Annotated in this window: 41 protein-coding genes and 2 pseudogenes (2 of these 43 running past the window's edge); 25 read left to right on the forward strand and 18 right to left on the reverse strand. The window is 63.9% G+C overall.

The features are described 5' to 3' along the window. The 4 genes in view from dnaK to F6B93_RS02495 are tightly spaced (at most 60 nt apart) and all read left to right on the forward strand, a layout consistent with a single transcriptional unit that may run on beyond the window. Positions 1 to 473 carry the 3' end of a molecular chaperone DnaK gene (gene dnaK, locus F6B93_RS02480; RefSeq protein ID WP_211697577.1) on the forward strand. The gene continues 1,426 nt to the left of window position 1, outside the view, so only the last 473 of its 1,899 coding nucleotides appear in the window; the start codon falls outside the window, past its left edge; its stop codon occupies positions 471 to 473. Continuing rightward, on the forward strand, positions 470 to 1,171 hold the full coding sequence (gene grpE / locus F6B93_RS02485; RefSeq protein ID WP_211697578.1) for a nucleotide exchange factor GrpE: 702 nt from the start codon (positions 470 to 472) through the stop codon (positions 1,169 to 1,171). Before dnaK ends, grpE begins: the two co-directional genes overlap by 4 nt. A 60-nt stretch (positions 1,172 to 1,231) precedes the next feature. Further along, positions 1,232 to 2,422, forward strand: coding sequence for a molecular chaperone DnaJ (dnaJ, locus tag F6B93_RS02490; protein ID WP_211697579.1), 1,191 nt, complete (start codon positions 1,232 to 1,234; stop codon positions 2,420 to 2,422). Then, positions 2,422 to 2,802 carry a heat shock protein transcriptional repressor HspR gene (locus F6B93_RS02495; protein WP_211697580.1) on the forward strand — a complete coding sequence of 127 codons (381 nt, stop codon included), beginning with the start codon at positions 2,422 to 2,424 and terminating at the stop codon, positions 2,800 to 2,802. The genes dnaJ and F6B93_RS02495 overlap by 1 nt, the downstream gene beginning before the upstream one ends. Before the next feature lie 38 nt (positions 2,803 to 2,840). On the opposite strand, the gene F6B93_RS02500 is transcribed toward F6B93_RS02495, so the two are convergent. The 4 genes and pseudogenes from F6B93_RS02500 to F6B93_RS02515 form a co-directional block, all read right to left on the reverse strand. After that, positions 2,841 to 13,646, reverse strand: coding sequence for a PPE family protein (locus F6B93_RS02500; RefSeq protein ID WP_211697581.1), 10,806 nt, complete (start codon positions 13,644 to 13,646; stop codon positions 2,841 to 2,843). Positions 13,647 to 14,017: 371 nt separating this feature from the next. After that, positions 14,018 to 14,905, reverse strand: a pseudogene (locus F6B93_RS02505) (aldose 1-epimerase); the annotation flags it as partial. A gap of 86 nt (positions 14,906 to 14,991) precedes the next feature. Next, on the reverse strand, positions 14,992 to 16,206 hold the full coding sequence (locus tag F6B93_RS02510) for an FAD-binding oxidoreductase (protein WP_211697583.1): 1,215 nt from the start codon (positions 16,204 to 16,206) through the stop codon (positions 14,992 to 14,994). Between the two features lie 42 nt (positions 16,207 to 16,248). After that, positions 16,249 to 17,451 carry a DUF6777 domain-containing protein gene (locus tag F6B93_RS02515; protein ID WP_211697584.1) on the reverse strand — a complete coding sequence of 401 codons (1,203 nt, stop codon included), beginning with the start codon at positions 17,449 to 17,451 and terminating at the stop codon, positions 16,249 to 16,251. Between the two features lie 272 nt (positions 17,452 to 17,723). Between F6B93_RS02515 and clpB the strand changes: the two genes are divergently transcribed. From clpB to F6B93_RS02540, 5 genes are all read left to right on the forward strand, one after another. Then, positions 17,724 to 20,270 (forward strand): ATP-dependent chaperone ClpB, encoded by a 2,547-nt coding sequence (gene clpB, locus F6B93_RS02520; RefSeq protein WP_211697585.1) that lies wholly within the window; start codon positions 17,724 to 17,726, stop codon positions 20,268 to 20,270. Between the two features lie 71 nt (positions 20,271 to 20,341). Then, positions 20,342 to 21,190 carry a trehalose monomycolate transport factor TtfA gene (gene ttfA, locus F6B93_RS02525; protein ID WP_211697586.1) on the forward strand — a complete coding sequence of 283 codons (849 nt, stop codon included), beginning with the start codon at positions 20,342 to 20,344 and terminating at the stop codon, positions 21,188 to 21,190. Positions 21,191 to 21,303: 113 nt separating this feature from the next. Beyond that, positions 21,304 to 21,843: an orotate phosphoribosyltransferase gene (gene pyrE, locus F6B93_RS02530; RefSeq protein WP_211699230.1), complete on the forward strand. Its 540-nt coding sequence runs from the start codon at positions 21,304 to 21,306 to the stop codon at positions 21,841 to 21,843. 10 nt (positions 21,844 to 21,853) lie between these two features. Continuing rightward, positions 21,854 to 22,756, forward strand: a complete 903-nt coding sequence (locus tag F6B93_RS02535; RefSeq protein WP_211697587.1) for a hypothetical protein — start codon at positions 21,854 to 21,856, stop codon at positions 22,754 to 22,756. After that, positions 22,753 to 23,400 (forward strand): TrmH family RNA methyltransferase, encoded by a 648-nt coding sequence (locus F6B93_RS02540; RefSeq protein WP_211697588.1) that lies wholly within the window; start codon positions 22,753 to 22,755, stop codon positions 23,398 to 23,400. Before F6B93_RS02535 ends, F6B93_RS02540 begins: the two co-directional genes overlap by 4 nt. 22 nt (positions 23,401 to 23,422) lie before the next feature. Here the strand turns inward: F6B93_RS02540 and F6B93_RS02545 are convergent, their stop codons facing one another. Together F6B93_RS02545 and F6B93_RS02550 are read right to left on the reverse strand one after the other, a co-directional pair. Further along, positions 23,423 to 23,638: a dodecin family protein gene (locus tag F6B93_RS02545; protein WP_211697589.1), complete on the reverse strand. Its 216-nt coding sequence runs from the start codon at positions 23,636 to 23,638 to the stop codon at positions 23,423 to 23,425. Positions 23,639 to 23,678: 40 nt separating this feature from the next. Next, a complete protein-coding gene (locus F6B93_RS02550) occupies positions 23,679 to 24,644 on the reverse strand; it encodes a LysR family transcriptional regulator (RefSeq protein WP_211697590.1) in 966 nt (321 codons plus the stop codon). Positions 24,645 to 24,681: 37 nt separating this feature from the next. On the opposite strand from F6B93_RS02550, the gene F6B93_RS02555 reads away from it, so the two are divergent. From F6B93_RS02555 to F6B93_RS02595, 9 genes are all read left to right on the forward strand, one after another. Beyond that, positions 24,682 to 25,845 (forward strand): XdhC family protein, encoded by a 1,164-nt coding sequence (locus F6B93_RS02555; protein WP_211697591.1) that lies wholly within the window; start codon positions 24,682 to 24,684, stop codon positions 25,843 to 25,845. Positions 25,846 to 25,934: 89 nt separating this feature from the next. After that, a complete protein-coding gene (locus tag F6B93_RS02560; RefSeq protein WP_211697592.1) occupies positions 25,935 to 26,834 on the forward strand; it encodes an FAD binding domain-containing protein in 900 nt (299 codons plus the stop codon). Between the two features lie 2 nt (positions 26,835 to 26,836). Beyond that, a complete protein-coding gene (locus F6B93_RS02565; protein WP_211697593.1) occupies positions 26,837 to 27,319 on the forward strand; it encodes a (2Fe-2S)-binding protein in 483 nt (160 codons plus the stop codon). Next, the gene (locus F6B93_RS02570; RefSeq protein ID WP_211697594.1) at positions 27,316 to 29,727 is read left to right on the forward strand and encodes an aerobic carbon-monoxide dehydrogenase large subunit; all 2,412 of its coding nucleotides are present in this window, start codon (positions 27,316 to 27,318) and stop codon (positions 29,725 to 29,727) included. Before F6B93_RS02565 ends, F6B93_RS02570 begins: the two co-directional genes overlap by 4 nt. A gap of 80 nt (positions 29,728 to 29,807) precedes the next feature. Continuing rightward, complete coding sequence (locus F6B93_RS02575; protein WP_211697595.1) at positions 29,808 to 30,704, forward strand: XdhC family protein; 897 nt, start codon at positions 29,808 to 29,810, stop codon at positions 30,702 to 30,704. Then, positions 30,701 to 31,303 carry a nucleotidyltransferase family protein gene (locus F6B93_RS02580; protein ID WP_211697596.1) on the forward strand — a complete coding sequence of 201 codons (603 nt, stop codon included), beginning with the start codon at positions 30,701 to 30,703 and terminating at the stop codon, positions 31,301 to 31,303. Before F6B93_RS02575 ends, F6B93_RS02580 begins: the two co-directional genes overlap by 4 nt. Before the next feature lie 5 nt (positions 31,304 to 31,308). Further along, on the forward strand, positions 31,309 to 32,196 hold the full coding sequence (locus F6B93_RS02585) for an AAA family ATPase (protein ID WP_211699231.1): 888 nt from the start codon (positions 31,309 to 31,311) through the stop codon (positions 32,194 to 32,196). A gap of 13 nt (positions 32,197 to 32,209) precedes the next feature. Then, positions 32,210 to 32,881, forward strand: coding sequence for an SRPBCC family protein (locus F6B93_RS02590; protein WP_211697597.1), 672 nt, complete (start codon positions 32,210 to 32,212; stop codon positions 32,879 to 32,881). A 156-nt stretch (positions 32,882 to 33,037) separates the two neighbouring features. Beyond that, positions 33,038 to 34,279 carry a vWA domain-containing protein gene (locus F6B93_RS02595; RefSeq protein ID WP_211697598.1) on the forward strand — a complete coding sequence of 414 codons (1,242 nt, stop codon included), beginning with the start codon at positions 33,038 to 33,040 and terminating at the stop codon, positions 34,277 to 34,279. Here the strand turns inward: F6B93_RS02595 and eutC are convergent. From eutC to eat, 3 genes are read right to left on the reverse strand one after another with little or no spacing between them, the layout of a single operon-like run. Further along, entirely contained in the window at positions 34,265 to 35,038 is a 774-nt protein-coding gene (gene eutC, locus F6B93_RS02600; RefSeq protein ID WP_211697599.1) for an ethanolamine ammonia-lyase subunit EutC, read from the reverse strand. The genes F6B93_RS02595 and eutC overlap by 15 nt on opposite strands. Continuing rightward, a complete protein-coding gene (locus F6B93_RS02605) occupies positions 35,035 to 36,444 on the reverse strand; it encodes an ethanolamine ammonia-lyase subunit EutB (RefSeq protein ID WP_211697600.1) in 1,410 nt (469 codons plus the stop codon). The genes eutC and F6B93_RS02605 overlap by 4 nt, the downstream gene beginning before the upstream one ends. Further along, on the reverse strand, positions 36,441 to 37,880 hold the full coding sequence (gene eat, locus F6B93_RS02610) for an ethanolamine permease (protein ID WP_211699232.1): 1,440 nt from the start codon (positions 37,878 to 37,880) through the stop codon (positions 36,441 to 36,443). Before eat ends, F6B93_RS02605 begins: the two co-directional genes overlap by 4 nt. A gap of 203 nt (positions 37,881 to 38,083) precedes the next feature. Between eat and F6B93_RS02615 the strand changes: the two genes are divergently transcribed. Further along, entirely contained in the window at positions 38,084 to 39,202 is a 1,119-nt protein-coding gene (locus F6B93_RS02615; RefSeq protein ID WP_211697601.1) for a glycoside hydrolase family 76 protein, read from the forward strand. Here the strand turns inward: F6B93_RS02615 and F6B93_RS02620 are convergent. Next, positions 39,191 to 39,883 carry a VTT domain-containing protein gene (locus F6B93_RS02620; protein ID WP_211697602.1) on the reverse strand — a complete coding sequence of 231 codons (693 nt, stop codon included), beginning with the start codon at positions 39,881 to 39,883 and terminating at the stop codon, positions 39,191 to 39,193. The two genes, F6B93_RS02615 and F6B93_RS02620, sit on opposite strands and share 12 nt — an antisense overlap. A 118-nt stretch (positions 39,884 to 40,001) precedes the next feature. On the opposite strand from F6B93_RS02620, the gene fbaA reads away from it, so the two are divergent. Further along, entirely contained in the window at positions 40,002 to 41,048 is a 1,047-nt protein-coding gene (gene fbaA / locus F6B93_RS02625; protein ID WP_211697603.1) for a class II fructose-bisphosphate aldolase, read from the forward strand. 31 nt (positions 41,049 to 41,079) lie between these two features. Here fbaA and mgtE read toward each other — a convergent pair whose 3' ends face one another. After that, complete coding sequence (gene mgtE, locus F6B93_RS02630; protein WP_425518522.1) at positions 41,080 to 42,426, reverse strand: magnesium transporter; 1,347 nt, start codon at positions 42,424 to 42,426, stop codon at positions 41,080 to 41,082. Between the two features lie 299 nt (positions 42,427 to 42,725). Then, entirely contained in the window at positions 42,726 to 43,565 is an 840-nt protein-coding gene (locus tag F6B93_RS02635; protein WP_211699233.1) for an Rv0361 family membrane protein, read from the reverse strand. Between the two features lie 161 nt (positions 43,566 to 43,726). On the opposite strand from F6B93_RS02635, the gene F6B93_RS02640 reads away from it, so the two are divergent. After that, positions 43,727 to 44,152, forward strand: coding sequence for a DUF3151 domain-containing protein (locus tag F6B93_RS02640; protein WP_211697605.1), 426 nt, complete (start codon positions 43,727 to 43,729; stop codon positions 44,150 to 44,152). 37 nt (positions 44,153 to 44,189) lie between these two features. Here the strand turns inward: F6B93_RS02640 and F6B93_RS02645 are convergent, their stop codons facing one another. Beyond that, positions 44,190 to 44,969, reverse strand: a complete 780-nt coding sequence (locus F6B93_RS02645) for a site-2 protease family protein (protein ID WP_211697606.1) — start codon at positions 44,967 to 44,969, stop codon at positions 44,190 to 44,192. A gap of 10 nt (positions 44,970 to 44,979) precedes the next feature. Continuing rightward, positions 44,980 to 45,651: a peptidase M50 gene (locus tag F6B93_RS02650; RefSeq protein WP_211697607.1), complete on the reverse strand. Its 672-nt coding sequence runs from the start codon at positions 45,649 to 45,651 to the stop codon at positions 44,980 to 44,982. Between the two features lie 109 nt (positions 45,652 to 45,760). On the opposite strand from F6B93_RS02650, the gene F6B93_RS02655 reads away from it, so the two are divergent. From F6B93_RS02655 to F6B93_RS02665, 3 genes and pseudogenes are all read left to right on the forward strand, one after another. Beyond that, positions 45,761 to 47,059: an adenylosuccinate synthase gene (locus F6B93_RS02655; protein ID WP_211697608.1), complete on the forward strand. Its 1,299-nt coding sequence runs from the start codon at positions 45,761 to 45,763 to the stop codon at positions 47,057 to 47,059. After that, a complete protein-coding gene (locus F6B93_RS02660) occupies positions 47,056 to 47,709 on the forward strand; it encodes a PaaI family thioesterase (RefSeq protein WP_211697609.1) in 654 nt (217 codons plus the stop codon). Before F6B93_RS02655 ends, F6B93_RS02660 begins: the two co-directional genes overlap by 4 nt. A gap of 53 nt (positions 47,710 to 47,762) precedes the next feature. Further along, a pseudogene (locus F6B93_RS02665) lies at positions 47,763 to 48,171 on the forward strand (MMPL family transporter); the annotation flags it as partial. A gap of 142 nt (positions 48,172 to 48,313) precedes the next feature. On the opposite strand, the gene F6B93_RS02670 reads toward F6B93_RS02665, so the two are convergent. From F6B93_RS02670 to F6B93_RS02680, 3 genes are read right to left on the reverse strand one after another with little or no spacing between them, the layout of a single operon-like run. Beyond that, positions 48,314 to 48,586, reverse strand: a complete 273-nt coding sequence (locus tag F6B93_RS02670; protein WP_211697610.1) for a DUF7701 domain-containing protein — start codon at positions 48,584 to 48,586, stop codon at positions 48,314 to 48,316. Beyond that, positions 48,583 to 49,116 carry a RipA family octameric membrane protein gene (locus F6B93_RS02675; protein ID WP_246540976.1) on the reverse strand — a complete coding sequence of 178 codons (534 nt, stop codon included), beginning with the start codon at positions 49,114 to 49,116 and terminating at the stop codon, positions 48,583 to 48,585. Before F6B93_RS02675 ends, F6B93_RS02670 begins: the two co-directional genes overlap by 4 nt. Then, positions 49,077 to 49,463 carry a hypothetical protein gene (locus F6B93_RS02680; RefSeq protein WP_211697611.1) on the reverse strand — a complete coding sequence of 129 codons (387 nt, stop codon included), beginning with the start codon at positions 49,461 to 49,463 and terminating at the stop codon, positions 49,077 to 49,079. The genes F6B93_RS02675 and F6B93_RS02680 overlap by 40 nt, the downstream gene beginning before the upstream one ends. A gap of 788 nt (positions 49,464 to 50,251) precedes the next feature. Here F6B93_RS02680 and F6B93_RS02685 point away from each other — a divergent pair. Further along, positions 50,252 to 54,625: an nSTAND1 domain-containing NTPase gene (locus F6B93_RS02685; protein WP_211697612.1), complete on the forward strand. Its 4,374-nt coding sequence runs from the start codon at positions 50,252 to 50,254 to the stop codon at positions 54,623 to 54,625. A gap of 76 nt (positions 54,626 to 54,701) precedes the next feature. On the opposite strand, the gene F6B93_RS02690 is transcribed toward F6B93_RS02685, so the two are convergent. Further along, positions 54,702 to 57,671 carry the 3' portion of a patatin-like protein gene (locus tag F6B93_RS02690; RefSeq protein WP_211697613.1) on the reverse strand. It continues 171 nt past the right edge of the window, so 2,970 of the gene's 3,141 nt are visible here — the last part of the coding sequence; the start codon falls outside the window, past its right edge; the stop codon is at positions 54,702 to 54,704.

Raw genomic sequence — 57,671 nt, forward strand, 5'->3', positions numbered from 1 at the left:
AGGAAGGCTCCGGCCTCTCCAAGGAAGAGATCGATCGGATGATCAAGGACGCCGAGGCGCACGCCGCTGAAGACCATCAGCGTCGTGAGGAGGCCGACGTTCGAAACCAGGCCGAGACGCTGGTCTACCAGACGGAGAAGTTCATCGCTGAGCAGCGGAGTGGAGACTCCGAGGCGGGTGCTCCGAAGGTCCCGGACGACACGCTGGACAAGGTTGATGCCGCAGTCGCGGACGCGAAGAAGGCGCTGGATGGCACCGACATCGCCGCGATCAAGTCGGCGATGGAGAAGCTGGGCCAAGAGTCGCAGGCGCTGGGACAGGCCATATACGAGGCGACGCAGGCCGAGGCCCAGGCCGCTTCGGAGGCCGCCGGAGCGGCCCAGCCCGGCGGTGCCGCGGCCGGCGGCGCCCAGGCGGGCGCTGACGATGTCGTGGACGCGGAGGTGGTCGACGATGACCGGGAGACCAAGTGACGGGCGGAAACCAGAAACCGGATGGAAATCAACCGCCGGATGACAATCCGTTTGAATCGCTCACCGTGACTGACAAGCGGCGCATCGATCCCGAGACGGGTGAAGTGCGGCACGTCCCTCCCGGCGACACGCCGGGAGGGACGGTAGCGACGGGGAAACAGGGCGACGCGGTCGCCGAGCTGACCGCCGATCTGCAACGGGTGCAAGCTGACTTCGCCAATTACCGCAAACGGGCGTTGCGCGATCAGCAAGCGGCCGCGGACCGGGCCAAGGCTGGCGTGGTCAGCGAATTGCTCGCCGTTCTCGATGATCTCGAGCGGGCGCGCAAACACGGCGATCTCGACTCGGGCCCGCTGAAGTCGGTCGCGGACAAGCTGATGAACGCATTGACCGGGCTCGGACTGGCGGCCTTTGGGGCCGAGGGTGAGGATTTCGACCCGGTGTTGCACGAAGCCGTGCAGCACGAAGGCGATGGGGGGCAGGGGTCCAGGCCGGTGATCGGCGCCGTCTTACGGCAGGGCTACCAGCTCGGCGAGCATGTGTTGCGGCATGCCTTGGTCGGCGTTGTCGACACCGTTGCCGACGATGCCGCCAGCGCAGGCGGCGTTACAGCCGCTGAATCGGCGGACCAGGCCGGAGACGCCGGCAAAACCGAGCAGGCCGACGCTGGCAATAGCGTCGACCCCACCGGGGAATAGGGAAGTCGAATCGCGGACAACAAAAATGAGATAGAAACTGTTGGAAGGAGGTGACGCGATATGGCCCAGCGTGAGTGGGTCGAAAAGGACTTCTATAAGGAGCTGGGCGTCTCCTCTGACGCCAGTGCCGACGAGATCAAGCGCGCCTATCGCAAATTAGCGCGCGACCTGCATCCCGACGCGAATCCCGACAACGCGGCCGCGGGCGAACGATTCAAGGCGGTCTCCGAGGCGCACAACGTGTTGTCGGACCCTGGCAAACGCAAGGAATACGACGAAACCCGCCGGCTCTTCGCAGGCGGTGGCTTCGGCGGTCGCCGATTCGACAGTGGCGATTTCGGTGGCGGCATGGGCGGCTTCGGTGTGGGTGGCGATGGCGCCGAATTCAACCTCAACGATTTGTTCGACGCCGCGGGCCGTTCCGGCGGCGCCAACATTGGCGACCTGTTCGGCGGTCTATTCGGACGGGGCGGTAGCGCCCGTCCCAGCCGGCCGCGGCGTGGCAACGATCTCGAGACCGAGACCGAGCTGGATTTCGTGGAGGCCGCCAAGGGCGTGGCGATGCCACTGCGGTTAACCAGTCCGGCGCCGTGTACCAACTGCCACGGCAGCGGGGCGCGCCCGGGCACCAGCCCGAAAGTGTGTGCTAGTTGCAACGGTTCGGGTGTGATCAACCGCAACCAGGGCGCTTTCGGCTTTTCCGAACCCTGCACCGACTGTCGGGGCAGCGGCTCGATCATCGAGAACCCTTGCGAGGAGTGCAAGGGCACCGGGGTGACCACTCGCACCCGCACCATCAACGTACGTATCCCGCCCGGCGTCGACGACGGGCAGCGGATCCGGCTGGCTGGACAGGGCGAGGCCGGATTGCGAGGCGCGCCGTCGGGTGATCTCTATGTGACGGTTCATGTGCGGCCGGACAAGGTCTTTGGGCGCGACGGTGACGACCTTACGGTTACCGTCCCGGTAAGTTTCACCGAATTAGCCTTGGGCTCAACGCTTTCGGTGCCGACTCTGGACGGCACGGTGGGTGTTCGGGTACCCAAGGGTACTGCCGACGGCCGTATCCTGCGGGTGCGTGGGCGCGGGGTGCCCAAGCGCAGCGGCGGTAGCGGCGACCTGCTCGTCACCGTGAAAGTTGCTGTGCCGCCAGACCTACACGGCGCCGCCCAGGAGGCGTTGGAGGCCTACGCGGCGGCTGAGCGGTCTAGTGGTTTTGATCCACGGGCCGGATGGGCAGGTAGTCGCTGATGGCCAAGAACTCTCCAAGACAAGACGCCCGGACGTTTTTGATCTCCGTGGCCGCCGAGTTGGCCGGCATGCACGCACAGACGCTGCGTACCTACGATCGGCTCGGTCTGGTCAGCCCGAGCCGGACCGCCGGTGGTGGGCGCCGCTATTCGCAGCACGATGTCGAGCTGCTGCGGCAGGTGCAGCGCCTCTCGCAGGATGAGGGTGTCAACCTCGCCGGCATCAAGCGCATCATCGAGCTGACTAATCAAGTCGAGGCGCTGCAGTCCCGGTTGGATGAGATGGCTGAGGAGCTGCGGGTTTTGCGTGCCAACCAGCGCCGCGAGGTCGCGGTGGTGCCGAAGAGCACAGCGCTGGTTGTCTGGCAACCGCGCCGGTGAGCGAGCGGCGCAGTGGGTGTGCGCCGGTGGGCGAGCGCCTATGGCGTGGAGTTGTCGTTGAAGAAGCCGGACAGTTCCATGCCGAAGTTCCCGACGCCGGAGACAAATGCCTGCGTCGCGATGTCGAGCACGGTTGTGTTGAAGAAACCCGAGATGAAGTTGCCAAAGTTGGCAAAGCCCGATTGCATGGCGCCGAAGTTCTGCATGCCCGAGTTCTCCAGGCCGCCGGCGTTGAGGATGCCCGACGTTTGAGTGAAGACGTTTCCGAGGCCGGATACGGCGCCGGCGGCGTCGTTGAGGAAGCCTGATGCGCCACCGCTTCCGGAGTTGAAGAAGCCCGACGACGGGGTCGTGGTCGAGTTGAAGAATCCGGGGCTTCCCTGCCATCCGAACCCGAAGGTGAACGGGCCGATCGTCCCGCTGTCGAACAGGTCGATGGGCTGCTCGATGGGGAAGTCGATAATAGTCTCGGGGTTGAGCACATTCGGGTCGATGGTGAAGGGCCCGAGGTTGACTGTATCTACCGTTCCAATCGGAATTGTCCCGCTCAGGACGCACCCAACGAACGGGATGTAGACGAAACAGACCGTGATGGACAAATCTAGCGGGATGCTGATTTCGTCGATGGTGATCAGGTCTTGGGTGATGGCGTTGATTGTGCCGGTGATCGGGATTTGGATGTCGGAGGCTATGTCGTAGCCCCAGGGGATTTCGGGAATGGTGGTCTGGTATTCGAACCCGCCGAGGCCTTGGTAGTCGCCGCGCCAGAAGATGCCGTTGCTGTAGTTGCCGGAGATGAAGAACCCGGTGTTGACGTTGCCGGAGTTGCCGATGCCCGTGTTGGAGTTGCCGGTATTGAAGTAGCCGGTGTTGTAGTTGCCGGTGTTGAAGTCGCCGCTGTTGTAGCTACCCGGGTTGAAGCTGCCGGTGTTGGTGTTGCCCACGTTGTACAGGCCGGTGTTGAAATCGCCGGCATTGGCGATGCCGGTGTTGACCATGCCGCTGTTGAAGAAACCCGTGTTCGTGCTGCCGGTGTTGCCGATGCCGGTGTTGTACTCCCCGGAGTTGCCGATGCCCCAGTTACCGGTGCCCGAGTTGAAGAACCCGACGTTGCCGGTGCCGGAGTTGAACAGCCCGATGTTGCCCGAACCGGTGTTCAGGCTGCCGAACCCGGTCAAGGCGTTGCCGCTCAGGCCGATACCGATGTTGCCGTCGCCGGTGTTGCCGAAGCCGATGTTGTTGTCGCCGGTGTTGCCGAAGCCGATGTTGAAGCTGCCGGTGTTGCCGAACCCGACGTTTTGGATCGCCGCGGTCAACGACGGACCCACGTTGCCGAAGCCGAAGTTTCCGGTGCCGATGTTGCCGCTGCCGAAGTTGAAGCTGCCGATGTTGCCGCTGCCGACGTTGGAGCTGCCGAAGTTGCCGTTACCGAAGTTGCCGAGGCCGATGTTGCCGCTGCCGAAGTTGTTGGCGCCGATGTTGGCGCTGCCCAGGTTCCAGAATCCGTCGTTGGCGAACCCGAGGCTGAAGGTCGTCGCGTCGGGGCCGTTTTGGAACCATCCGGCCAGGTTCGTGCCGATGTTGAGCAGCCCGGAAATCGTGGCCGGGGATGCGGTGCCGGTGTTGAACAGACCCGAGATGGTGTTGCCGAGGTTCGCCATCCCGGATTGCAGCGAGCCGAAGTTCTGGAAGCCGGAGTTTCCGATGGTCGCGGTGGCGACGTTGAAGAAGCCCGAATTGTTCCCGAAGTTCTGCAGGCCCGAGGCGTTGCCGATGCCCCAGTTGAGGAAGCCCGACGACAGGCCGGTCGTGGCGTTGAAGAAGCCCGGTTGCGGCACCACATCGATGAGCGGAACGAACGCGGGTCCGCCGAAAGCCCCGCCCAGGACGTTGATGGACGTGTTCGGGCCACCGATGAGAATATCCACCGCCGGCTGCGTGCCGAAACTGATGGTGATCGGGGTCGACGAATCGGTGCCGCCGTGGATGACGATGTCGGGCACCTTGGCAGTGAGCGTGCCGGAGATGATCGCGAAATCGACTTTCCCGGAAGCGGTCCACGCCGGAATGGTGATCGCCGGGATGGAAATGTCGGTGATGTCGGCGGTGATGGGAATGTTGATGGGGACGTCGACGGTCAGGAAGGCCGGGACTTGCTGGGCCTGGATGGTGTAGTTGGCCCAGATCAGGCCCTGGCGGTCGGCGCGCCAGAAGAAGCCGTTGTTTTGGCTGCCGGTGATGTAGCCGCCGGTGCCGAAGTCGCCGGCGTTGGCGATACCGGTGTTGTAGTGACCGGTGTTGTACGAGCCGGTGTTGTAGTCACCCAGGTTGGCCATACCGGTGTTGAAGCTGCCGATGTTGAACATCCCGGTGTTGTAGTCGCCGGGGTTGGCGAAGCCGGTGTTGAAGTTGCCGGCGTTGAACAAGCCCGAGTTCCAGGTGCCGGTGTTGCCGATGCCGGTATTGCCGGTGCCGGAGTTGCCGATACCCCAGTTGCCGGTGCCGGAGTTGCCGATGCCGACGTTGCCGGTGCCCGAGTTGAACAAGCCGATATTGAAACTGCCCGAGTTGGTGCCGCCGATGCCGATCTGGTTGTCGCCGGACAACGCGATACCGAGCCCGCCAGTGGCCATGTTGCCGATACCGATGTTGCCGGTGCCGGAGTTGAAGATGCCGGTGTTGCCGGTGCCGGAGTTGAAGAAGCCGGTGTTGCCGGTGCCGGAGTTGAACAAACCGATGTTGCCCGCCCCCGAGCTCAGCGACCCGAACCCGGACTGGCCGTCGCCGGTGAGCCCGATACCGACATTGTTGTCGCCGGTGTTGAACAATCCGATGTTGTTGTTGCCGGTGTTGGCGAAGCCCTGGTTGAAGTTGCCGGCATTCGACAGGCCAATGTTGTTGTCGCCCAAGTTGAACAGGCCCGTGTTACCGATACCGAAGTTCAACGGGCCGATACCGATCTGATTGTCGCCGGTGATCCCGATGCCGATGTTGTTGCTGCCGGTGTTACCGAAGCCGATGTTGTAATCGCCGGTATTGCCGAAGCCAAAGTTGTAGTCGCCGACGTTGCCGATCCCGATGTTGTTGATGGCCGCCGTCAGCCCCGGACCCGCGTTACCAAAGCCGAAGTTGAAGTCGCCGACGTTGCCGCTGCCGACGTTGCTGTTACCGATGTTGCCGAAGCCGACGTTGCCGCTACCGATGTTGGCGCTGCCGATGTTGACGTCGCCGATGTTCGCACCGCCGATGTTCAATTGGCCGACATCGCCAAGACCGATGTTGAAGATGGTCCCGGTCTCGCCGTGGAACAGCCCGGCCAGGTCGGTGCCGATGTTGAACAGACCCGACAGGTTGCCCGCCGTCGCCAGCCCCGCCGTGCTGGTGTTGTAGAACCCCGACACCGTGTTGCCCAGGTTGGCAAACCCCGATTGCAGCGAACCGAAGTTCTGCATGCCCGAGTTCCCGACCGCCGACAACGTGGAATTCCACAAGCCCGAATTGCCACCGAAATTGCCGAACCCGGACGCCGTACCCGTCCCGGAATTGAAGAAACCCGACGACGGGGTGCTGGTCGTGTTCCCGAACCCGGGCGCCGCCGGGATGTCGAGGAACACCACATTGATGGGTCCCAGACCGCTGCGGATAGAGATCGGGATCGTCGTCGAACCATCGGTGGCACCGATGTTGGCAGTGATGACAGGCAGGGTGCCGCTGATTGTCGGAATGGTGATCGGCCCGATTTTGAAGTTCGTGATCAACGCGGCGTTGATGGTGATCTGCGGGAAAGTAAAGCCGTTGAGGGCCAGGCTGCCCAGGTCGGCACTGATCGGGATATTGACCGGGATTTCGATGTCGAAGTTCAACACCGGGAATTCCGGGATGTTGAGGGCCACGTGCGTGCCCCACAAACCCTGGTAGTCGCCCCGCCAGAACATGCCGTTGCTGTAATTACCCGCGTTGAACGCGCCGGTGTTGACCGTGCCGGAGTTGCCCAGGCCGGTGTTGTAGTCACCGGTATTGAACCAGCCCGTGTTGTACTCGCCGGAGTTGAAGTCACCCGTGTTGGTGCTGCCCGTGTTGAAGCTGCCGGTGTTGTAGACACCGGGGTTCGCCATGCCGGTGTTGGCCATACCGGTGTTGTAAGCGCCGGTGTTGTAGGTGCCCGCATTGGCCCAGCCGGTGTTGCCGGTGCCCGGGTTCCACAGCCCCACATTGCCGATGCCCGAGTTCGCGATGCCCGAGTTGATCGTGCCGGTGTTGCCGATACCCCAGTTGCCAGTACCGGAGTTGCCGATACCGATATTTCCGGTGCCCGAGTTGAACAAGCCGACGTTGCCGGTGCCCGAGTTGAACAGGCCCATGTTGCCGGTACCGGTGTTCAACGCGCCGAACCCGACCTGCCCGGTGCCGGACAGCCCAATACCGATGTTGTTGGTGCCGGTATTGGCAAACCCGATGTTGTTGCTGCCGTCGTTCCCAAAGCCCTGGTTGAAGTCGCCCAGGTTGCCGAAACCGATGTTGTAGTCGCCCAGGTTGCCGAAACCGAAGTTGTAGTCGCCCAGGTTGCCGGGGCCGAAGTTGTAGATGCCCTGGTTTCCGGAGAAGACGTTGAAGCTGCCGATGTTGCCGCTGCCGAAGTTTGAGTTGCCGATGTTGCCGGAGCCGATGTTGAAGTCGCCGAGGTTGCCACCGCCGATGTTTCCGACGCCGAAGTTCGCGAAGCCCAGGTTGAAGATTGGGTTGTTGTTGAGCAACCCGGCAATGTTGTCGCCGATGTTGCCGAAGCCGGAAATATCGGCCGGGGTTGTCAGGCCCGTATTGAGGAAGCCGGAGATGTTCTCGCCGAGGTTGGACACTCCCGATAGCAGGTCGCCGAAGTTCTTGTAGCCCGAGATTCCTGAGGTCCCGGAGGTGAGGTTGAAGAAGCCGGAACTGTTGCTGCCGAAGTTTCCGAATCCCGATACGGTGCCGGCGCCGTTGTTGAGGAATCCCGAGGACGGCAAGATCGTCTGGTTCCCGAAGCCCGGGGCTACCGGGATATCGATGATCGGCAGGCTGATGGGGAGCAGGGTGCCGCTGCCGACGATGTCGATCAGCGGGTCGGTCATGCTGGTGCCGATCGCGAAACTTAGTGAGGGAAGGGTAATGGAGAGGCTCGGGATGGTGAATGAACTGACGTCGACGATGCTGCCGGCCGGGATGATGCCGAGGATCGTGATGTCGACCGAGAGCGATGGAATGGTAATGGAGCTCACACTGACGAGGCCGAGTGTGGCGCTGATCGGCAGGAAGAAGTGGATCGGCACTTCGAGGTTCACCGGGATGCCGGTATCAGGAATGACTTCCGTGTAGCTGTAGCCCCACAGGCCCTGGAAGTCACCCCGCCACAATGCGCCGTTGCTGAAGTTCCCGGCAATGAAGGCGCCGGTGTTGACGTCGCCGGAGTTCGCGAGACCGGTGTTGTAGTTGCCGGTGTTCAACCAGCCGGTGTTGTAGGCGGCCGGGTTGAAATCGCCGGTGTTGAAGGCGCCGGCGTTGAAGCTGCCGGAGTTGTAGCTGCCCGGGTTGCCGACGCCGGTGTTGACGATGCCGGGATTGTAGAAACCGGTGTTGATGTTGCCGGCGTTGAAGATGCCCGTGTTGAGGGTACCGCTGTTGCCGAGGCCCCAGTTTCCGGTGCCGGAGTTCCCGATGCCGACGTTCCCGGTGCCGGAGTTGAACAACCCGGCGTTGTCGGTGCCGGAGTTGAAGAGTCCGCTGTTGCCGGTGCCGGAGTTGAGGTCGCCGTAGCCCTGTTGGTCATCGCCGGTGAGTCCGAGACCGACGTTGCGGTCCCCGGTGTTGGCCAAGCCCGCGTTGGCGTTGCCGGTGTTGGCGACGCCCTGGTTGTAGTTGCCTGCGTTGCTGAACCCGATGTTGTAGCTGCCGACGTTCCCGCCGCCGACGTTGTAGTCACCCAGGTTGCCGGGGCCGAAGTTGAAGTCGCCGCGGTTTCCACCGCCGATATTGAAGTTGCCGAGGTTTCCGAGGCCGACGTTGTTGTCCCCAACGTTGCCGAAACCGACGTTGTTGTTGCCGACGTTTCCGAATCCCACGTTGTTCTCGCCGACGTTGCCCAGGCCGATATTGAACGTCGATGTCGCGATGACCTGGTTTTGGAAGACGCCCGCAAGATCGCTGCCGACGTTGTAGAAGCCGGAGAGGTTGGCCGGTGTTGCGGTACCCGTGTTGAAGAGGCCCGAGATGGTGTTGCCGAGGTTCGCCACGCCCGATTGCAGGTCGCCGAAGTTGTTGAAGCCCGAGGTTCCCGAGCTTGCGACGTTCTGGAAGCCCGAAATGTTGGCGCCGATGTTGGAGATGCCCGACACGATGGTGCCGTCGTTGAAGAAGCCCGACGATCCGGTGGTGGTGTTGAAGAAGCCCGTCTGCGCCGGGATATTGATGGGCGTCCAGTCGACGGGACCGACGCTGGCCCTTATGGGGACAAAGAGTCCCGTTGAACCGTCGGTCGCGCCGATCTGGGCCGACATCTGCGCAAGGGTGGCGGTGATCGGCGGGATGGTCAGCGAGGAGATGTCGCCGGTGAGGAGATCCAACCCACCGATGACGAAACCAAAGGGGACGGAATTGAGTGTTATGCCGGTGTATTGGATGGGTGTGAAGCTGGCGATGATGGGGATATTGATGGGGGCGTTGATGTCGATGTGCGCGGGAATTTCGGGAACATTGATCGCGTAGCCGCCGCCCCAGAGGCCTTCTTCGCCGCCGCGCCAGGTGAAGCCGTTGCTCATGTCGCCGGTGATGAAGAAGCCAGTGGAGATATCGCCCTGGTTGGCGAAGCCGGTGCTGTAGTTGCCGGTGTTGTACCAGCCGGTGCTGTAGTCACCGCGGTTGGCGTGGCCGGTGTTGGTGGTGCCGCTGTTGTAGTTGCCGGTGTTGTAGGTGCCGGTGTTGGCCATGCCAGTGTTGTACGAGCCGGTATTGAACAAGCCGGTGTTGGTGGTTCCGGTGTTGCCGATGCCGGTGTTGAGCGTTCCGGAGTTGCCGATGCCCCAGTTGCCATCACCGGAGTTGAAGAAACCGACATTGTTGGTGCCGGAGTTGAACATGCCGATGTTGCCGCTGCCCGAGTTCAACCCGCCAGCGAAATTGATGCCGACTTGGTTGTTGCCGGTCAGTCCGATGCCGATGTTGTTGTTGCCGGTGTTGGCGAACCCGATGTTGAAGTTGCCGTCGTTGCCGAAGCCCTGGTTGTAGCTGCCCAGGTTCCCCAGGCCGAGGTTGTAGCTGCCCAGGTTGCCGAAGCCCTGGTTGAAGTCGCCGACGTTTCCGGGGCCGATGTTGTAGATGCCCTGGTTGCCGGAGAAGACGTTGAAGTCGCCGAGGTTTCCGCTGCCCAGGTTGAAGCTGCCGACGTTTCCGCTGCCGACGTTCAGTTGGCCGAGGTTGGCCAGACCGAGGTTGAAGATCGTTCCGCTGGGGCTGTTGAACACGCCCGCTACGTTGGTGCCGATGTTGTAGAGGCCCGAGACATTGGCCATCGTGCCGAGTCCGGTTGTGCCGGTGTTGTAGAAGCCGGAGATGGTGTTGCCGAAGTTCGACACGCCGGTAAGCATCGAGCCGAAGTTCTGGAAGCCGGAGTTCCCTGTTCCCGAGAGGCTGCCGTGCCACACGCCGGAACTCAGAGCGCTGAAGTTCTGGAAGCCGGAAGTGCCGCCGACACCCGAGTGGAAGAACCCCGACGAGGGATTGGTGGTGGTATTGCCGAAGCCGGGGGCCGCGTCGATCTTGAGGAAGGTGATCGTGCGGCTCTCCAGGGCTCCTTGAATAGTGATGGGAATTGACGTCGAGGATGAGCCGATTTGGATTGTCGCTTGCGGAGTAGTAATAAACGAGTCGGTGAGGTTCATGGGGCCGATGAAGAAGATGCCGCCCAGGTAGAAAGTCTTGGGGAAAACCTGGACCTCGGTAAACGGCACCACCTCGGAGGGGATGATCATCGTCATGTTTACCGGAATGGTCATGGGCATATCTATGATAATTTCAGGAGTCGTGATAGAGAGGTCGATAGCAATCTGACCCTGGTTATCGCCGGACACGAGGAAGCCATTGTTGTTGTTGCCGGTGTTGAAGGCGCCGGTATTGATGTTTCCGGGGTTGAAGTAGCCGGTGTTGGTGTCACCGGTGTTGAAGTCGCCGGAGTTGACGTTGCCCACGTTGTGGCTGCCCGTGTTGGTGCTGCCCACGTTGAGGACGCCGGTATTGTAGTCGCCGACGTTGTAGAAGCCCGTGTTGAATGTTCCGGCATTACCGAAGCCGGTGTTGTACATACCGGCGTTGTGGATGCCCGTGTTCGCCGTGCCCGGGTTCTCGAAACCCCAGTTTCCGGTGCCCGCATTGCCGATGCCGACGTTTCCGGTACCGGAGTTGAACAAGCCGACGTTGCCGGTGCCCGAGTTGAACAAACCCATGTTGTCGGTGCCCGAATTGAACAGACCGCTGTTGCCGATGCCGGAGTTCAGGGCGCCGAAACCGACTTGGCCATCGCCGGTCAGGCCGATGCCGAAATTGCCGTTGCCGGTATTCCCAAAACCGATATTGTTGAGACCGGTATTCGCAAATCCCTGGTTGTAATCGCCGGCGTTACCGAAGCCGACGTTGTAGTCGCCGGCGTTTCCGGAACCGTTGTTGTAGATACCCAGATTCCCGGAACCGAAGTTGAAGTCGCCCAGGTTTCCGATACCGAAGTTGTATGTGCCGAGGTTGCCGAGCCCGAGATTCTGGACGCCGAAGTTGCCCCAGCCATAGTTGACGTCGCCGAAGTTCCCACTGCCAAAGTTACCGAGGCCGGAGTTACCCAGGCCGAAGTTTTGCGTGCCGAAGTTGCCGAGGCCGACGTTCCCGTCGCCATCGTTTCCGATGCCGAAGTTATTGATCCCCACGTTGGCCAAGCCGAAGTTACTGGTGCTCGGTGGGCCACCAAAGAAGCCGGCGATATTGGCGCCGTTGTTGACGCCGCCCGAGATCAACGCCGGCACTGTGATGGCCAGGAAGCTCGTATTGAGGAAGCCCGATACGGTGTTGCCGGAGTTGATCAGACCCGATTGCATCACGCCGCTGTTGCCGGTGCCCGAGTTGCCGATGACCCCTTCCGACGTGTTGAAGAAGCCGGAATTGTTGGTACCGGAGTTGAAGAAGCCCGATTCACTGCCGCTGCCGCTGTTGAAGAAGCCCGAGGACGGGGCGGTAGTCGAGTTGAAGAAGCCGGGGCTGTCGCTGAAGAACAGGCCCTGGAAGTTGCCCCGCCAGAAGAATCCGTTGTTGAAATTGCCAGCGATGAAGGCGCCAGTGTTGACGTTGCCGGAGTTGGCGATCCCGGTGTTGAGGTTGCCGCTATTGAGGTAGCCGCTGTTGTAGTTGCCCAGGTTGAAGCCGCCGGTGTTGCCGCTGCCCGGGTTCCAGCTGCCCGTGTTGTAGTTGCCCGCGTTGGCGATGCCGGTGTTGGCGATACCTGAGTTGAAGAAGCCGGTGTTGGCTTCGCCGGAGTTGCCGATGCCGGTGTTGTAGCTGTCGCCCGAGTTGAAGAAGCCCCAGTTGCCGGTTCCCGAGTTGCCGATGCCGAAGTTGTCGGTGCCGGAGTTGAACAAGCCGGTGTTGCCGGTCCCCGAGTTGAGACCGCCGAACCCCGACTGGCCGGTGCCGGTGAGCCCGAAGCCGATGTTGTTGTCGCCGGTGTTGCCGAACCCGATGTTGTTGTCGCCGGTGTTGCCGAACCCGATGTTGCCGCTGCCGGTGTTGCCGAAGCCGATGTTGTTGATGGCCGCCGTCAGCGCCGGACCCACGTTCCCGAACCCGAAATTGCCGATGCCGATATTGCCCAAGCCGACGTTGGTGTTGCCGATGTTGCCGCCGCCGAAATTGAAGTCTCCGACGTTGCCGCTGCCGATGTTGCCCTGGCCGTCATTGGCGAAGCCCAGGTTCCGGAAGGCGTTGACCGACGCTTGAGCGGTTGCCGCCGCCGCGGCCGGTGCAGCGCCGACCGCCGCGTTGATGCTGTTCATCGCGCCAGATGTGCTCAGCAGAGCTTGCACACCCTGGGTGAGTGGGGTCACGGCCGCCGCGGCGGCGGCCGGCGCGGCGCTGACCGCCGCGCTGATGCTGTTCATCGCGCCAATCGCGCCAGATGTGCCCAGCAGAGCCTGCACGCCCTGGGTAAGCGGGGTCACCGCGGCGAAAGACGCTTGGGCTGCGACGGCGGCCGCGGCCGGTGCGGCGGTAACGGCCGCACCGATACTGGCCATGGGGCCGGACAAGCCGGCCAGCTCGAGGATGCCCTGGCCGAACGGTGTCAACGCCGAGACGGCCGCTGACGCCCCGGCATGGTAGCCAAGCATCGCAGCAACGTCCTGGGCCCACATCTGTTCATAGGCGGCCTCAGCGGCGGCAATCGCGGGAGCGTTCTGTCCCAGCAGGTTGGACAGCACCAGCGACACAAATTGGGTGCGGTTAGCCGAGATGATCGCCGGAGGCACCGTCGCGGCCAGCGCTGCCTCGAATGCGGCGGTTGCCAGACGGGCCTGGGCGGCGGTCTCCTCAGCCTGCGCGGTCGCCGCGGTCAACCAGCCCAGATAGGGCGCAACCGCGTTCGTCATGGCGACCGACGCGGCACCCTGCCACGACGAACTCGCCAACCCGGAGGTTACTGCCGAAAACGAGGTCGCGGCCGAGTCCAGCTCGGTGGCAAGACCCTCCCAAGCGGCGGCAGCCTGCAACATCGGCTCTAGCCCCGCGCCAAGATAGAGGCGTGCGGAGTTGATCTCCGGGGGCAGCACTGCGAAGTTCATGCATTCATCACCTGATCCATCCTGCAACCGTCCGCGGCCATCGGAGGGCGACTACTCCATAAGACTCCGTCGAGGGGGTGTGTGTCTCGGCATTGGCAAATATTTCTGCGATTGTTGTCAGGCAGCCTTCGTCACCGGGCGCCGAAGGCTTGCTAGTGGCGTCGGAGCATCGGTGGTCAGCCGCTGCGCAACGCCTGTCGGTGCAGTTCAGGCCCGCCCGTGGGTGTCGGTCGCCGCCGACGGAGTCGTACCCAAAGCACCCCCACAGCACGCCCATAGCTTTCGCAAAGAGTCCGCTAAGCATCCCCGAACCCGTCACCCCGAACAGCCACGGGCATGCCGCGGCGCACTGACCCAGTCTCGACGCGTTGAACTTGAATCGAGAACACTGCAACCGCCGGGTTGTCACGGTGTGCGCGTTGATAACCCCCTCTTCGCAACGCATCGGTCGGTGCGGCCATTGGTTCGAAGCACACCACGTCTTCACTGGGTGGCGCGAAGATCTGCGCCGCCGGATACCCGCGTTCGAAATGCACTTCAATACGGCGGTCGCCGCCGGAAACCGCGAATATCGCCCCCTCGTCCACATGGTCGTAGCCATCGTCGAAGGCTTGATCGCCCAATCGTTGCGACCGCCGCGGTTGCCGGGCGGTCGCACCGGTGGGTAATCCGCGCTCATCGGTGGTCAGCTGCCGCAACGGCGGTGTCTCGATAGTCCACTCGCCGCGCGGCACCTCCGGCACCTGGAGGTACGGGTGAAATCCGAAGCACAGCGGCACACATCTGTCGCTGGTCGCAGTTACCGTGGTGCGCACCGTCAGCGTCCGCCGTTGCAGCCGCACCGCCAGCTCGAGAACATGCGGATAGGGGAAGCTGGCAAGCAGTCTCGGGTCGGCGCCAAAGTCAAGCTGTGCTGTTAGCTCATGCGCCGACTTCGCGGTCACCCGCCAGCCGGGGTAAGCGGCCAGCACGCCGTGGATGGGTAACCCAGCTGGGTCGGTACGTACCCCGTTCTCGCCCGGTACCAGCGTTACCGCGATGCCCTCAGCGGTGTATGTGTTCTCGCCCAGTCGATTTCCCCACGGATACAGAATGGGGATTCCCATCGTCTTGCCCGCGCCGCGATACGCGTCCAGGCCGCGGCGTTGGCCAAGCAGCTCCACTCCGGAGTCCGTCAGCGATACGCCGATCATGCCGGCGTCCGGCACGTAGCGCGCGACCAGCGACGACGACGGATCGCGCAGCGTGACCTCGGGCACCCCAGGAGCATAGTGGCCAGCCAGTCGCGGTTGACCAGTCGCTGCCCGCAAGCGCCGAACGTCGCCCAACGAGTTCGGGCGGCCGGCTAGCGGGACAGGGGATCGTGCTGAATGCTTTCCGGTGGAGCGCCTTTGGCGATCAGGGCGGTTCTGGTTGCGCTGACCATGGCCGGCCCACCGCAGATCAGGATCTGCCGGTCGCTCCAACCGCCGTATTTGGTGACCACATCGGGCAGCCTGCCGATCTGATGCACGTGCAGGCCGCGCGGCGGCGAAAGGTCCGGATAGTCCGCGGCCCAGGACGGGTCGCGGTCGTAGTCCGACACCGGCGAGACCGAAAGCCACGGGTTGTGCGCCGCAATCTGCCATAGCGTGCGGAGGTCGTAGAGCTCGCAGCGGTATCGTGCGCCAAAAAACAGGTGCACTCGGGGATTCACTGCGAAACGGGTGAGGTCCATGATCAATGCTCGAAGCGGCGCCAGACCGGTGCTGCCGGCGACCAGGAGCACGTCCCCACCCTCGCGGTCGATCCCCAAAGACCCGTGTGGGGCGGATAGCCGCCACCGGTCGCCCGCTTGGGTCTCGGTGACGATGGCGGAACTAACCAGGCCACCCGGAACCGCGCGGACGTGAAATTCGATGCCCCCGTCGGGGTCGGACGGTATGGCTGGGCTGAGATATCGCCAGCGGCGCGGGCATTGTGGTACCTGGACATTGACGTACTGGCCGGGGTGATAGTGCAACGTCTGGTCTAGGTGTAGCCGAACGATGGCGAGGTCGCGGGACACCCGAATGTGCTCGCTGACCGTGCCGTCCCACCAGCCGGGCCCCTCGTCGTGGTCGGCGGCTCCGCTCATCACCCCGGTGATCAGGTTGAGCGACTGGCGGGCGGCATCATCGACGGCGTCGGACCAAGCGTGCCGGCTTTCGTGGCTCAGATGGTCGCGCAGCGTCGCGTACAGGGCACGGCACAATGTCTCGTATTGGCGTGGCAGGACGCCGTATTTGCGGTGATCGCGGCCGAGCTGGGCGAGGAAGGCCACCGGTTCCTCGGCGCGCTGGGCGACCAGCTCACCGTAGACCCAGTGCAGCGCGTGCGCGAAAGCCGTTCGCTGGGAGTCCATTTCGGGCGGGAACAGGTCGCGTACCGACGTGTCGAGCGCGAACCAGTTGTCATAGAAGCTGCGGACCAGCTCGTTCGAGCCTGTGGGTTCGCGGTCCGGGAAGTCGGGGAGGTCCGGACAGTCCGGTCTGAACGCGTCGCGCAAAACCCGCAACGCTTCTCGGTCGTCGAGGCCCACGGACCTCGATTCTAAGCTCGCCCCGGAACTGCGCCCGGGCAGCTACGTCCGCTTCAATTGCAGATCGAACGACGACCCAGAGTTGGCGTTGGTGTAGGTCATGGTCATTTGGGAGCCTTCGACGCGCCCGGACATCGTCCCATTGGTGGCAACGCACCAATGTGGACCTGAGCTGACTGTTCCCGTGTAACTCCCGGAGAATTCCCCGGTGGGTAGGGCAATGGTGAAGTCGGCTTCGATGGCGAGTTCACATTTTCCAGCGCCAGGTGCTTCTTCAGCGAAGCTGACGATCCGGCCGTTGCGTACCACAACCGTTGCCTTCGACGGCAGGTTCTCAGCGACATAGGTGCCGTCGTACGTGGCGGTCGTGGCGCTAGGGGTATCGGGCTGTCTCGGGGGCGGACCGGTACGCATTCTGTCCGCCCCAATCGTTCCGGCCATTCGTTCGAACGTGGCGCCCGTGTAAATGTCGACCAGCACGAACACGATGGTCACGGTCCTCGCTGCTTGCACGATGACGATCGCGCCGGGGTTGAAGTCAGGCCAGGGCGTGCCGCGTTGTAGTGGCCTGAGGTCGATCGCTATCGGGTTGGTGAGCGGACTGCCGGCGGGGCCGCGCACTCGCGGAACCCCGTAGATGTCGATCATGATCGCGGTGCCAGCCTGCAGAATCGCTTGCAGCGGAACCGGTTTGCCGTCGATGAAACCAAAATTGGTGACTCGGGTGTCCACCCGCAGGTAGACGGGAGTGAGCTCACCGATATACGCCTCGATCTGATCGACGGAAACTGAGGTTCCTTGCGACCATTTCAGTGACGCGTCGGTATTGAGCGCAGTCACGAACGCGCGCGCTTCGGCGTCGTGGGTCTTGAGAAACGAGATCATCTGTTCTCGGTCGCAAGAGGCGTCGTCTTGAGACCCACCGTAGAGCCCCGTCTTGTCGCCGGGCATGTGCTGCGCGACCACCTCGGTGCCGTTGCCGTGTGGAGTCAGTTCGGGACCTGGCAGTGGTTTGCCTGACAGTGGCGTTGCCACCGAAGGCATGAACGGGTCCTGGCCGGGATCTTCAGCGGCAGTCAGCCACAGTTCCCCGCCGCCCTTGCGCGATTCGTCATCACCTCGGTTCGCACAACCGGCCAGACCAACCGTGAGGAGAAGGGACAGAAAAAGACGTACTGCGCAGCCCAGCTGGGCCGGATGGCGGGGCAGCTGATATGGCGGGCGAAGCTGTCGGCCGCGGGACATGCCGTTACGATACGGCCGGTTTGCCTGCGGCTTTCGATCAATGCGACAAGTCGCACGAGTAATTCTGCGGAATAGCCAAGCCGGTGGATCGTGCGCCGCTGCCCGCCGCCCGGTGGCCGGAGTGCGGGTCTCGACCGAGCGCTTGGGACGCCGTGTTTGACGTGGCCTGGCAGTAGCCGGCGTCACGCTAAAATTGAGCGGAACAGACTCAACCTTGACGGCGTTGAACAACACGACAAGCATTTTTTGGACGTATCCCGAACGGAGATGTTGTGGACTCATTCAACCCGACCACCAAGACGCAGGCGGCCCTGACGTCGGCATTGCAGGCGGCATCGGCCGCCGGCAATCCGGAGATCAGGCCCGCTCACCTGCTGATGGCTTTGTTGACGCAGGCGGACGGGATCGCCGCGCCGCTGCTCGAGGCCGTGGGTGTCGAGCCCGCTACCGTCCGCACCGAAGCGCAGCGCTTGCTCGACCGGTTGCCACAGGCCAGTGGCGCGAGCACGCAGCCGCAGTTGTCCCGCGAGTCACTGGCCGCGATCACCACCGCGCAGCAGCTGGCCACTGAGATGGACGACGAGTACGTCTCCACCGAGCACGTGATGGTCGGGCTGGCTACCGGCGACTCGGACGTCGCCAAGTTACTGACGGGGCATGGAGCGTCGCCGCAGACCCTGCGGGATGCATTCGTCAAGGTGCGTGGTAGCGCCCGGGTAACCAGCCCGGAGCCCGAAGCGTCGTATCAGGCGCTGGAAAAGTACTCCACCGACCTCACCGAGCGTGCTCGCGAAGGCAAGCTTGACCCAGTCATCGGTAGGGACAACGAGATCCGCCGGGTGGTGCAGGTGCTCTCGCGGCGCACGAAGAACAACCCGGTGTTGATCGGCGAACCCGGCGTCGGAAAGACCGCGATTGTGGAAGGCCTTGCGCAGCGCGTTGTGGCCGGGGATGTCCCGGAGAGCCTGCGCGGCAAGACGATCGTTGCGCTTGACCTAGGTTCCATGGTCGCGGGCTCGAAATATCGCGGGGAATTCGAAGAACGGCTCAAAGCGGTGCTCGATGACATCAAGAACTCGGCCGGGCAGATCATCACCTTCATCGACGAGCTGCACACCATCGTCGGCGCCGGCGCAACCGGCGAGGGCGCGATGGACGCCGGCAACATGATCAAACCGATGCTGGCGCGCGGGGAGCTGCGGCTAGTCGGCGCGACGACCCTTGACGAGTACCGCAAGCACATCGAAAAGGACGCCGCGCTGGAACGCCGCTTCCAGCAGGTGTTCGTCGGCGAACCGTCGGTGGAGGACACCATCGGCATACTGCGGGGGCTCAAGGACCGGTATGAGGTGCATCACGGTGTGCGCATCACCGACTCGGCGCTCGTGGCCGCGGCGGCCTTGAGTGATCGCTACATCACTGCCCGTTTCCTGCCCGACAAGGCCATCGACTTGGTCGACGAATCGGCCAGCCGGCTGCGGATGGAAATCGACTCGCGGCCGGTCGAGATCGACGAGGTCGAGCGGCTGGTGCGGCGGTTGGAGATCGAAGAGATGGCGCTGGCCAAAGAGCAAGACGAGGCGTCCAAGGAGCGGCTGGAGAAACTGCGCGCCGAACTCGCCGACAAGAAGGAGGAACTTGCAGAGTTAACTACTCGCTGGCAGAACGAGAAGAACGCCATCGAGATCGTTCGCGAGTTCAAGGAGCAGCTGGAAGCCCTGCGCGGCGAATCCGAGCGGGCCGAGCGCGACGGCGACCTTTCCAAGGCGGCCGAGCTGCGCTACGGGCGGATACCCGAGGTGGAGAAGAAACTTGACGCCGCCCTGCCACAGGCCGAGGCCCGCGAGCAGGTGATGCTCAAAGAGGAGGTTGGTCCCGACGACATTGCCGACGTGGTGTCGGCATGGACCGGCATCCCGGCGGGCAGGCTACTCGAAGGCGAGACCGCCAAACTCCTGCGGATGGAAGACGAGCTGGGCAAGCGCGTCGTCGGGCAAAAAAAGGCGGTGCACGCTGTCTCTGATGCGGTGCGGCGCAGCCGTGCAGGAGTTGCCGACCCCAACCGGCCTACCGGCTCGTTCCTGTTCCTCGGCCCGACCGGTGTTGGCAAGACCGAGCTGGCCAAAGCATTAGCCGACTTCCTGTTCGACGATGAGCGCGCGATGGTCCGCATCGACATGAGCGAGTACGGCGAGAAGCACTCGGTGGCCCGGCTGGTGGGCGCGCCTCCCGGCTACATCGGCTACGACCAGGGTGGTCAGCTGACCGAGGCGGTGCGCCGCCGGCCGTACACGGTGGTGCTGTTCGACGAAGTGGAGAAGGCCCACCCGGACGTGTTCGACGTGTTGTTGCAGGTCCTTGACGAGGGCAGGCTGACCGATGGCCAGGGCCGCACGGTCGACTTCCGCAACACCATCCTCATCCTGACCTCGAACCTGGGGTCCGGCGGTACTGAGGAACAGGTCATGGCGGCAGTGCGCGCGACCTTCAAGCCGGAGTTCATCAACCGGCTCGACGACGTGCTGGTGTTCGAGGGGCTCAACCCGGACGAGCTGGTGCAGATCGTCGACATCCAGCTCACGCAGCTGAGCAACCGGCTGGCGCAGCGCCGGCTGCAGCTGGAGGTGTCGCTGCCGGCCAAGAAATGGTTGGCGCAGCGCGGATTCGACCCGGTCTATGGTGCCCGGCCGTTGCGCAGGCTGGTGCAGCAGGCGATTGGTGACCAGTTGGCCAAGATGCTGCTCTCCGGTGAGGTGCACGACGGCGACACCGTCCCCGTCAACGTCAGCGCTGATGGCGAGTCGCTGACACTCGGTTGAGCTGGGCTGTGATTGGGTTGTGACCTGCTCGGATTCTCCATTCGGGCCGGACAGCGGTTACGCTACCTGGGATGGTTCCGTTTTGGTTCACGCTCTCCGCCCTGTGCTTCGTCAGTGCGGTAGTGCTGCTATACGTCGATGTCGATCGCCGTCGTGGGCGCAGCAGACGCCGTAAGTCATGGGCGCGCTCCCACGGATTCGACTTCGAACGCGAATCAACCGAGATTCTGCATCGCTGGAAGCGCGGCGTGATGTCGACAGTGGGCGACGTCGCCGCCCAGAATGTCGTGCTGGGCCAGATCCGTGGCGAAGCGGTCTACATCTTCGACTTGGAGGAAGTCGCCACGGTGATCGCGTTGCACCGCAAGGTAGGCACCAATGTCGTGGTTGACCTGCGACTCAAGGGTCTCAAGGAACCGCGGGAGAGCGACATCTGGCTGCTCGGCGCGATCGGGCCGCGGATGGTGTACTCGACAAATCTGGACGCCGCCCGGCGGGCCTGCGACCGGCGCATGGTCACCTTCGCCCACACGGCACCTGACTGTGCCGAGATCATGTGGAACGAGCCGAACTGGACCTTGGTCAGCATGCCCATCTCCAGCGGCCGCGCGGAGTGGGACGAGGCCCTGCGCACCGTGCGCCAATTCAACGACCTACTGAGGGTGTTGCCCCCATTGCCCCAGGGGAGCCAGCAGGAAACTGAAGCGCCGGCGCCACAGAGCGCGGCATCCGGTCGTTCCCTGACGGCCGCCGGTCGGGCCGAATTGCCGCCGCGGCGCCCGCAGGCCGATGCGGGCATCATTTCGCCGGTGCGGCCCGAGGCCGAGCCGGTCCGCCGTGACGAAGCTCGTTCTGAGGGTGTTCGCCGCCCGCCGCCTGCCGGCCGGAACGGCCAGCAGGCCACCAACTACCAGCACTGATAGCACGCCCGAACCTGCCGGGGGTCGAGTCGGAATCAGTACACTGTGGCCCATGCCCCGCCCCGTCGCCGTGATCACGCGATTGGCGGCCCGCAGCCGGATGCGCGGTGGACGTGGCCGTAACTAACCGCGCCGAGCTGGCCGAGCTGGTGCGCGATCTGTCAGTAGTGCACGGTCGCGTCACGCTGTCGTCGGGCAAGGAAGCCGACTACTACGTGGACCTGCGCCGCGCCACCCTGCACCATCTGGCGTCCCCACTGATTGGCCGGCTGATGCGCGAGCTCACCCACGATTGGGACTACGCGGTCGTCGGCGGCCTCACCCTCGGGGCGGACCCGGTCGCGACGGCCATCATGCATGCGCCAGGCCGCCCGATCGACGCTTTCGTCGTCCGAAAGTCAGCGAAAACGCATGGTCTGCAACGACTTATCGAGGGGTCGGAGGTGTCTGGCCAGCGGGTGCTGGTCGTGGAGGACACCAGCACCACGGGCAACTCGGCGCTGACGGCGGTGCGCGCCGTCCACGAGGCGGGGGGCATGGTGGTCGGCGTGGCAACGGTGGTGGACCGCGCTACCGGGGCCGCCGAAGCCATCAAAGCCGAGGGTATTCCGTACCGGAGTGTGTTGGGCCTGTCCGATCTGGGGCTCGGCTAGGCCGAAGGCTGTGCGCACACTCATCGCGATCGTTCTCGCTGTTTGCTTGGTGGGCTGTTCGGGTGCCAGTCATCCCGGTCGCGTCTACGGCGCCGCGGCCGGGCGAATCGGCGAGTCGCTGGAGGTGCTGGGCTGGAACATGACCGTCTCCAATCTGCGCTGGGAGAGCGACTATGTGCTCTTCGATGTCTCGGCGAGTGTGGCGTCGCAGGCCGACCCTGGGGCGGCGCACGCCAGGCCCGAGGACATGCGCTATGGCCTCTACGGCGCACTGGCACATCCGATGGAGTCGGCCGGCCTTGGCAGCTGCGACGACGCGATCACGCACGCGCACACCATCGCTTCGCCGCTATCGGCCACTGCGGACCAGCTCACCGGTACGGTCTGCCTGGGTCCACTGCAGGATCGCAGCGCGGTCCGCGGCGTGTACACCTACTCGCCCCGGGATCGGATTCCCGATACCGCGGCAGCATATCCGGCGGCATTTCCGGTGGGCATGCTGCCGACCAAGGAGAATGACACCGGCTTGGTGGTCAGGACCACCAGCGTGTCCGCCTGGCGCGCCGACGGCCGACCATTGACCACTGCACAGCTGGGAAACCCGATGGCGTTCAACGGCAACGGCTACATGCTGCTGGGGTTGACCGCCGATGCTGTCGCGGCGCGGTATCGTGACGACTCCGCGGCCCGCGGTGGCCCGATGATGTTGCTGGCGGCGCCGACGCTTCCCGGCCGCGGCTTGAGCCCGGCGTGCACGACGTATGGATCATCGGTGCTGATCCTGCCGGAAGCGTCGCTGGACGCGGTGCATGTCAAAGTGTCGCTGTGCACGCAGGGCGAAATCAACGAGGCGCTCTTGTACGCGACGGTGGCGATCGTCGGCACGCATGCCGCGGTGTGGACCATCCGATGAGTGAATGCGTGGGCCCCACCGAGTGGGGGTCACCTGGCGCCGGTGTGGGTCCCTGGGTGGGAGATCTGCCCGATGACCCGCGCTACGACCCAACGTTGTTGCGTGACGGCGATACTCGCAATGTGGTTGACGCGTACCGATACTGGACTCGAGAGGCGATCATCGACGATATCGACGGGCGTCGTCACCCCCTGCATGTCGCAATCGAAAACTTCGCCCACGACGCCAACATCGGTTCGGTGGTGCGCACTGCCAATGCGTTCGCGGTCCATACGGTCCACATCGTCGGCCGTCGGCGCTGGAACCGGCGCGGTGCGATGGTGACCGATCGCTACCAGCGGTTGTGCCACCACGACAACACGGCCGCTCTCCTGGACTTCGCGGAAAGTGCGGGTTTGACCGTGGTCGCCGTGGACAACGTCCCCGGCGCCGTGCGGCTCGAGCGCACCGCGCTGCCACGCGAATGCCTGTTCGTGTTCGGGCAGGAAGGTCCGGGCATCACCGATGACACCCGGGCCGGTGCCGCGATCACGGTGTCGATCGCCCAATTCGGCTCGACGCGCAGCATTAACGCCGGGGTCGCTGCCGGCATCGCAATGCATGCCTGGATCGGGCAGCACGGGGATCTGGCTCGCGCTTGGTGAATCTCGCCGATGATCAGCAGCCCTAGTGAGGTTTCGCCGGCCTCATCTTGAATGAGATCTCCAGCTTGATGCGGAAGGTGATCGCGCCGCTCGAGTCCACGGACATGTCCTGCTCAATCACTCGGGCCACCCGGATGTCGTCGACGCTTTCGCGCGCCCGCTGCACCGCCTCCGCCGCGGCCTGCTCCCATGATGTCGGGCTCGTGCCGATGATGTCGATCACCTTGTACACACTCATGCTTATCTCCTCAACTCAAAGGACCCCTGCGAGCCTATAGCTAACTCCACAGGGTGACATGGACTTTCGGGCGGAACCTCGCCACCCCCACTCCGCTGCCCCGGATCATCGCTTGGGTACATCTCGGGGTGGTGATGAAGCGAACGAGTTCGGATACTGCGGGTTGGCGAGCTGACGGCGCCAACGTCGCCGCGCACCACTCACCCGTCCGGTCCAGCCCCGGGCCGGTCACATGCACCAGTCTCCCGGCGGCCAGATCCTTAGCGACCGCGAAACCGATGGTCAGCGTGGCACCGCCGACACGCAGCACCTCCTCCAAAGCGGCGGCGTCACTTTGGAAGATCCGTTGTTGTGATTCCGGAATTGCCAAGCCGCGCAACATGGTTGCGATCTCGCCGTCGACGTTGCCCGCCGATGGGCCCAGCATCCACAATTGTTGGCGCAACAGCGCGGGCGTCGGAACACCGGAGGCCAGTGGGCTATTCGGCGCGACGACGGTAATGATCTGGTACTTCAGGAAGGGTCGGACGAAGAGCGAGTCGTGGGAACCGATTGAGCTCTCGCTTGCCGGCCCGATCGCGATGTCGACCGCGCGCGAACAGATCAGGTCGCGAAACCGGCTCGTCGGATGCACGCTCAACTCAACGGAGAGGTCGTCGGCCCGGGACGAGAAGAGTTCGATCAGACCCGGCGCCGCGTGCTCGGCAAAGGTGCTCGACGCGGCGATGCGCAGCAACCGCCGCCCGTGGGCCGCCTCGGTGACCTCAATCGCGGTTTGCTGCTGCAGGCCGAGGATTTCGACGGCACGGCTGGCCAGTCGCAGCCCGCCCGGTGTGAACGCCAGCCCGGCGCCCGTCCTGGTGAACAACGGGTCGTCGAGTTCCTTGCGCAATGCCGCGACATGCATCGAGACTCCAGCGTCGGAAACGCCCAGTTCTGCGGCGGCCGCTCGCACCGAGCCCAAACGCACTACCGCTGAATAGGCTCGCAGCTGAGCCGGGGTCATGAGGCTCAGCCTACTTTGGGCGCCTACTTTGGAAAGCGTGCGCGAAGTGCTCGCCCAGCTGATGTCGATCTGGAGCGCCGGCGAAACCGCCGGGCTGGGCACGGTGGTGCGAACGTTCTCCTCGGCTCCCCGGGCGCCGGGAGCTGCGATGGTGGTAGCTCCCGATGGTTCGGTGAGTGGGTCGGTCTCGGGTGGTTGTGTCGAGGGCGCCGTGTACGAACTGGCGACCGACGTGGCCAGCAGCGGGACGCCGATGCTGCAACGCTACGGGGTGAGCGAGGACACCGCCTTCGCGGTGGGCCTGACCTGCGGCGGCGTGATTGACATCTTCGTCGAGGCAGTGTCGCGGGAGACCTTCCCCGAACTTGGCGAGGTGGTCGACGACATCGGCGCTCATCGGCCGGTGGCGATCGCGACGGTCATCGCTCATCCGGAGCCGGGGTGGGTGGGCCGGCGGCTCATCGTCCGCCCCGACCCGAGCAGACCCGCCGCGGGAACGCTGGGGTCGGCCCGGTCGGACGCGGCAGTCACCGACGATGCCCGAGGCCTGCTCGCGGTCGGGCGCAGTGAGGTCCTCGAGTACGGACCCGATGGTCAGCGTCGCGGCGATGGCATGGAAGTCTTCGTGTCCAGCTATTCGCCGCGCCCGCGGATGCTGGTCTTCGGCGCGATCGACTTCGCTGCCGCATTGGCGCGGCAGGGATCGTTCCTCGGCTACCGCGTCACGGTCTGCGACGCCCGTGCGGTATTCGCTACGCCAGCCCGCTTTCCCACGGCCGATGATGTCGTTGTCGAGTGGCCCAACCGCTATCTGGCCGCGCAAGCGCAGGTGGGAGCCGTCGACGAGCGCACTGTCATCTGTGTGCTCACCCACGATCCCAAGTTCGATGTCCCGCTCCTCGAGGTGGCGCTACGCCTGCCCAAGGTGGGGTATGTGGGCGCGATGGGTTCGCGACGAACGCATGACGACCGGATGGACCGGCTGCGCGCGGTGGGGCTGACCGACGCCGAGCTGAGTCGGTTGTCCAGCCCGATCGGACTGGACCTCGGCGCCCGAACGCCGGAGGAGACCGCGGTGTCGATCGCCGCAGACATCATCGCCCGCCGCTGGGGTGGCGGCGGACGCCCGCTCGCGGACGTCGACGGGCGAATCCACCACGACACTCAGGGGGAAGGCGAGTTTAGGGCCGTCACCGGGTGACATCAGCGATCACTTAACTCGACATTGACGCCCGTTTTGTCAGCGGCCGACACTGGAATTTCCTGTCCTCGTGATCCGGTGAGGTCATCATGCAAGTTCCTGGTCCTTTCGAATATGAACGTGCCACCAGCGTCGACCACGCAATCGGGCTACTAGATCGGTTGGGTGAGGGGGCGCGAGTGGTCGCCGGCGGCCACAGCCTGTTGCCGATGATGAAGCTGCGCATTGCCAACCCCGAGTACCTCGTCGATATCAACGACCTGGTGCCTGAGCTGGGGTACGTGATCACCGATCCCACCCTGGTACGCATCGGTGCGATGAGCCGCCATCGCGAGATTCTCGAATCGGACGCGTTGGCCTCGGTGTGTCCGATCTTCCGCGATGCCGAACGGGTGATCGCCGACCCGGTCGTCCGCAATCGTGGCACCCTTGGCGGCTCGCTCTGCCAGGCCGATCCCGCTGAAGACCTGTCGACCGTGTGCAGTGTGCTGAATGCGGTATGCCTGGCACGAGGGCCTTCGGGCGAACGCGAGATCGCCATCGACGAATTCCTGGCAGGGCCGTACGAGACCACCCTCGCCTACAACGAGGTCTTGGTCGAGGTTCGAATTCCCCTGCGACACAGAAGCTCCAGCGCCTACGCGAAGGTCGAACGACGGGTGGGCGACTGGGCGGTCACCGCGGCAGGCGCAAGTCTCACCCTGGATGGCCAAGAAGACGACACGATCGCCGCCGCCCGCGTCGACTTGACCGCGGTCAATCCCGACCCGGCCGCACTCGCAGAGCTCTCCGCTCACCTGGTCGGCCAGCCCGCCACCGAGGAGGTCTTCGCCGAGGCGGGCCGGCGGGCCGCGCAAGCCTGCGACCCGGCCGCCGACGTCCGCGGCACTGTGGAGTACAAGCGCCACCTGGCCGGCGAATTGACCGTCCGCACGCTGCGTACCTCTGCCCAACGGGTACACAGCCAGCCCGCCCCAGAAGGGACCTAACAATGCAGGTGAACATCACAGTCAACGGCGAACTGGTCACCGCAGACGTCGAACCCCGGATGCTGCTGGTGCACTTTCTGCGTGATGAGCTGCGGCTCACCGGAACCCACTGGGGTTGCGACACCAGCAACTGCGGTACGTGCGTCGTCGACGTGGACGGCGTTCCGGTGAAGTCGTGCACGATGCTTGCCGTGATGGCATCGGGGCACAGCGTCCGTACGGTCGAGGGGCTGGCAGGTCACGACGGCCAGCTCGACCCGGTGCAAGAAGGATTCATGCGCTGCCACGGCCTGCAGTGCGGCTTCTGCACGCCGGGCATGATGATCACCGCTCGCGCGCTGCTGGACCGCAATCCCGACCCCGACGAGGAAACCATCCGGGAGGCGATCTCCGGGCAGATCTGCCGCTGCACCGGATACACCACGATCGTGCGCTCGATTCAGTGGGCGGCACACAACTCCACGACCGAGGCGGCCACATCATGACCACCACCGAAGCACGTCCGCCAGCACCGGACGAACGTCCGGAAGATACCGCCGATAACAACCAAAAGCCTTGTGGCTACGGCCGGATGATGCGCAAAGAGGACCCACGATTCATTCGGGGCCGGGGCACCTACGTCGACGACGTCGCGCTGCCGGGCATGCTTCATCTGGCGATCTTGCGTTCGCCCTACGCGCATGCTCGTATCGCCGGGGTCGATGTGACTGCAGCACTGGCACATCCGAAGGTCAAGGCCGTGGTCACTGGCGCGGATCTGGCCGAAAAGGGCCTGGCCTGGATGCCAACGCTGGCCAACGACGTCCAGGCCGTGCTGGCTACCGACAAGGTGCGCTTCCAAGGCCAGGAGGTGGCGTTCGTCGTTGCCGAGGACCGATACTCGGCCCGGGACGCGCTGGAGTTGATTGACGTCGACTACGAACCACTCGATCCTGTGGTCGATGTCCGAACCGCACTCGACCCGTCGGTGCCAGTGATCCGCTCCGATCTCGACGGCAAGGCCGACAACCACATCTTCGACTGGGAAACCGGTGACGCGACTGCGACCGAGGCCGTCTTCGCCAACGCCGACGTCGTCGTCAAGCAGGAGATGGTCTACCCGCGGGTGCACCCGGCACCGATGGAAACCTGTGGCGCGGTGGCGGATCTGGATCCAGTGACCGGCAAGTTGACGCTGTGGACTACGTCGCAGGCGCCGCACGCGCACCGCACGGTGTACGCAATGGTCGCCGGGCTGCCCGAACACAAGATTCGGGTGCTCTCACCCGACATCGGCGGCGGTTTCGGCAACAAGGTGCCGATCTATCCCGGGTATGTGTGTGCGATCGTCGCCTCGCTGGTGCTGGGCAAGCCGGTCAAGTGGATGGAGGACCGCAGCGAGAACCTGACGTCCACCGGCTTCGCCCGCGACTACGTGATGGTCGGCGAGATTGCCGCCACCAGTGACGGCAAGATTCTGGCGATTCGCTCGAATGTGTTGGCCGACCACGGCGCATTCAACGCCCAGGCCGCCCCGCTGAAGTACCCGGCCGGGTTCTATGGCGTGTTCACCGGCAGCTACGACCTCGAAGCGGCGTATTGCCACATGACCGCGGTGTACACCAACAAGGCGCCCGGCGGGGTCGCCTATGCGTGCTCGTTCCGGATCACGGAGGCCGTCTACTTCGTGGAACGGCTGGTGGACTGTCTGGCCCACGAGCTGCAGATGGACCCGGCTGAGCTGCGACTGCGGAACCTGTTGAGACCCGAGCAGTTCCCGTATACGTCCAAGACCGGATGGGTGTACGACTCCGGTGACTACGAGACCACCATGCGCAAGGCCATGGACATGATCGGCTATGACGCACTACGCGCCGAACAACAAGAAAGACGGGCTCGTGGCGAGCTGATGGGTATTGGCATGGCGTTCTTCACCGAGGCCGTCGGTGCCGGACCGCGCAAAGACATGGACATTCTTGGCCTCGGTATGGCCGACGGCTGCGAGCTTCGCGTGCATCCGACCGGCAAAGCTGTGGTCCGCCTTTCGGTTCAGACCCAGGGCCAGGGACACGAGACGACGTTCGCGCAGATCGTTGCTGAGGAGCTGGGAATTCCACCGGACGACATCGAGGTGGTGCACGGTGATACCGACCAGACGCCGTTCGGGTTGGGGACCTACGGCAGCCGGTCGACTCCCGTCTCGGGCGGGGCGGCGGCTCTGGTAGCCCGCAAGGTGCGCGACAAGGCCAAGATCATCGCGTCGGGCATGCTTGAGGTTTCGGTCGCCGACCTGGAGTGGGAGAAGGGCTCCTTCCACGTCAAGGGCGACCCGTCGGCGTCGGTGACGATTGCCGACATCGCGATGCGCGCGCACGGGGCCGCTGAGCTACCGGACGGTATCGAGGGCGGACTCGACGCCGAAGTCTGTTACAACCCATCGAATCTGACCTACCCGTACGGCGCCTACATCTGTGTGGTGGACGTCGATCCAGGCACTGGCGCGGTCAAAGTGCGGCGCTTCCTGGCTGTGGACGACTGCGGCACTCGGATCAACCCGATGATCATCGAGGGTCAGGTGCACGGCGGCATTGTCGACGGCATTGGCATGGCGCTGATGGAGATGATCGCCTTCGACGAGGAAGGCAACTGCCTGGGTGGTTCGTTGATGGACTACCTGATTCCGACCGCTCTCGAGGTCCCGCACTTGGAGACCGGACATACCGTGACGCCGTCGCCGCATCATCCGATCGGTGCGAAAGGCGTCGGCGAATCGGCGACTGTGGGGTCGCCGCCGGCGGTCGTCAACGCCGTGGTGGATGCGTTGGCCCCATTGGGGGTTCGCCACGCTGACATGCCGCTGACCCCGTCGCGGGTCTGGGAGGCAATGCAAGGGCGGGCCACACCGCCCATCTAGCCGCGTGGCGACGACGCGGGGAGAGGTATGAGCCCGAGGAGGAGCCGCGCACATTCAAACGGGTCGGCCAAGGAGCGTGGATGACGATCAGCGAACGGGCAGCGCAGCTGTTGGCCGCGCGGACCCCGTTTGTGCACGCGACCGTGGTCCGTGCTGGGCCACCTGCCTCCGCTTATCCCGGCGATGAAGCAATTTTATTGGCAGACGGCACAATCGAAGGCTTCGTTGGCGGCCAGTGCGCACAGAATTCCGTCCGCAAGGCGGCGCTGGGAGTACTGCAGGCAGGCGAAAGCGTGCTGCTGCGAGTCCTTCCCGATGGCGACGTGCACTTCCCAGAATCCCCCGGGGCGTCCGTTGTGGTCAACCCATGCCTGTCGGGTGGCTCGCTGGAGATTTTCCTGGCGCCGCAACTGCCGCCCCCGGTGATCCAGGTCTACGGAGCCACGCCCATCGCCGCGGCGCTCATCCAGCTTTGTGGCGTGCTGGGTTACGAGGCCAGAGAAGTGTCGGCCGGCGACGGTCGGGTCGACCTTGAACTCGCCGACACTACCGCCGTGGTGATCGCCAGTCATGGCGGTCCGGAGGCCGAAATCGTACGTGCCGCGCTGGACCATGGTATTGGGTATATTGGCCTGGTAGCCAGTAAAATTCGCGGTGCATCGATCCTGGACTCACTGGATCTCAACGAGGCCGAACGCGCTCGCGTACACACTCCGGTCGGCTTGGGTATCGGCGCCAAGACGCCGGCAGAGATCGCGGTGTCGATCGCTGCCGAAGTGATCGCCGCCCTGCGCCGCGGCGACCTGGGCCAGCCCATGCCGGTGACGAGCGCTCCGCGCGATGCCGTTGACCCGGTGTGTGGCATGACGGTCGCGGTCGGTCCCGCCACCGAGCACCTGTTGCTGGCCGATGTGGAGTATTGGTTCTGCAGCCCCGGATGCCGGACCGCGTTCGCGGGCGGAGAAACCGGCACATGACGTCGCCCCAGGTCACCGGTGTCGTGTTGGCAGCCGGCGCATCCCGCCGGTTGGGAACTCCCAAACAAGTGCTGCCGTATCAGGATACAACCGTGCTCGGGGCGGTCCTTGCGATCGCTCGCGCCGCCGGATTCGACCAGCTGATCGTCACCCTGGGCGGGGCCGCCGATGCAGTGCGCGACGCGGTGGACCTGGACGGGGTAGACGTGGTGGTTGTCGAGGACTTCGGCACCGGGTGTTCGGCTTCGCTACGCGCCGCGTTGGAAAGGGTGGATCCGAGATCTGCCGGCGTCGTGCTGTTGTTGGGCGACCAACCACAAGTGCACCCCGCGACCATTCGACGGATGGTGCAGCGCGGCCGAATAGGGCTCGTGGATGACATCATGGTGTGCGGCTATCGCGACGGCATCGGGCATCCATTCTGGTTTAGCCGCAGCGTATTCGGCGAGTTGTCCGGACTTCACGGGGACAAGGCGGTGTGGAAGCTGGTGGGGTCGGGACGGTACCGGGTGGGCGAAGTCGAGGTGGACGGGTGTGTACCACTGGACGTCGACACTTGGGACGACTATCGGCGGCTGTTGGAATCGGTGCCGCCGTGACGACGGTGACGTTTACCGACCCGGACGACGTGATCCGCCAGTTCGACGCTGACGACTACCTGCTCGACATGGGCACCGCGTCCGCGATCTATCTTGCGGTGACGCTGGGCAGGCCGCTGTTGCTGGAGGGTGAACCCGGCGTCGGTAAGACGACAGCGGTGAAAACCCTTGCAGCGGTATTGGGTACCGAGCTCGTTCGGCTCCAGTGTTATGAAGGGCTGACCGCGAGCGAGGCGCTCTACGATTGGAATTACCAACGCCAGCTACTGTCGATCCGGCTGGCCGAAGCGCGTGGTGCCGGCCTTTCAGACATTTCCGAAGCCGACTTGTACACCGAGGCATATCTGGTGGATCGGCCCATTCTGCGATGCGTGCGCCATCGTGGATCGGCAGCACCGGTGCTGCTCATCGACGAAATCGACCGTGCTGATGACGAATTCGAAGCCTTGCTGCTGGAGTTCCTCGGCGAATCCAGCGTCAGCGTTCCGGAGCTGGGCACCTTCGTCGCCGAGCGTGCGCCGATCGCCGTGCTCACGTCGAATCGCAGCCGCGACCTGCATGACGCACTCCGGCGGCGATGTCTGTATCACTGGATCGACTACCCAGAGCCGGCCCGGGCAGCCGAGATTGTGCGCCGGACGGTGCCCGGTGCCACCGCGCCGCTGATTGAGCATGCTACCCAATTCATCGGCAGCGTACGCGATCTCGATCTCGACAAGCCGCCCGGGGTAGCTGAGACAATCGATTGGGTCGGGGCCCTGGTGGCGCTGGGGGTCGCTGACCTGGTCGATCCGTCGGTGGTTGCCAGTCTCGGGGCGCTGGCCAAAACACCCGATGATCGTACGCTGATTCGCGATGCGTACCACGCTTTTGCTGAGTACAGCCGCACATGAGAGGACGCACAGCATGAAGATCGCCAACGAGTTCACCGTCAGCGCACCCATCGAGCAGGCCTGGGATGTGCTCAGCGACCTGGAGCGGGTGATCCCGTTGATGCCGGGAGCCCAGCTGACCGGTCATGAGGGGGAGGACTACCTCGGCAAGGTCAAGGTCAAGGTTGGTCCGGTGACCAGCGAGTTCAGCGGCAAAGTGCATTTCGTCGAGCTGGACCGTGCCGAGTACCGTGCGGTCATCGACGGCAAAGGCAAGGAGTCCCGCGGCACGGGCAACGCGGCCGCCACGGTCACCGCCCAGCTCCAGCAGGCCGGGGAATCCACTCACGTCGTCGTCGACACCGATCTCAAGATCGTCGGCAAGCTGGCGCAGTTCGGCAAAGGAATGCTGCAACAGGTCTCGGAGAAATTGCTGGGCCAGTTCGTGGAATCGCTGGAAGCCGAACTGGCGGTGCAGACTTCAACGCCCACAGCGAGCGCCGAGGACGCCGCTGGCACGCCGACACCGTCGACGCCGACTGCCCCGGCTTCCGCTCGCCAGTCGGCCGCTTCCGAGCCGGCGCCGATCGACCTACTGGAGCTCGCCGGCGGCGGCCAGGTCAAGACCTATGGTGCGGTGGCGCTGGCGGGTCTGACGGCACTGCTGCTGATCTGGTTGCTGCGCCGGCGACGATGCAGAGCGTAGCGATGAGGAGGAGCGGCGCCATAGGGTGCGCCGGCGACGATGCAGAGCGTAGCGATGAGGAGGAGCGGCGCCATAGGGTGCGCCGGCGACGATGCAGAGCGTAGCGATGAGGAGGAGCGGCGCAATCGACTGGGACCGGCGACGAGCTGGACGGGGATGACTACCCCTCTGTTATTGCGCGGTGTTGATCTCGCGGCGTTCGCGGCGGCCACGGTCGCGCGGCTGCGGGGTGCCGGGGTGCTGGTTTCCGCTAGCGGTCCAGCGAGTCTGGTAGCGGCTCTGCGGCAGTTGGTGCCGCACACTCCCACGTCCCTGTATTGGGCAGCACGGATAACGCTGGTGAACCGGCGCGAAGATGTTGCCGCGTTCGATGCGGTGTTCGCGTCAGTGTTCGGCGTTTTCGGGACCGATGAACCCGACGGTGCGAGCCGGGCCGCCTCGTCGCTGCCACTTGCGGGCCCCCGCGCGCCCGCCGCCGGCGTCGTGCATCGCGCGGACGGCCGATCGAGTGCCCGCCAGGCCCAGGATCTGCCCTGGACTACCCGGCAGCCGGTGGCGGCCAGCGCCGACCGGGACGAGCCCGGCATCCAACTGCCCGACCTCCTGCCCAGCCGCATCGCCGCCCTCGCCGATGAACCGTTCGACCAGTTCGATCCCGACGATCTGCGACTGCTCGGAGGCTGGCTGGAGGCCACGGTGGCACGCTGGCCCCGGCGGCGCAGCCTGCGCCATGAGTCCAGTCCGCACGGCAAGCGGATCGACCTGCGGGCGACGATGAATGCTTCACGATCGACCGGTTGGGAATCGTTGCTGCTTGCGAGAACTCGGCCCCGGCGTCGTCCCAGGCGCGTGGTGCTGGTCTGCGACGTCAGCCGGTCGATGCAGCCTTTCGCCGCTATCTATCTGCACCTGATGCGGGCGGCGGTGCTACGCCAAGCGCGGATTCGTCCCGAGGTCTTCGCGTTCTCGACTTCGTTGACTCGGCTGACCGCGGTGCTATCGCACCGCTCGGCCGAAGTGGCGCTGGAGCGGGCCAACGCCAAGGTGAGCGATCGCTACGGCGGCACGTTTATCGGTCGCAGCATCGGTGCGCTGCTGGCTCCGCCGTACGGGAACGCGCTGCGCGGAGCGGTCGTGATCATCGCCTCCGATGGCTGGGACAGCGATCCTCCCGACGTGCTGGAGCGCGAGCTGGCTAGGGTGCGTCGGCGCGCCGAGGTGCTGGTCTGGCTCAATCCGCGCGCGGCCCATGGCGAGTTCGTGCCGCTGGCGGGTTCGATGGCGGCGGCGCTGCCCCATTGTGACCTCTTCTTACCGGCACACTCCCTGTCAGGCTTGCAAGAGTTGCTGTCGGCGCTGGCGGGCGATCCCCGCACCCGGACGTCATTCCACGCTTAGGACGTCGCTGCCGGCCAGTTCGCTACGAGAAGTGTCTTTGAGGTCGACACCCGAGCGGCCAAGTTTGCGAGCCCCGGCGACGAGCACCGCGGTAGTTGCCGCGGCGGTTTCGTAGTCGAGTCCGTCGGGAGGATGGATGTTGGAAATGCAGTTGCGGTCGGCGTCGGTGAGACCAGGCGAGGGGCGATGGGTCAGGTAGATTCCGAGGCTGTCGGCGACCGACAGTCCTGGTCGTTCCCCGATGATCACCAGCACGGTGCCTACTGCCAACGCGTGACCAATGTGGTCGCCCAGAGCCACGCGAGCCTGGGTCGCGATGACAGGTGGGGCGATGCGATAGCGGTCGTTGAATTCGCGGACCAGAGCAGCTACCAGGCCGGCGGCATGATCAGTAAGCGCACGGGGGGAAAGGCCGTCGGCGAGCACGATACCGATGTCCGCGCCAGTCTTCGCCAGGACCGACAGGTCTGCCGGACGGCGGCCGAGGTCGGGCCGGCGAAGAAACTCGCCACGTGACGTTGCCTGACTCTGCACACGTAGCGGTGCACCGATCCCCAGTTCGTGGATCTGCTCGACGAGGCTGTCCACCTCCAGGGGGTCGTGCACGGCGTCGCGCGCGGCGGCGTGTGCGGCTTGGAACTCGAGGACTCGCCGAGTTGGCAGCGAGTTGCCCGCACGTCCAAGCCCAATCCGTGCCTGGGTCGCCTCCCGGAGCAGTGCCCAGAGGTCGTCAGCCGAACGCGGGTCCGGAGTATTCATGCGCCACTTGCCAATGCGCGCAGTGGCGAGGTTGCGAGATCGATGGGCAGAATCCGGCCGTCGGGGTCTGCCATACCGAGACCGGCCAGCCAGGCTTCGAATTCCGGTGCAGGGCGCAGCCGCAGCACCTGACGCACGTACAAGGGATCGTGAAATGACAGGCTTTGATAGCCGAGCATGATGTCGTCGGCGCCAGGGACGGCAATGACGAACGCGGCGCCCGCCACTCCCAGCAGAGTGAGCAGCGTATCCATATCATCTTGATCGGCCTCGGCGTGATTGGTGTAGCAGACGTCTACGCCCATGGGGAGGCCGAGAAGTTTCCCACAGAAGTGGTCTTCGAGCCCGGCGCGGATGATCTGCTTTCCGTCGTAGAGGTATTCGGGTCCGATGAACCCGACCACCGTGTTGATCAACAAGGGCTGGAGCGTTCGGGCCACCGCGTAGGCTCGCGCCTCCAACGTCTGTTGATCGACGGGTTTGCCCCCGACGCCGAGGTGTGCGCCGGCCGACAGGGCCGACCCTTGTCCAGTCTCGAGATACATGACGTTGTCGCCGACGGTACCGCGCCGTAGCAACCGTGCGGCTTCGTTGGCTTCCAACAACATTGGGATGGTCACGCCGAAACTGGAGTTGGCGTCTTGGGTGCCCGCGATCGACTGGAATACCAGATCCACGGGCACACCTTGGTCGATCAGTTCCATGGTGGTAGTCACATGACACAGCACGCACGACTGCATCGGGATAGCGAAACGTTGCCGGATGTCGTCGAGAAGACAGAGCAAATCCGCCGTTGCGTGTGGCGAGTCGGTCGCGGGATTGATCCCAACCACCGCGTCACCGCAGCCCATGAGCAAGCCGTCGAGCATCCCGGCGGCAATGCCGCGAGGGTCGTCGGTCGGATGGTTGGGCTGTAACCGAGTGGCGAGCCTGCCCGGCAACCCCACGGTGGTGCGGAAGGCCGCCGTCGCGGTCGCGGCCGCGGCAACCAGAATCAGATCCTGGTTGCGCATGATTTTCGACACTGCGGCAACCATTTCCGGGGTCAGGCCGGACGAAACTGCCGCGATCTGCACCGCGCTGTCGTCGCGGGTTGCGATCTCCAACAGCCAATCGCGAAGACCGCCCACCGTCAGATGAGAAATCGGGCTGAACGCGGTTCGATCATGACTGTCGATAATGAGCCGGGTAACCTCGTCGGTCTCGTACGGTACGACCACGTCGTTGAGAAAAGTTGTCAGCGGGATGTCGGCGAGCACCCAAGCGGCGGCGGCACGCTCGGCGTCGTGTTCGGCGGCGCAGCCGGCCAGCTGATCACCGGAGCGCAATGGCGTCGCTTTAGCCATCACGTCAACCAGACCGTCAAAGGTGTACGTGGTACCTGAAACAGCTTGCCGGAAACTCATACTGGTCTGTTTTCGACGTCGTCGAGCCCGGCCAGCTCTTCGTCCGGGGAATTGGCGACCAAGCGGTGCCGGCTAACGAGGGCGAAGTAGAGCATGAAGGACACGAACACTCCTAAGCAGCACAAGAAGGCCACGCCGTCCACCAGAAATGTAGCAACGAGGGCTAGTGCCGCAACCACCAAGGCAAACCCGGTGGTGGCGGTTCCACCTGGGGTCCGGTAGGGGCGTGGCATCTCGGGTACGCGCCGGCGTAGCACGATATGACTGATCATCATCAGCACGTAGCTCAGGGTGGCACCGAACACGGCCATATTGAGCAGAAGGTCGCCTTTGCCGGTCAGGGACAATGCGAACCCGATGACACCGGGGACGACGAGAGCCAGCGTCGGCGCTTTGCGAGAGTTGGTGATTGACAGCGCCGTCGGCAGGTAACCCGCCCGTGATAGCGCGAAGAGCTGTCGCGAATAGGCGAAAATGATCGAGAAGAAGCTGGCGATGAGGCCGGCCAACCCGATGTAGTTGACGATGTGGGCGGCGCTCGTTTGCCCCAACGCGACGACCAGTGGATTACCCGCTGACGACAGTGCGTCGGCGCCACCCGCGCCGGTGGCCAACAGCAGCACGACCGCGCACGTCGTCAGCAAGACGCTCAAGGCTGCGGTGATCCCGCGGGGAACATTGCGCGCCGGATCGGCGGTTTCCTCAGCGGCCAGCGGAACTCCTTCCACCGCCAGGAAGAACCAGATCGCGAACGGCAGCGCCGACCACACCCCGAGGTAGCCGTGCGGCAGAAAGACGGATGCGCCCACCGCGTCGGAAGCGGGGATGTCCGTCAAATTGGCCAGCTGGAAGCGGCCAACAGCCGCCACCGCGAAGACTCCGATGCCCACCAGCGCAACGGCGGTAATCACGAACATCACCTTGAGTGCCTCACCGACTCCGCTGAGATGAATACCGATGAAGACGACGTAGATCGTCAAATACACCCACCAACCGTCGCGAATGCCGAACAGGCCCAGCGACTGAACGTATGCGCCGATAAATGTGGCGATGGCCGCAGGTGCGATCGCGTACTCGATCAATACCGCGGTACCCGTCGCGAATCCCCCCCATGGCCCCAGAGCGCGGCGGGCGAACGTATACCCTCCGCCCGCAGTCGGCAGCGCCGACGCTAGTTCGGACATGCCCAACACCAAGGCCAAATACATCGCGGCGATCACCACGGCGGCTATGGCCAATCCGCCGAAGCCGCCGCGTGCTAGCCCGAAGTTCCAACCCGAATAGTCCCCCGACACCACATAGCTGACGCCGAGCCCCGCGAGTAGCAACCAGCCGGCGCTGCCGGTCTTGAGCTGTCGTTTCTGAAGGTAAGTTGTTGACTCCGTGTGGCTTTCGACGCCACCTGCGAGGTGGGCAACGTGGTGATCGCCAACCATGTGGTCGTCCTCCATTCCGTTCGACGGCTCCTCAAGCATCCGGTCAGGAAAGGCTGAAGCCAACCCCTGCGATCGAGAATTATCGAGAATTATCGAGAATTATTGAGAATTAACGTTCTCCCGGGCCGGGCGCCGCGCGCCGGGGCCGTCACGCGGGATCGACTGGAATCGCGGCCGCCGCCTGGTAAGGCAAGATCTACATCATGGACCAGGTATGGGCGAACCGGGCAGCCAGCTCCGAAGCCGCCGTGACGCAACGACACCTGAAGCGGCTCTGGGCGTTGCCGGGTACCCAGCTCGGAGTGGTGGCCTGGCCGTCGCAACGGCGCGATCGATTGTTCGGCACCTGGCACTACTGGTGGCAGGCGCATCTTCTCGATTGCCTCATCGACGCGCAGTTGCGGGATCCGCAACCACACCGGCGCACCCAGCTCAATCGGCAGGTTCGCTCGCACCGGCTACGCAACAACTTCTCGTGGACAAACAATTACTACGACGACATGGCGTGGCTGGCCCTGGCGCTGGAACGCGCGGCCCGGGTGGCCGGCGTCGAACGGCGGCGAGCGCTGCCGAAACTGACCGATCAGTTCGTCAAATCCTGGGTGCCTGAGGACGGCGGCGGGATCCCTTGGCGCAAACAAGACCAGTTCTTCAACGCTCCCGCGAACGGTCCGGCCGGAATCTTTCTCGCTCGGTATGGGGACCGGCTGCGGCGGGCACAGCAGATGGCCGACTGGATCGACCGCACGCTGATCGACCCCGAGACGCACCTGGTGTTCGACGGCATCAAGGCAGGGTCGCTGGTGCGCGCCCAGTACACCTACTGCCAGGGCGTCGTGCTCGGGCTGGAAGCCGAACTCGCCGCACGCACCCACGACGACAGGCATGCGCCACGGGTGCACCGCCTGGTCGCGGCAGTGAATGAGCACATGGCGCCATCGGGTGTGCTGAAGGGCGCCGGCGGCGGGGACGGCGGCCTGTTCGCGGGCATCACCGCCCGCTACCTTGCGCTGGTGGCGACCGCGTTGCCAGGCGACGCCGCGGGCGACGTGGCCGCCCGCGACGTAGCCCGCAGCGTGGTGCTGGCCTCGGCGAAGTCGGCGTGGGACTATCGGCAAACCGTCGACGGTCTGCCGGTATTCGGGCCGTTCTGGGACCGCGACGCCGAATTGCCGACGGCCGGCGGTGCTCAGGCGCAGTTCATCGAGGGCGCGGTGAGTGGTTCCGAGGTTGCCGAGCGGGATCTGTCGGTGCAGCTCTCCGGGTGGATGCTGATGGAAGCCGCCTATCGCGTCACGACGGACGGCGGCTCACTCGGGTAGGGCCACCTGGTTGGGCTCGGCCTCGGCATTTCCAGCGGAACGGCGCCGCGCCCGGTAGACCCGCGCGGCGGAGATCATGGCCGGCATGAGCGACACGAACAGTATTCCCAGGATGATCAGCTGCAGGTTCTTGTGGACAAAGGGAACATTGCCGAGGAAGTAGCCCAGCAGCGTCACACCGGCCCCCCAGCTGATGCCGCCGATGATGTCGAATCCCAAGAACACCGGATACCGCATGTACGAAACGCCGGCGATCACCGGTACGAAGGTCCGCAGGATCGGGGCGAACCGGGCCAGGATGATCGTCGCGGGCCCGTACTTTTCGAAAAAGGCGTGCGACTCGGTCACATAGTGCTTCTTGAAGAAGCGGGAGTCCTCTTTTTTGAATAGGGCTGGCCCAATGCGGCGCCCGATGAAGTAGGCGGTCTGATCGCCGAGCACGGCGACAATCGCGACGCATGGGGCGAGCACCCCGATGGCCACCGGTGCCTCTGGGCTTGCGGCCAGCAGCCCGCCGGTGAACAGCAGCGACTCACCCGGTAGCAGGGGAAACAACAAGCCGGTCTCGACAAAGACGATGATCAAAATGCCGGGCAGGACCGCGGACCCGAAGACGCCGTTGGCGCCCAACCAGTACATCGGGTCGAGGATGTCCGGCAGGGCCGACACGGCGGTGCTCATGAGGTCTCAACATACCGGCCGACTCGCTGCGCGAGGCACAGGCGCAGGCCGGACTGGCTGCTCGTCGAAATAGTGGTGTTGCGATACTGGGAAGATTGGAGTCTTGAGGAGGTCGTTCATGCCTGTCGCAACGCCCGAGGTCTACGCCGAGATGCTGGGGCGTGCCAAGGAGAACTCGTACGCCTTTCCGGCGATCAACTGCACCTCCTCGGAAACGGTCAACGCCGCAATCAAGGGTTTCGCCGACGCCGGTAGCGACGGCATCATCCAATTCTCCACTGGCGGTGCCGAGTTCGGCTCCGGTCTTGGGGTCAAGGACATGGTCACCGGTGCGGTCGCGCTGGCCGAGTTCACCCACATCATTGCGGCCAAGTACCCGATCAACGTCGCTCTGCACACCGACCACTGCCCCAAGGACAAGCTCGACACCTACGTCCGGCCGCTGCTGGCTATCTCCTCGGAGAGAGTGGGCAAAGGTGCCAATCCTTTGTTCCAATCGCACATGTGGGATGGGTCGGCGATACCGCTCGATGAGAATCTGGTCATCGCACAGGAACTGCTCAAGGTGGCGGCGGCGGCCAAAATTATCCTGGAGATTGAGATCGGCGTCGTCGGTGGCGAAGAGGACGGCGTCGCGCACGAGATCAACGACAAGCTCTACACCAGCCCTGAGGACTTCGAGAAAACCATCGATGCGCTGGGTGCCGGCGACCAGGGCAAGTACCTTTTGGCCGCGACGTTCGGCAATGTGCACGGCGTCTACAAACCGGGCAACGTCAAGCTTCGCCCCGACATCCTTGCCCAAGGGCAAAAGGTGGCCGCGGCCAAGCTCGGTTTGGCTGACGCTGATGGGGTCCGGGCGAAGCCTTTCGACTTCGTTTTCCATGGCGGCTCGGGCTCGGAGAAGTCAGAGATCGAGGAATCGCTGGAGTACGGCGTCGTGAAGATGAACGTCGACACCGACACTCAGTATGCGTTCACCCGCCCGATCGTGACGCACATGTTCACCAACTACGACGGCGTGCTCAAGGTGGATGGCGAGGTTGGCGTCAAGAAGGTCTATGACCCCCGCAGTTATCTCAAGAAGGCCGAAGCGGGCATGACCGAGCGGGTGGTGGAGGCCTGCAACGACCTCCACTGCGCCGGGAGGTCCCTCTCCAGCTGAGCGGAGCCTGCAGTGTGGTGTGGGCGGGCGCTCATAGACCCTGAAGCTGTGACAGCGTCATGTGCGCGATCATGAAGTAGATCATCAGGCCCGTGCCGTCGACGATGGTGGCGATCATCGGCCCCGAAACAATTGCTGGGTCGGCACGCAACTTCTTCAACACGGGCGGAAGGAAGGCCGCTACCAGCGACGACCACAGCACGATCGCTGCCACCGACAATGAGACCGTCACCGTCACCTCCGGCCCCACGCCCAACGTCCAGGCGCGAACCACCGCGGCGCTTGCCATCGTGATGCCGACCAGTACCCCGGTCGATAGCTCCTTGGCCAGCACCGCAGGCATATCGCGAAACCGGACTTGACCGGTGGCCATCGCACGGACCAGGGTGGTGGCGATCTGGGTGCCCGTATTGCCGCCGGTACCGATCAGAAGTGGAATGAAGAACGCCAGCGCCACCACCGCCTCCATTTCCTCGGAGAACGCCCGTAGGACGGTGCCGGTATAGGCTTCGGCGGCGAACAGCACGAGGAGCCAGACGACCCGCTTGCGCCACAGCAGCCAGGGCGACGCCCGCAGATACGGCACCTCGAGAGGCGCTGAACCCCCTTGTCGCTCGGCGTCTTCGGTTGCCTCTTCCTCGGCAATGTCGATCGCTTCGTCTTCGGCGAGGATGCCAAGCAGCCTGTTGTCACCGTCGACGACGGGCACCGCCATCAGGTTGTGGCTCATGAGAGTCTGCGCGGCCAGCTCTTTGTCGGTCAGCGGCGAGACGACGATGAGGTCGTCGGTCATCAGATCGGAGACCCGCTGTACGCGATTGGCCAGCACCAGAGCCCGGAACGCCACCACGCCCAAGAGGTGGGAGTCGGCGTCGGTCACGTAGACGTAGGCGGTGGTTCGCGAATCGCTACGCAGGCCCGACGCGTGGTCACGCACGCTGGCGACGGCTTCCGAAACCGTCATGTCTGGGCGCACGGTCAGCGTTTCGGGCACCATGTGCGCCGCGGCGGAATCCTCCGGCCAGCTCAACAGGCTACGCAGCACCTTCGCCCGCTCCAGCGGCAGCAACATCAATAACGCTTCGCGCTTTGGCTCTTTGAGTTCCCGCAGGATGTCGGCGGCATGGTCGGTGTCAAGCGCGTCGATGAGTGAAGCGGCCACCATCGGGTCCATGGCCCGAAGCGCCTGCGCGGCCAGTTGGTGGTCAACCGATTCCAACAACTCAACGCCGTTGGCGTTGTCCAGCAACTGGCCGAGTCGTGCTAACTCTGCCTTCGACAGAGCGGCAAGTTCGTGAGCACGGTCCGGCAGATCTGTGACGACATCCAGCCACAGATCGATGGCTTTCGGCGTTCCAAGGCCAAGAACCTGGCGCATATCGATGGTCGAGTGTTCGACTGTTGGTTGGCGGATGCTCACGTTGCGTCCACCTGCCTTTCCTTGACAAATGAGACGTGACACGGCGCTTCCGTCACGGCCGGGGGGCCGCTACGCGCAGTGGGAACAGGCAGTTCGCCAATACCTTGCCACAGGACGGATTTCACCGCATTGCCGCGTCGATCTTTTCTCCCATGGGGACGCAGCTAATCGGTCAATATGACGCGCTGGTGGTGCGGCCGGGTCTTGCTGATGGCCAATTGGCAAACGATCAGCAAAATATCAGCAATTTGCCACGACTAGCTATCCGCGGACTGACAGATCTTCCATTGGTCGTCACGGAACTGCAGGTCAAGGCTGCGGGTGGAGCGGACCTGCGGATCGTAGGCCATGAACGTGGTGACGTTGGCCTCGGCGTGTTGGCCATTGACGACGACCTGGTCGATGCTGGCGATGACCGGATATTGCTTGGCTGCCGCGACCCGGCGGTACGTGTCTGCCCAGGCACGCTCGTCGTAGTGAACATAGCGATCGCGAGTCGTGCCGCAGGTAATGCTGCGCAGGGCAGTGAGGTCGCCCGTCTGGACCGCAATGTCAAAGTTCTGGATAGTGTGCCGCACCTGGTCCTCTTGAGAGACCTTCGAGTGTTTGCCGCGGGTGAGCAACACCGTGCCGAGGATGGCGATCGCGGCCAGCGCCAAGACTATGGCGACCACGGCCAGTACCCACCCGAGGGTGCTTTGTTTGGATTTCGGTAGCTTGCCGTCCGGACGGGGTGGGATCGATTGCGGCGCCGCTACTTTCGGAGAAGAACTGCCGGCCGGCGGCGGTGGGGTGATCGGCGCCGGATGAGTTGGGAAAACTTCGGTGGCGGGTTCCGGGCCAGTCGCGATGACCTGGGTCTCTCTTGCGTCGAAGCCGGGCGCGGTGAAGCGGCGTTCGCGCTGTGCCTCCGGCGGCGCCTCGTGGGGATTGTCCTCGGGAACGGGGCTGGTGATCACCACGGTCTCGGTTTGGGCGTCACTGGGCGGTGGAGGGTTGTCCCTGTTAGCTGCTTCGCCGGCATCCGTGGGTCGCTCACTCGTCGGCTCATCCCTGGGTTCGGTGGGGCCGCGATCCGGCTCGGGTGCGTTGGGCATCTCGGGTGCGTTGGGCATAGGTGGTGCTGTCCTCACGAAATCGAGTGGGTATGTGGAGCTTAGCGACCCCGCCGTCGGTTGGCCTTATCGTCAGCGCCGGTCGGCGTTGTCGTCGAGGTTGGGTGCGCGAGCGGAATCGGCGGCTAGGCACAATAGACACCATGACGCCGATGCGTGATCTTCTGGGACCTGATCCGATCCTGCTGCCTGGTGACCGCGAGAGTGAAGCCGCATTGCTCGCCGGGGAAAACCCGGCCACCGTCGCGGCCGCTCACCCCGAGGCGTCGGTGGCCTGGGCCGCACTCGCCGAAGGAGCCTTGGCCGACGGCAAGGTCGTGACGGCGTACGCATATGCGCGTACCGGTTACCACCGCGGCCTCGACCAGCTGCGCCGTAATGGCTGGAAGGGGTTCGGTCCGGTGCCGTACTCCCACGAGCCCAATCGAGGCTTCCTGCGCTGCGTGGCGGCGCTGGCGCGCGCCGCTGACACTATCGGTGAGACCGACGAGTACGGCCGTTGTCTGGACCTGCTCGATGATTGCGACCCGGCGGCCCGCTCGGCGCTGGGGTTCTCCGTGCCGCGGTGACTCGCTCGGATGCGCGCGGTCGCGGGTCAGCGCGGTGTTAGAACCAGATGCTCCAGAAGCGGGTGAGGACGCTGCCCGCCGCGGCCAGCCAGCGCGGCACCCCGGACAGTTCGAAGAGCCAGTAGACGATCCCGAAAAACCACCGGTTGAGCGCCGGCGCCAGGAAAAGCAGCAACAGGAAAACCATGGCGAACTGCTTGGCCGGGGCTAGCGCGCGTTGCGTTTCCGGACTCAGATGCGGCTCGAGTGCGCCATAGCCGTCCAGACCGGGGATTGGCAGCAGGTTCAGAACCACCGCGGTGACCTGAAGGAATCCCAGGAATGCGACGCCGGCCCACATCACGGTGTGTGCGGGGTCGAACAACAATCGTGCGGTCGTCAGCAACAACGCCGCCAGCACGGTGTTCACCGCGGGTCCGGCCAAACTCACCAGGGTGCGGCGCGACGCCGTCATGAACCAGGTCTGCACATACACCGCGGCACCCGGGAGGCCGATGCCGCCTAGCGCTATGAACACCATGGGGAGTCCGAGCGAGAGCATCGGATGGCTGTAGCGCCGCGGGTCGAGCGTCAGGTAGCCGCGAATCGCGACATCGTGGTCCCCGAATCGCCAGGCGGTGACGGCATGTCCGAATTCATGCAGGCACAGCGACACCAACCAGCCGGCGATGACGAAGGTAAACACTCCGACGTAGGCCAGCGGCCGCGCGGTTGCTCCGGCCAGCCAGGCCAATGCGGCCCCGGCGCTCGTCAAACCGACCAGGCTCAAGAAGATCGGGCTGGGTCGGACGGCCTCGTGCACGCCCGGGTCGCTCACCGGTCGAAAGCTACCGGACCAGCAGCCAACCCTCGACGTTGCGGTAGAAGGTCGACCGTCGCACGCTGCGCGGGGCGGCGACCCCGTCGCGGACCACAGTGGCGCCGGTAGTGCCCAGCTGAGCCGCTCGGCCGCTGATCCAGCGCCGTGGCCTGCGGCGGCGACGCGGCCGGTGTTGCACGGCGGCTCGCAGACCCGGAAGCGCCAGGGTCGGCTCGATGGACATCCCGGCGACGTCGCCGTCGAAGAGTGCCGTGTCGTCGACAACGGCCTCACCGTGGATCAGCGCTTGGCCGTCGGCCGGTAGCCACCTCGCGTGGCCCACGACCACCGCCCCGGTTTCGTCGCGAATCAGGGGGACCCGGTCGGGGGTTCCGTGGCGCGCGCGTCGCGCCGCGCGGCGCCCCGCGGGCAATCCGTACGCTCGGGTCGCGGCCGTGCGCCGGCGCGGCGCATATCCCACCTCGACATCGAGCCGGTTGCTGCGCAACAGCCGGGTCAGCACCGCGGCCAGGTCCGCATCGGCGCCCACCACCACCAGCCGGCTATAGGGACCAAGTGCGGTGTCGATTGCGGTCGGATCCTCGACATGATGGGCGGGCAGGCCGCTCAACGGCCTGGGCGGACGACCATCTCCGAACAGCAGCACCGCAATGGCGGGCGTCATCTCCGCCCTATTCATAGCCGTTTCATGCCTGTATCGAGGCTCCTCGCGAACCGCTGAGTAGGGTAGGTCACCGGCTGGACCACAATAAGCGGGCGCAACCCGCGAGACCAGGTGGGAGCAAGTCATGCCGGCAATCGTCCTCATCGGCGCCCAGTGGGGTGACGAGGGCAAGGGTAAGGCCACGGATCTGCTCGGTGGGCGGGTGCAGTGGGTGGTGCGCTATCAGGGCGGCAACAACGCTGGGCACACCGTCGTTTTGCCGACCGGAGAGAATTTTGCGTTGCACCTCATCCCGTCGGGTGTGCTCACGCCCGGCGTGACCAATGTCATTGGCAACGGCGTGGTGGTGGACCCGGGTGTGCTGCTCGGCGAACTGCAAGGACTCGAAGACCGCGGTGTTGACACGTCGAGGCTGTTGATCTCGGCTGACGCGCACTTACTCATGCCCTATCACGTTGCCATTGACAAGGTCACCGAGCGCTATATGGGCAGCAAGAAGATCGGCACTACCGGCCGCGGCATCGGGCCGTGCTATCAGGACAAGGTCGCCCGCATGGGGATCCGGGTCGCTGATGTGCTCGACCCCGATCAGTTGGCGCGCAAAGTCGAGGCCGCCTGCGAGTTCAAGAATCAGGTGCTGGTCAAGATCTATAACCGCAGGGCGCTGGACCCCGAGCAGGTGGTGGATGCCTTGCTCGAGCAGGCCGAGGGCTTCCGGCATCGGATAGCTGACACCCGGCTGCTGCTCAACTCGGCCCTTGAGGCCGGCGAAACCGTGTTGCTGGAGGGCTCTCAGGGCACTTTGCTCGACGTCGATCACGGCACCTATCCCTATGTGACGTCATCGAATCCGACGGCAGGCGGGGCAGCCGTCGGTTCCGGGATCGGCCCAACCCGGATGTCGACGGTGCTGGGCATTCTCAAGGCCTACACCACCCGGGTGGGATCTGGCCCGTTTCCCACCGAACTGTCCGACGAGCACGGCGAATACTTGGCCAAGACCGGCGGCGAAATCGGAGTGACCACCGGCCGACGCCGGCGCTGTGGCTGGTTCGACGCCGTCATCGCGCGCTACGCCGCCCGGGTCAATGGGATCACCGACTACTTCCTGACCAAGCTTGATGTGCTGTCCAGTCTGGAAACGGTCCCCGTCTGCGTCGGCTATGAGGTCGACGGGGTGCGGATGGGTGACATGCCGATGACCCAGAGCGATCTTTGCCGCGCCGAACCCGTCTACGAGGAGCTGCCGGGCTGGTGGGAGGACATCTCCGGGGCGCGGGAGTTCGGTGAGCTGCCCGCCAAAGCGCGTGACTACGTGCTGCGACTGGAAGAGCTGGCCGGAGCGCCGGTTTCGTGCATCGGAGTCGGTCCCGGGCGAGACCAGACCATTGTGCGCCGGGACGTTCTGCGGGCCCGCTCGTGAGTGACGCCGTCCAGCACCCCGAATCAGTCGATCCCGACTACGAACACCATGGCGGCTTCCCTAACTATGGTCCAGCCCACCCCGGTCCGGGTTTTGGCCGATTCGTAGCCACCATGCGCCGACTGCAAGACCTCGCCGTGTCCGCCGACCCCGGCCCGGGCGCCCAGGACGTGTGGGACGAGGCGGCCGAGCGCGCCGCAGCGCTGGTGGCGCTCCTGGACCCGTTTCAGGCAGCCGAGGGCCAGGCGCCGGCCGGGCGGACCACGAGCTTGCCGGGCTGGGGCAGTCTGCTGCTGCCGCCGTGGACGTTGACCAGGTATGCGCCTGACGGTGTCGAGATGACGGGATCCTTCAGCAGGTTTCACGTGGGGGGCAACTCCGCGGTGCACGGAGGGGTGTTGCCGCTGCTGTTTGATCACGTGTTCGGCATGATCTCGCATGCGGGGGGACGGCCGATCAGCCGGACGGCCTTTCTGCACGTCGACTACCGCAAGATCACCCCGATCGATACGCCGTTGGTGGTCCGCGGGCGGGTCGCCAAGACCGAGGGCCGTAAAGCGTTCGTGGCGGCAGAGCTCGTAGACGGCGACGAGACATTGTTGGCCGAAGCCAACGGGCTGATGGTTCGGTTGCTGCCCGGCCAGCCCTAGGCGGGGGAACTGCAGGCTCTGAATCTGACTTGGCCAGAATGAATTTCGGTTCCAAGGGCCTCTCCGAAGGCGCCAAATGGGATCTGCTCATTGCGGGCGTTGCTTCGTTGTACCTCATTTTCATCATCTTGATCATCAGTTACCCGCGCTTTAGTTGCCGCCGCCGTCATCGTCGGTACGGTAGTGCTTTCACTGGGTGCTTCCTTAGGCCTGTTCGTGCTGATCTGGCAGCACATGCTCGGTATCCAATTGCCCTGGCTCTTCGTGCTAGCGATGACCGTGTTCGTTCTGTTGGCGGTGGGGTCTGACGACAGCTTGCTGTTGGTTTCCCGGTGGAAGCAGGAAATCGGCGCCGGGCTCAACACCGGCGTCATCCGTGCTATGGGGGCTACCGGAAAGGTCGTATTGCGGTGGGGCATTCACAATAGGTTCCGCGCCCACTCGGCGGCTTTGACCGAAGTGGGGGAGGTGTTCGTCGCCGTTGCTGGTGCGCACCGCCGCCGAAGACGTTGGAAAGCCTATGTCCAATCTTCGTTCGGACGGGCAATCGCGGTGAACCGGCTGCCGTAGATCAGCTCGGTGTCGGCAGGCGATTCGTCGACTGTCAGAGCGCTGCAAGTATAGCCCGAAGGAACGGTTCGTCTTCGCACTTAACTGCGTCCGGCAGTTCGGCGAACGGCACGCTCGATTCGTGTCGCTTCCCCTGCATCGACATCCAAGCCGTCCAGGCGTCATGGATGTCTTCCAGCGTCGTGTCGGCGGCTTTGGCGCGAGCAAGTACCGCATAGATGAGAAGCAGTGGGTATGAATTCTCCGGGACAATTTCAGGAGCCAGGTTTCTCCTGATCCGGTCAGCAATTTCCTCCACGTAGTTCATTGGAATCGCCAATTCACGTGGATTGCCAACACGAGATATAGCAGCGCAAACAGGCTTGGGACTAAACGCTCGATCTGTCCGAGTTCTGCGTATCGCCTCTGCCAAGCCTTGGCCCGATCCTGCTTCAGGTGCTCCCATTCGTCCTTGAACAAATGGACGCGTAGGTATTTCTCTTCAAGATTGTTGATCACGGCGAATTTCGCACTGTTCAGGTCGCGGTAGGACCGCAGCAGCATCCACCAGGAGCTGGCGATGAGCACCCCGGCGACTGCAGCGAGGGTGAGTACAAAGCTGTCCGGGTTCGCGTTATCTTGGACTCCATCGTTGACAGCGAATGCGCCGAGCGCAATAGCTAAACCGGTCTGAATGGACAAGAAGAAAGTGTTCGCCGTCGCCCTTCGGGCGGACACACGATCCGCCATCTCCACGGCGAGTTTGTATTGTTCGAACATGTAGGAATCGGGGGATTCCTGAGGCTGAGTGGGATTGGTCATCGGCTGCCGCCGATCAGCAGCTTCAGATTCTCCCACGTCAAGTCGTACATCTTGTCTGTTGACTCCGCCCATGTGGGCGTCCGGCAAGTTCGATCCGGACGGTCCCGCAACAGAAAGTATGCGATGCTTTCCTTCTGGGCGATTGAGAGTTCGGCGCCAACTCCCACGGCCGTGTCGGTGTGCCCGGCGCAGATCACCGCAACAGCTTCGCATGCCCGAATCCTTACGCGCGCTTTGGCTTTCCAACCGGCCGAAGCTTCCTTAATCGACCAGTCGCAAATTTCGAACGGGGAGTCGGGATTCTTCGCCTGCCCGACAAGGAGGTTCTTCAAATCGAGGTCATGGTCGCAATCGAAACTAGTGAGAGCCCGGGTCTTAGCCACTGTTGCCTTTCGTCAGCGAACTCCTCGCGGTCGCACACCCGGTCCGCCGTTGAGCGATGGCGGAAGTCCTGGATATCGAGGACCGACCGAATGCTCACGCTACCTTAGAGGTCCGACACGCATGGCTCGTCGAATAACTACTGTCAGAAATTCATGGCCAGCGATGCCCGCATGTCGTCGCCTGCGCGGGTTTTGCCCTACCAAACGTGCACCAAGGTCTCGCCGGGCATATCGCATCGTCCGCCCCCACATCACCGGGGTAGGTTCCCGTGAGGTGCAACGGTTGGAGAAGTTGCTCGAAGACACCGCGACCACATTGTCGTCGGTGCCCACCGACATCGTCGGGTTCCGGGCGCACCGGGCTCAAGGCCCTCACTGCATGCCAGAATGATCGAGCCCGGTTGAATACGCTCGCCAATCCCTCTCTGAGCCAAAATCCCTTGTCCGAGAATCTAATTCGCAGTCATATCATTCCTGAACTACACAGATTCCTGAAAGCCACGAGTACGGGACCACTGGTTTGCCGGCCAGGAACTGCAGACCACCTGTTTGGCTCGCTAGGGATGCTCTGCGTCATTTGGTTGTATCCACTAAACGGGGCAGCCCAGCAATCCCCGGCTGCGGTAGCGACGAGGACGGATCTTTAGATGAGTCAACGCGTTTTGCTGTTGTGCGTGTTGGTGAAGGGCTTGACTGCAGAGTGCTTTGCGCGGTTAGGTGGTGTTGGAGCTGTGACGGTCGGTCGCGGCCGCGCTGACTGTCTCGGCTATGGGATTAGAGGAGTCATCGTGGCTCGGGTATTTATTAGCCATTCCCATAACGACAATGACCAGGCGCGCCGGATTCATGAGTGGCTGGTTGAAGACGGCCACGACGTGTCGTTGGACTTCGATGTTGATGACGGTGTTGCGGTGGGGGAAGTGTGGCGGCCATGGATTTTCCAGGAGCTGCGCGACGCTGATGCGCTGATCGTGGTGGTCACACCGTCGTTGCTGTCCTCGCCGTGGTGTGCCGCTGAGCTTGGTGCAGCGCTACAGGGCGGCAAACTGTTGTTGCCGGTGCGAGCGTCGGCGGAGCCGTTGGATGCCCAGCAGCGTCGAGTGGATGAGTTGTTACGGCCTCACCAGTTCGCCGACATGGTGGGTGATCCGGTGAACGCTCGTGCGATGCTGAGGAACCGGCTGGCCAAGATCGATGGCAGCGCGGGTTTGGGTTGGCAAGACGGCAAGTCGCCCTATCCGGGTTTGGAGCCGTTCCAGCGCGATGATCATCGGGTGTTTTTTGGGCGACACCGCGAGATCATCGACGTTGCCGAGGGTTTGCGTGCGGTGCGTGAGCCTGCGGTGTGGGCGGTGGTGGGCCCGTCAGGGTGCGGTAAGTCGTCGCTGGTGCGTGCGGGGGTGTTGCCGAGGATCAACGACCCAGCTGGTGAGTGGTTGGCGTTGGATCCGATCACGCCGGGCGGCGATCCGGCGGGAAGTTTGAGGCAAGCGATCGTTGTCGAGGCGCATCGGTGGCATCTGCCGGCCGACGCGATGTCGTTCGACACTTCCGCACCTCTTGATGGGCAGGGCCTGGCCGATATGGGCAGGGAGTTGCTCATTGGCGCCGAGGCCGGCGTGGGCTGCAAGGTGTTGATCACGGTGGATCAGTTCGAGGAGTTGATCACTCAAACCAGTGATTCAAAGCGCCAGCAGTTTGTCGACGTGCTTAATCATGCGTTGCAGGGTCGGTTTCAGGTGTTGGCGACGTTGCGGCCGGAATTTTTGCAGCCGGTACTAAACGATCCCGCGCTAATGAAATTGGGGTTGCGCACCCATCTGATCGGTCCGCTTGGCAGCGATGAGGCGCTCAGTCAGGTGATCACGCGGCCGGCTGAGGTGGCTGGTTATCGGATCGCCGAGGGGTTGACCGAGACTCTGGTCCAAGATACGGGCAGTGGCGATGCGTTGCCGTTGCTGGCATATACCCTCAAACAACTCGCTCAGGATGTGCCGCGGGGTGGCGAGCTCACCTTCGAGCGCTACCACGCGTTGGGGGGCGTGAAGGGTGCGCTGATTCGCCATGCTGATGCTGCGCTGGCGCAGGCGTGCGCCGCCGCTGGTGTTGGCGAAGACACCATCCTGCGCGGGCTGCTGAATTTGGTGACCATCGACGATGACGGCAACACTGCACGGCGCCCCGCTGCGCTCGACAGGTTGAAGATTCCCGAGGGCGGTTTGGACCCGTTCGTTGATGCCAGGTTGGTGATGACCTCTCCCAGCGAGGACGGCCACACCTACGTCACAGTCACGCACGAATCGCTGTATCAGCATTGGCCAACACTTGCCGAGCAGGTCGAGGACAAAGCGACCGCACTGCGAGCCCGCCGCAAACTCAACACCCTCGCGAACGACTGGGACGACGACGGCCAACCTCCCGGCGCACTGTTGACCGGCGCGGCATTGACGGCGATGAAAGCCCAACTTGCCGGCACCACTGCCCGACACCATCCGGACGGCGATCTCGTCAAGCAACCCAAGCGATTCCGCCTCCCCAGGTCGTGGAGACTCTGGCGAAACCACGAACATCACCTCGACTACAAAGTCGACCTCAGCAACACCGAACAGCACTACCTCGGTGCCAGCACCAAACACAACCGCGGAATGCGGCAACGCCGTGCAGCCAAGCAAGTCGGTATCGCCGGTTTGGTGTTGGCGCTGGCCGGCGCAGGCGCGCTGGCTGTCAACAGTCGCCACGAAGCCACGAAGCGTGAGCGAGCGAGGGCGGCGACGACCCTCGTCTATGAGGCGACCGACCTCCTGGAATCGGGGCGGGGTGAGGTAGAGGCCTATCACAAATTGCTCGCCGCCGATGATCTCCGTCCCGGTATCGCGAACGTGGAGATCGCCCAAGCGCTCAACAAGCTTGCTGCCACAAGCAGGGTCCTTGACACCGGGCAGACGGTGTACGCCTTGAGCCTCAAAGGGCGGCGGATCGCTTCACTCAGCGACAATTGGCAAAACTTGCAGTTGTGGGATATGGAGACCGGTCAGCCTCACGACGCCGGCCCGTTGCAACACCCCAGCGGAGGACGGCTTTCAGATGTGCAGTTCGATCCGACGGGGCGGTGGATCGCCGCCGTACACAACATCGACGGCGAACATGACAGTCTGCTGTTGTGGGATGTGCAGACCGGTCAGCCTCACGACGCCGATCCGCTACAACTCCCCGGCGGAGGACGATTTTATTATGTGACGTTCGATCCGACGGGGCGGTGGATCGCCGGCATGCACGACGTCGACGGCGAACATAAGAGTCTGCTGTTGTGGGACGTGCAGACCGGCCAGCCTCACGACGCTGGCCCGCTACAACTCCCCAGCGGAGGATGGTTTTCAGATGTGCGGTTCGATCCGAAGGGGCGGTGGATCGCCGTCGTCCACAACGTCGACGGCGAACATGACAGTCTGCTGTTGTGGGATATGCGGACCGGTCTGCCTCACGACGCCGGCCTGCTGCAACACCGCAGCGGGGGGCCGATGTCGGGTGTGCAGTTCGATCCGAAGGGGCGGTGGATCGCCGCTGTCGGTGGCGACGGTCGCAGTGTCCAGTTGTGGGATGTGCAGACCGGTCAGCCCCACCACGCCGGCCCGCTGCAATACCCCAGCGGAGGACGGTTTTCAGGTGTTCAGTTCGATCCGACGGGGCGGTGGATCGTCGCCGTGCAGAACATCGACGGCGAAGATGACAGTCTGCTGTTGTGGGATGTGGAGACCGGCCAGCCTCACGACGCCGGCCCGCTGCAATATCCCAGTGGGGCACAGGGCCTGCAGTTCGATCCGACAGGGCGGTGGATCGCCGCTGTGCAGAACATCGACGGCGAAGATGACAGTCTGCTGTTGTGGGATGTGCAGACCGGCCAGCCTCACAAGGCCAGCCCGCTGCAACACCCCAGCGGTCAACCCATCAGGGCTGTGACATTTGGACCGGAGGGACGATGGCTTGCCTCGGTTGGGTCTGAACCCGCCTACGCGCCTGGGGAACCCACGCATAGGAGTGCTCAGGTGTGGGATATCGGGAGCGGCGAGCGTGTTGGTCCCCTGCTGACCGGCCGCGGTACCGGCCCAATCTTAGGGGAGTTCAACCCGATTGATCCGGCCACATTCATCGTTTCTCTAAGCGACGGTATCGTGCGATGGTGGGATGCTCAGTCCAGTGGCTATTTCCCGGATCACCAAGGGGTGCAGGCCCTCAGCAGCGACGCAAAGCGGGTGGTCAACACCGGAATCGACAACGCTAGTGCCAACACCACCCTGCGGGTTTGGGTTCAGGAGACCGAATCTGCCCTACCCGGCGGCACCACCATATTCACACTTACCGCCGGCTGGCCGCTGGTGGCCTTCAGCGCCGACGGACACCAACTTGCGAGCTACTATCTCACCGATGACCACGCTGACCAAAGCGCTGGCTTTCTGCGGATCCAGGATATAGAGCAGCACACCAACACGACCGCGACTATTAGCGACCTGTTTTACCCACGTGGCGAGGGGAGTACCTCCCTAGCTGTGAGCCCCGAGGGTCGCTGGTTCGCCTACTTGAGCACACGTGAGGACCGGCACGTGACTGTAGCTGATCTCACCAGCATTGACGGCCACGGCGAACCGACGAGCACACTTCCCATCGGCCTTCCCTACCCGCCCTCAACCATGGCGTTTAGCGCTACCGATCCGAATTTGCTGGCTAACGCTACAGTCGATGGCACAATACACGTGCTGGACGTCGAGAACGCCAAACACCTAGCTGCAACCGCGCACCCGCTTCCCGGCCCGATCACCGCGCTGGCGTTTAGCCCGTTCGACCCCACACAACTAGCGATAGCCGACAGTGGCGGCCGGTTGTGGATGTGGGACTTCACGGATGGCCAACCATTCATCACCAACAGAAGTAATCCAGGCGGAACCATAGACGCGCTAGCATTTAGCGACAAGGGCCATGTTATCGCGATCGTAAGTGGTCCCGCAGCGGAGCCCGCTCGAGTGTGGTACATGTCCGCTAATCCCGAAGATCTGTGCAAGAAACTGACGGTCAACATGACCACGCGGCAATGGAGCGACTGGATCGCCGAGCAGCTGCCTGGCTACGAATACAAGACGCTTTGCAAGGGTTTGCCTACGCCCGCCTAGTGTCTTGCGCCCAACATATTTCAGATTCCCCAAACCATCCGCCGATTGCTGAAATGAATTAGTGGCACGCGCGCTGTCATTTTCGGCCCGGCTTGGCGGCAACGATCACGGCGATAGCCAGCGCGACCGCTCCGACACCGATCAGCGGGTGCCACCACCGTTCGCCGAACCAGTAGACGAGACAGACCATTAGGCCGGGGTCCTCGTCGGCGCCGAACAGCAATCTGCGGACGAAGGGTGCGGACAGCGCAAGAACCGCGCCGACAAGGGTGACCGACAGCAGTGCGAACAGCAGCCTGCTCGAGAACTGCCAGGTGGCCAGGACGATGAGGTAGCCTCCCGTTCCGGCCATGATCAGGCCCGTGACTCCGGCGACAGTTGCGCTTTGCGTCGTCGCGGCAACACCGAGAACGAGCAGCGCTGCTCCGACGGTCAGTGACCACTTGGCGATGCCTTTGCTCAACGACACCGCCCGATACCCACCGAGCGCCAGTGTCTGCAAGGTGATCACGGGTGGTTTGAGGACGGAAGGCAACTGCCGGACGGAGCCGGCCGCCGCGGAGGCGGTCGCAGCGGTCTTCGTGATGGTCTGCGCCATCAGTGGTGACCCTTTGTCGGTGCCCAATGTCTCCTTGGCGACCGGATCCTGGTTCAACAGGGCGTATTTGGCGCTGCCTGGGCTTGCGGCCAGCACCTTCGTGGCCCAGGTTCGCGAAACAGTGGGACTCCAATCCGGCCTTTGCCCCGGTTGCGGGTCGAGAACCGAATTGGCCAGTCCGTCGAGTTCCTCATCGAGGACTCGTTGCTGCCAGGCTTGGGCCAGCCACAGTGACGTCCGCGGAATGCTTGGTGGTATGGCCATCTTCGGGTCGTCGAGGAATTCGAGCTCTTTGAGCACCATGTTCTCGGTCAGATAGTGGTCGGATCCATCGCCGGAGGCCGGCAAACGGTAGCCCGGACTTGGAAAATCCAGTGCCCCAAGTTGTTTGAGTCTACCGAGAAACCACCGCGATCCAGCTTCGGAGGCATCGGCGCCTTCGCGTGCCCGGACCAAACGCAGTACACGTCGTGGGTCCAAGAGTACGTGGACGAGCCAGCCTGCTCCGTCGAGGCGGCCCCACATCCAGTCGTTGGCTCGCCATGACCGCTTGTAGAACGCCCCGAAATGGTGGAACTGCATGCCGGTCAGCTTCTGCTGGGCGGTCTGCCAATCGTGCGCCAGCAGGCACCGGCAGTCGGCACTGACTTGCACCAGCTCGAGTGACTGCTCGATGTCCGTCTCGGCCGGAAGCATCGCCCGCTGGGTGGCGGCCATATCGAACAGTTTCATCGCGACCACCCGCGAACTGGTGGGCGGACCAAGATAGTTGAGGTAGGTAGTCAGCTGACTGGCGGCGGTGCTCTCCTGAGCGGGCAGGGAGTCGGACTGCGCGTCCGTAGGGGAGCGCGAGGCGTTTGCGGCAAGTCGCCGAAAGGTCTGCTCGCCGGTCACAAAGACCTCGCCCAACTCTGCCCAGGCGTCCGCGGGCACCGCGAAGTGTTTCACATAGTCACAAGCCAACTTGGCGGCGGCGTCCTCGAGGGACCCTTCCCGTAGTACCGGATTGGTGCACACACCACGAACGAGTTCACCAGGATCGGCTGGTGCACCCGTCGGGCTGCTTCGATGGATTCTCTCGGTCAATGTGCCCAACATTGCGATATCAGGTTTCGAGGCTGCCAGCTGATATGCGGCCTGAATAACGCTCAGCGCCAACCCTTTTGCGATATCGAACGCGGCGTGCCCGTATCGGGCAAAGTCGGCTGGACCGTCGGGCAGCGCCTCGTCGGGTGATGGTGACCAATGACCCAGCATCGAATCGCGGATCTTTCGTCGGCACGCCTTCTCGCCGTCGGCGCCTACGGCGAGTTCGGGTTCCCATTTCTTGGGGATGCTGTCTGTTGTCGTGGCTGGCTGCGGCGGCCAAGAGCTGAGTTGGCGTAGCAGAGCGCTGGTGAGGGTTTGAGCCTGGTGGCTCGCCTCACGTGTCGCGTAGTCGGTCAGCAGCGATGCGGTGAGAAGCCGCGAGCCCTCCGGTAGTGTCACCGCGAGTTCTGCCAGGCGGAGCCTGGTGTTCGTTCGAGCTTCCAGGCGGTCCTGGTGAGCTTTGATCGCATGCAGATCGGCAGCGATCGATTGAGTCGTGACCGCCTCCAAGTCCTTCAAGAGCGCGTCGACAAGCCCGAGCGGCTTGGCGACGTTGTCCGGTGCCGGGTCGGCCACCAGGTCGGGCGCCGGACCTCCGGACGGTACGACATACAGCAGCACTCGCCGTACCGGCCGTCGGGCGGGCCGGTCGAAGACGCTCTTGAGCAAGACATTGATGGGCTGGTTGTCGAGCAACCCGCCATCGGCGACCCAGTGCGATCGGGTGAAGTTGGTGAAGTGCCCCATCGGCGGTCGAGCCGGCACCTTCGCTTTCTGAGGCGTTGGTTTCCACAAAGGAACAAAGGATGGCTCGAACGCAAGGGGGAACGAAGCCGAGCTGCGCGCGGCTAAGGCCAACGCCGGCACTGTGGAATCGTCGGCGAGCTGAGCCTTGGTGAACGTGAACAGACCGCGGTGGTTGACGTCTTGGACCAGCGTGCCGAATGAATCGGTGAACCTGCTCGTCTCGCCGGCTAGCAACGTCGTGGTGATGTACACGGTCGTGCACGGGATGCAACCATCGCCGGGGATCGCCGCCGGCGGAAACGGCCCGCTGTCAAGCTTCGGAATCTCGGTCGCTAGGGCGGCGAACATGCGTTCGTCGCCATACAACAGCGACGGCGTGTTCTTGTCTCGTGGGTCTCTGAGCAGGTCGGTCAACGCCCCGAGATCCAGCCAGAGGTCGCGCAGCCCGCCGAGGTCTTTCCCGTTGACTCGCGACCAGGCAAGCAAAGCCGCGTTGATGCCCCCCGCGCTTGTCCCGGACAAGATGTCGACGTCGACGACCAAGTCGAGCAGGTCGATGAGTTCCCGGTAGAGCCGCAACGATGCGGCCGATTCTGTGCTGAGTCGGCTATC

Origin of the sequence: Mycobacterium spongiae (assembly GCF_018278905.1) — a bacterium.
Lineage (GTDB): Bacteria > Actinomycetota > Actinomycetes > Mycobacteriales > Mycobacteriaceae > Mycobacterium > Mycobacterium spongiae.

What these genes read in the sequence shown, in the direction of transcription:
- F6B93_RS02540 (WP_211697588.1), top strand. Translation starts at nt 22,753, where the DNA reads ATGAGTGAATGCGTGGGCCCCACCGAGTGGGGGTCACCTGGCGCCGGT.
- F6B93_RS02615 (WP_211697601.1), top strand. Translation starts at nt 38,084, where the DNA reads ATGGACCAGGTATGGGCGAACCGGGCAGCCAGCTCCGAAGCCGCCGTG.
- eat (WP_211699232.1), bottom strand. Translation starts at nt 37,880, where the DNA reads ATGGTTGGCGATCACCACGTTGCCCACCTCGCAGGTGGCGTCGAAAGC.
- F6B93_RS02515 (WP_211697584.1), bottom strand. Translation starts at nt 17,451, where the DNA reads ATGTCCCGCGGCCGACAGCTTCGCCCGCCATATCAGCTGCCCCGCCAT.
- fbaA (WP_211697603.1), top strand. Translation starts at nt 40,002, where the DNA reads ATGCCTGTCGCAACGCCCGAGGTCTACGCCGAGATGCTGGGGCGTGCC.
- F6B93_RS02560 (WP_211697592.1), top strand. Translation starts at nt 25,935, where the DNA reads ATGCAAGTTCCTGGTCCTTTCGAATATGAACGTGCCACCAGCGTCGAC.
- F6B93_RS02565 (WP_211697593.1), top strand. Translation starts at nt 26,837, where the DNA reads ATGCAGGTGAACATCACAGTCAACGGCGAACTGGTCACCGCAGACGTC.
- F6B93_RS02545 (WP_211697589.1), bottom strand. Translation starts at nt 23,638, where the DNA reads ATGAGTGTGTACAAGGTGATCGACATCATCGGCACGAGCCCGACATCA.
- F6B93_RS02605 (WP_211697600.1), bottom strand. Translation starts at nt 36,444, where the DNA reads ATGAGTTTCCGGCAAGCTGTTTCAGGTACCACGTACACCTTTGACGGT.
- F6B93_RS02650 (WP_211697607.1), bottom strand. Translation starts at nt 45,651, where the DNA reads ATGAATAGGGCGGAGATGACGCCCGCCATTGCGGTGCTGCTGTTCGGA.
- mgtE (WP_425518522.1), bottom strand. Translation starts at nt 42,426, where the DNA reads ATGCGCCAGGTTCTTGGCCTTGGAACGCCGAAAGCCATCGATCTGTGG.
- F6B93_RS02590 (WP_211697597.1), top strand. Translation starts at nt 32,210, where the DNA reads ATGAAGATCGCCAACGAGTTCACCGTCAGCGCACCCATCGAGCAGGCC.
- F6B93_RS02635 (WP_211699233.1), bottom strand. Translation starts at nt 43,565, where the DNA reads ATGCCCAACGCACCCGAGCCGGATCGCGGCCCCACCGAACCCAGGGAT.
- eutC (WP_211697599.1), bottom strand. Translation starts at nt 35,038, where the DNA reads ATGAATACTCCGGACCCGCGTTCGGCTGACGACCTCTGGGCACTGCTC.
- F6B93_RS02575 (WP_211697595.1), top strand. Translation starts at nt 29,808, where the DNA reads ATGACGATCAGCGAACGGGCAGCGCAGCTGTTGGCCGCGCGGACCCCG.
- F6B93_RS02550 (WP_211697590.1), bottom strand. Translation starts at nt 24,644, where the DNA reads ATGACCCCGGCTCAGCTGCGAGCCTATTCAGCGGTAGTGCGTTTGGGC.
- F6B93_RS02580 (WP_211697596.1), top strand. Translation starts at nt 30,701, where the DNA reads ATGACGTCGCCCCAGGTCACCGGTGTCGTGTTGGCAGCCGGCGCATCC.
- dnaJ (WP_211697579.1), top strand. Translation starts at nt 1,232, where the DNA reads ATGGCCCAGCGTGAGTGGGTCGAAAAGGACTTCTATAAGGAGCTGGGC.
- F6B93_RS02670 (WP_211697610.1), bottom strand. Translation starts at nt 48,586, where the DNA reads ATGAACTACGTGGAGGAAATTGCTGACCGGATCAGGAGAAACCTGGCT.
- ttfA (WP_211697586.1), top strand. Translation starts at nt 20,342, where the DNA reads ATGGTTCCGTTTTGGTTCACGCTCTCCGCCCTGTGCTTCGTCAGTGCG.
- F6B93_RS02655 (WP_211697608.1), top strand. Translation starts at nt 45,761, where the DNA reads ATGCCGGCAATCGTCCTCATCGGCGCCCAGTGGGGTGACGAGGGCAAG.
- F6B93_RS02570 (WP_211697594.1), top strand. Translation starts at nt 27,316, where the DNA reads ATGACCACCACCGAAGCACGTCCGCCAGCACCGGACGAACGTCCGGAA.
- F6B93_RS02620 (WP_211697602.1), bottom strand. Translation starts at nt 39,883, where the DNA reads ATGAGCACCGCCGTGTCGGCCCTGCCGGACATCCTCGACCCGATGTAC.
- F6B93_RS02495 (WP_211697580.1), top strand. Translation starts at nt 2,422, where the DNA reads ATGGCCAAGAACTCTCCAAGACAAGACGCCCGGACGTTTTTGATCTCC.
- F6B93_RS02595 (WP_211697598.1), top strand. Translation starts at nt 33,038, where the DNA reads ATGACTACCCCTCTGTTATTGCGCGGTGTTGATCTCGCGGCGTTCGCG.
- F6B93_RS02500 (WP_211697581.1), bottom strand. Translation starts at nt 13,646, where the DNA reads ATGAACTTCGCAGTGCTGCCCCCGGAGATCAACTCCGCACGCCTCTAT.
- F6B93_RS02640 (WP_211697605.1), top strand. Translation starts at nt 43,727, where the DNA reads ATGACGCCGATGCGTGATCTTCTGGGACCTGATCCGATCCTGCTGCCT.